This is a genomic window from Pseudomonas sp. FH4 (assembly GCF_000510915.2).
GTDB lineage: Bacteria > Pseudomonadota > Gammaproteobacteria > Pseudomonadales > Pseudomonadaceae > Aquipseudomonas > Aquipseudomonas brenneri.
This window is the reverse complement of sequence record NZ_AOHN01000008.1, coordinates 1-53,669: the sequence shown is the minus strand read 5'-3', so window position 1 is coordinate 53,669 and position 53,669 is coordinate 1. Positions and strand designations below refer to the sequence as shown.

Below are 53,669 nucleotides of genomic sequence, written 5' to 3'. Positions count from 1 at the left end.
TTGGTCTCGCAGTGGGCAATGGCGGCCTTGAGGTCGGCGTGGCTCTTGCGCTCCAAGTTCAGGTCGCTGTTGAGCATTTCCAGGGTGTGCTCGCCGATGTTCAGCTTGCCCAAGTCCTGGACGTTCGGCAGGCCTTCGAGGAACAGGATGCGCTTGATCAGCGCGTCTGCATCCTTCATGGCCTTGATCGATTCCTTGTACTCACGCTTGCCGAGCTTTTCCAGGCCCCAGTCGTCATACATGCGTGCATGCAGGAAGTACTGATTGATCGCGACCAGTTCATTGGCAAGGATTTTGTTGAGTTGCTGGATGACTGAGATGTCGCCTTTCATGATTGGGGTCCTGCCCTGTATTCGTTGTATATAGGGCAGAGTTTGAGCTGCACAATTACGAGTGTCAAACCTAAGTTATTGAATAATAAATGAAAATTAATCGGAATAAGAATGTTTGTGTTCCGCGTCTTGGCGCTAACTATTTGAATTACAGACATAAAAAAACCGGACATTAAGTCCGGTTCTTTAAAATAGGCTGATTCAGGCGTGTGTAAATTCTACTGAATAGGGGATTGCGGCCTGGGCTACCTGCAGTTTTGTCAGGGTTTCCCGTACCACTTGCTTGGCGAGGCAGGCACATTTGCCACATTGGCTGGCTACGCCGGTGGTTTCACGCACTTCCTTGTAGCTGCAGCAACCTTCATAGATCGCTTCGCGGATTTGTCCGTCGGTGACGCCAGTGCAGAGGCAGACATACATAAGGGAGAACCATCGCGGGTTTAAGGCTTAAGTGCGATGGATCTTAATGTTAACGAGAATGATTGTCAAAGTGCTTTCTCAAAGCATTGCCCCCCATATGGCCCTCGCTGACGAACGGCTTTTTTCAGGTATGATGGTTGGTCTTTACGAAGCGTGATCGCGTCACGGGCCTGTCGTCAAATCACGGCAGACTCAAAGGCGGTCCATTTACTTCAATTACCATCAGGAGATAACCAATGAGCGTACTCGTCGGCAAACAAGCCCCGGATTTCGACGTACCAGCCGTCCTCGGCAATGGCGAAATCGTTGACAGCTTCAAGCTGTCTGAAGCCATCAAAGGCAAATACGGCCTGGTGTTCTTCTACCCGCTGGACTTCACCTTCGTCTGCCCGTCCGAGCTGATCGCCCTGGATCACCGCATGGACGACTTCAAGGCGCGTAACGTTGAAGTGGTTGCCGTCTCCATCGACTCCCATTTCACCCACAACGCCTGGCGCAACACTGCCATCAATGATGGCGGCATCGGCAAAGTCAAATACACCATGGCTGCCGACATGAAGCACGACATTGCCAAGGCCTACGACGTTGAGTCCGAAGGCGGCGTGGCATTCCGTGGCGCGTTCCTGATCGACGACAAGGGCGTTGTGCGCTCGCAGATCATCAACGACCTGCCGCTGGGCCGTAACATGGAAGAGCTGATCCGTCTGGTCGACGCTCTGCAATTCCACGAAGAGCACGGTGAAGTCTGCCCGGCCAACTGGAAAAAAGGCGACAAGGGCATGAACGCTTCGCCAGCAGGCGTTGCGGCTTACCTGACCGAGAACGCTGGCAAGCTGTAAGCCAGGTTCGCGGTAAAAAAACCGGCCTGAGAGGGCCGGTTTTTTTATGCATGGGATTCAGGGACGCAATCAGTCGCTGAAGTCTTCCCAGCCGCCCATCTGTTTCCAGCGGTTGACGATGCCGCAGAACAGGTCGGCGGTCTTCTCGGTGTCGTAGCGAGCCGAGTGGGCTTCACGTCCGTCGAAGTCGATGCCGGCTGCCTGGCATGCCTTGGCCAATACGGTCTGGCCATAAGCCAGGCCAGCCAGGGTGGCGGTGTCAAAGCTGGAGAACGGGTGAAACGGGTTGCGCTTCATGTCCAGGCGCGCCACGGCGGCGTTGAGGAAGCCCAGGTCGAAACTGCTGTTGTGGCCGACCAGGATCGCGCGTTTGCAGCCATTGGCCTTCAACGCCTTGCGCACACCACGGAAGATGTCGGTCAGCGCAGCTTCTTCGCTGACGGCCATGCGCAACGGATGATCGAGCTTGATACCGGTGAACTCCAGGGCAGCGGCTTCGATGTTGGCGCCTTCAAACGGCTCGACGCGGAAGAAGTGGGTGTGTTCTGGATACACAAAGCCCTGTTCATCCATGCCGATGGTCGTCGCGGCAATTTCCAGCAGCGCATCGGTGGCGCAATTGAAACCGCCGGTCTCTACGTCGATAACGACAGGCAGATAGCCGCGGAAACGCTCGGCCATCGGGTGACGCGAACCGCCGCCACCGTGTTCCTGTTCGTCGTCGTAATGGTCTTCACTCACTTGTGTTCCTCCAGCAGGCGCCAGCGCAGTGTTTCACCGGCGCGCAGCGGGATAACGGTCAGCTCGCCAAATGGCAGGCTGGTGGGGGCGGTCCAGTCTTCACGGACCAGGGTAATGCGGTCGGTATTCGCCGGCAGGCCGTAGAAACGCGGGCCATTGAGGCTGGCGAAAGCCTCTAGTTTGTCCAGGGCGTTGCGCGCCTCGAAGGCCTCGGCGTACAACTCGATCGCCGCATAGGCGGTGTAGCAGCCGGCACAGCCACAGGCCGCTTCCTTGGCGTGCTGGGCGTGGGGCGCCGAGTCGGTGCCGAGGAAAAACTTCGCGCTGCCACTGGTGGCGGCATCGAGCAACGCTACCTGGTGAGTGTTGCGCTTGAGGATCGGCAGGCAATAGAAGTGCGGCCGGATCCCGCCCACCAGCATGTGGTTGCGGTTGTACAGCAGGTGGTGCGCGGTGATGGTCGCGCCAACGTTGGCCGAGGCCTCGGTGACGAACTGCACGGCATCTGCGGTGGTGATGTGCTCGAACACCACCTTGAGGGTCGGGAACAGCTCGACCACACGGCGCATGTGTTCGTCGATGAAGATCTTCTCGCGATCGAATACATCGACATCGCCACGGGTGACTTCACCGTGGATCAGCAGCGGCATGCCCACTTCGGCCATGGCTTCGATGGCGGGCAGGATCTTGTCGATACTGGTCACGCCGGAGTCGGAGTTGGTCGTGGCACCGGCCGGGTACAGCTTGGCGGCGTGTACGAAACCGCTGGCCTTGGCCTCGCGGATTTCGGCAGGCTGGGTGCGGTCGGTCAGGTAGAGCACCATCAACGGTTCGAAGCGGCTACCGGCCGGCCGCGCAGCGAGGATGCGCTGGCGATAGGCGTCGGCTTCAGCGGCATTACGCACCGGAGGTACCAGGTTAGGCATGATGATGGCGCGGCCAAACGTGCGCGCAACATCGGCCACGGTTTGGGGCAACGCAGCACCATCGCGAAGATGAATATGCCAGTCGTCGGGACGCAGCAGGGTCAGGCGGTCGGACATTGGGGATTCCAGGCGGGTCAATCTGGTGGGAATGCTACCGGAAAAGACTCTTGCAGGCACTCGCTATCAAGTTTTGCAGGGCCCGACCGATATCCCTGGGTATGCCTTAACGATGTATGACGCCTTGATGTGTTGTAGAAACCAGTGGAGCCGCCCGTGCGCCAGCAATATCTAGCCCTGCTCAGCGTGTTCGCCAGCCTGCCCGCGATGGCCCTGACATTCCAGACGCGCCTGGAGAATATCGAGTGGAAGGTGGAAGGCGACAAGTTCGAGTGCCGCTTGAGCCAGCCGATCACCGATTTTGGTTCGGGTGAGTTTGTGCGCCGGGCCGGCGAGCAGGCGACATTCCGTCTGAAAGCCTATAACAGTGCGTTGGGTGTTGGTTCCGCAACGCTATTGGCGGCGGCGGCACCGTGGCAGCCGGGGCGCGGTGATATCAACCTTGGTGCCGTACGTGTCGGCAGCGGCGATGTGCTGTTCAACAGCTCCCAAGCCCAGGCCGGGCGCCTGTTCAATGGTTTGCTGGAGGGTCGCAGCCCCACCGTGCGCCACTATTCCCGGGACGGCGGCTATTCGGAAATCCGCCTGCTGCCGGTGCGATTCAATAAGGCCTATAGCGACTACCAGTTGTGTACCGCGAAATTGCTGCCGATGAATTTCGAGCAGGTCAAGCAGGCTGAAGTGGGCTTTCCGGGTGGTGGTATCGACCTGGATCCGGCGGCCAAGGCCAAGTTGATGGTGATGCTCGAATTCATCAAGGCCGATCCTACGGTCAACCATATCGAACTGGACGGCCATTCGGACAACAGCGGCAACCGCCTGACCAATCGCGACCTGTCCCGGCGCCGGGGCCTGGCGGTGATGGACTTCCTCAAGGCCAACGGTATTCCTGAGTCGCAGATCGTTCTGCGCTTCCACGGTGAACGTTATCCGCTGGTGCCCAATACCAATCCGGCCAACCGGGCGAAGAACCGGCGAGTGAATATTCACCTTGATCGCGTGCCTGCCCCCGAGAAACCAGCGCCCCAGGCCACGGCTCCGGCGAATGCGGCGGCGACGTCCTGAGTGCGGCCATTCGTCGCGCGCCCGACATAATCTGTCGCTTTATCTTCATTTGCTGTCGCGCCCCTGTAATTTCACGGTTTTGATCGGTAGAATCGACGCCTTTCCGTAAAACCCCGTGGAGTGATGGCATGGCCGACGTAAACAAGGTCGTTCTCGCGTATTCCGGCGGCCTGGACACTTCGGTGATCCTCAAGTGGCTGCAGGATACTTATAACTGTGAAGTGGTGACCTTCACCGCTGACCTGGGTCAGGGCGAAGAGGTCGAACCTGCACGAGCCAAGGCGCAAGCCATGGGCGTCAAAGAGATCTACATTGACGACCTGCGCGAAGAATTCGTCCGCGATTTCGTTTTCCCGATGTTTCGCGCCAACACCGTCTACGAAGGCGAGTACCTGCTGGGTACTTCCATCGCACGTCCGCTGATCGCCAAGCGCCTGATCGAAATCGCCAATGAAACCGGCGCTGACGCCATTTCCCATGGCGCCACTGGCAAGGGCAACGACCAGGTGCGTTTCGAACTGGGCGCCTATGCCTTGAAGCCTGGCGTAAAAGTGATTGCCCCTTGGCGTGAATGGGACCTGTTGTCCCGTGAAAAGCTGATGGATTACGCTGAAAAGCACGCAATCCCGATCGAACGCCACGGCAAGAAGAAGTCCCCGTACTCGATGGACGCCAACCTCCTGCACATCTCCTATGAAGGCGGCGTGCTGGAAGACACCTGGACCGAGCACGAAGAAGACATGTGGAAATGGACCGTCTCCCCGGAGAACGCTCCTGACAAGGCCCAGTACCTGGAACTGACCTACCGCAACGGCGACATCGTCGCGCTGGACGGCGTCGAAATGACCCCGGCCACCGTACTGGCGACCCTGAACCGTATCGGTGGCGAGCACGGCATTGGCCGTCTGGACATCGTGGAAAACCGTTACGTGGGCATGAAGTCCCGTGGCTGCTACGAAACCCCAGGCGGCACCATCATGCTGCGCGCTCACCGCGCCATCGAGTCCATCACCCTGGACCGCGAAGTGGCTCACCTCAAAGATGAGCTGATGCCCAAGTACGCCAGCCTGATCTACACCGGCTACTGGTGGAGCCCTGAGCGCCTGATGCTGCAACAGATGATCGATGCGTCCCAGGTCCATGTGAACGGTGTTGTGCGCCTGAAGCTGTACAAGGGCAACGTGATCGTGACCGGCCGCAAGTCCGATGAGTCGCTGTTCGATGCCAACATCGCGACCTTTGAAGAGGACGGCGGTGCCTACAATCAGGCCGATGCCGCTGGTTTCATCAAGCTCAACGCCCTGCGCATGCGCATTGCGGCCAACAAGGGCCGCAAGTTGTTCTGAAAAGCCTGAAGCCTCATAAAGAATGGTTCCTTGAAAGAGGGGCCATTTTTTTTACCTGCGATTCAGGAGGCGATTGTGTTTATCAATGTTTAATGTTCTTTTGGTAGTCGGAATTTTCGGTGTTTATTATTTTTTACATTTGATTTTTTTGTGTCCGGAAGTTGGTGTTTCAGGTGAATAGTCTTATTTGTGTTTGAATTCATCCAGTTGTTTAGTAGTAAAAAGGAAGCGTTAGGTTTCGTTTGTAGAAATATCTGTCAGATAATTCCAGTTGTTGTCAGGGGGTGTTGCACGAGGGAACTTTTTGGAAACGGCTTTGGTGGCTCCGACGCCCGCCGATACAAACCGTGCAAGGGATATTTCCTGAAAGTGGCGTGCGTCACGTTTACTTTTCCTCGGCGATGGGGGCTTTTTTGAGTCAAGATATGTTTGCCAGCGGAAAGTTCTGAAAGGCCGAACAAAAACCGACACATCCATATAGTCGTTTTTTTGTAGGCCTATTCTCATAACTTTGTGGGCTGGGTCTCTGCTTGTCGTTACTTGGGGGGGAGTGCTATGCCAAGGAGGAAACGACTAGGCTATTGTGCTGGTTCTGAATAATTCGAACAGCGAAATTGGACTTGCCCATGAATAAAGTGCTGATCGTGGATGATCATCCCGTCATTCGTCTTGCTGTACGCATGCTAATGGAACGTCATGGTTATGAGGTCGTTGCAGAGACCGATAACGGAGTCGACGCGTTGCAACTAGCGCGGGAGCATATGCCGGATATTGTCATCCTGGATATTGGAATTCCCAAACTTGACGGTTTGGAAGTTATTTGTCGCCTGTCTTCCACAAAGCAGGCGCAACCCTTCAAGGTGCTGGTCTTGACGTCACAGGCGCCAGGCCACTTTTCCATGCGTTGCATGCAGGCTGGTGCCGCGGGCTACGTGTGCAAGCAACAGGATCTCACCGAGTTGCTGAGTGCGATCAAGGCGGTGCTGTCTGGCTACAGCTACTTCCCCAACCAGGCCCTCAACTCGGTGCGCTCCACGCAAGGCAATACCAGCGAAGCGGATATGGTCGAGCGGCTCTCAGGCCGGGAGATGATGGTGTTGCAGCAACTGGCCCAGGGCAAAACCAACAAGGAGATCGCCGACGGCATGTTCCTCAGCAACAAGACGGTGAGCACGTACAAGACACGCTTGCTGCTCAAGCTCAATGCCCGGTCCCTGGTGGACCTGATCGAGCTTGCCCAGCGTAACGGCCTGGTTTAATAAGCAGGGAGCAACAGGCAGGAAAAGCCTCCATGGCGGAGGCTTCTGTGTGATCGTTTGGCTAGAGATCGAAATCGTAATCGGCCAACTGTTTTTGCAAGCGTCGCTCTTCCAGAAGGTTGTCGATGGTGCGGCGTTTGCTCAAATTGGTCTTGGCAACTTCTACAGGTGCCTCGGCTGCTTCGTCAGTGTCTGCGGCCACAAAGTCATCTTCTACATCCAGTTGCTCTTTGCCAGTGCTCATAAGGTTAACTCCAGGCTAAGACTGCCGTTGGCGCTCCTTATATCGACAATCGTGCACCGGGTAAAAAAGATTTTTTCAATCGACTGATCAATAAAATCAATGATTGCTCAATCGTCCGACGTCTTTTCCTTGTATTCACACAGATCCTCGATGCGACAGCTGCCACAACGCGGCTTGCGGGCCTGGCACACATAACGTCCGTGCAGGATCAGCCAGTGGTGGGAGTCGAGCAGGTAAGGCTTGGGTACAAACTTCATCAGTTGCTTCTCCACCTCCACCACATTTTTGCCAGGCGCCAGCCCTGTACGGTTGCTGACTCGGAAAATATGGGTGTCCACTGCCATCGTCAGTTGGCGAAACGCTGTATTGAGCACCACATTGGCCGTCTTGCGCCCCACGCCGGGCAATGCTTCAAGTGCTTCGCGGGTCTGTGGCACTTCACCGCCATGCAACTCGACCAGCAACCGGCAGGTTTCAATGACGTTCTTCGCCTTGCTGTTGTACAGGCCAATGGTCTTGATGTACTGCGACAGCCCTTCCACCCCCAGGGCATGGATCGCCGCCGGGGTGTTGGCCACGGGAAACAGCTTGGCCGTGGCCTTGTTCACGCCCACATCCGTCGATTGTGCAGACAGGATCACGGCGATCAGCAACTCGAACGGTGACGAGTAGGCCAGTTCGGTCTTGGGTTCCGGATTGTCTTCGTGAAACCTTCGAAAGATCTCCAGGCGTTTTGCGGCGTTCATTGGGCGAGCGGTTCCTTCAGTGTGGTTTGCGGCGTTGAGTCCAGGCCTGCCATCCGGCAAGCAGCAACCCGAGCAGAATAAACCCTGTTGGGGCGAGCATGGCGATGCTGCTGGCGAGTAAAAAGCGCGCAACAGTGATTGCAACCAACAGCCCGGCTGACACAGCGATCAGTTGAAGCCGTGCCCTGCGCTGGTTGGCAGCGAACAGGCCGTCATGTTCAAGCAGTACGCATTGCATGGCGATCAGCGCCAGGTATGCCCCAAGGCCCATAGACGGCGCAAAGGCCAGGGCCTGCGCCACCAGGTACGCGCAACTGACCCAGGTGGTGGCCAGCAACACATTGGCCATCAGCCGCCAATGGCCACTGAGGCGATTGCGCACCCAGCCGCAGCTCCAGCCATGGAGCGTTACGATTAGCACCCACGAAACCCAGAACATTGCGGCGCCCGACGGCGTAGCACTGACACCCAGCAGCGCAGGTAGCAACAACAGGCTGGCGAGGGCGAACGGTTTAGTCATGCTCGGTGGGCTCCAGCAGTGCCTGGCGATGCCCGTCAAAGTAGCGCAAGGCATCATGGATCGCATTGATCACCGCGCGAGACGTGATGGTGGCGCCGGCCATCTGGTCGAATTGGCCGCTGTCTCTCTTCAGCGCCCAGGCCTGTGGGTTTTCCAGCGACAACCCCTTGAATGCAGCAATCCACGCATTGCCGGGCTCGCCAATGTGTCCGCCCAGACTGGGTGTTTCCGTGTGTGCCAGGGTTTTTACCCCGAGCAGCTTGGCGTTGCGGTCGATGGCAATCAGCAATTCAATGCGCCCACCATATCCATCGATCTGTGAGCGCAGCACAACCGCACTGGGTTTACCGGCCAGGGTCGCTAGGTAACCACCCAGCAGTTGACTGTTGTCCAGCATTGGCGAGGTGATGCCCAGTGGGTGCTCCAGCGGTTGATTGTCATAGCCGCCAGTGGGCAGCACATCCAGCAGCGCCCGGTTTTGCAGCGCGCGCTGCTGCTCGGCAATCGGCTTGGCGGTCAGCTGTTGCAGGCCGATGGTCAGGCCCACTGCGCCAACCGCGATCAGCAGCACGATCAAGGCTTGAGAGGTGCGCTTCATGCATTCACCGCCTGCGGTCGCGCCCAGCGCTCCAGCGCTGGCACCGCCAGGTTCATCATCAGTACCGCGAACGCTACGCCATCCGGGTAGCTGCCCCAGGTGCGGATCAGATAGGTCAATACACCCACACCCACGCCAAACAGCAAGCGCGCCCACGCACTTTTCGCACCCGACACCGGTTCGGTGATGATGAAGAAGGCCCCAAGCATGGTGGCCCCAGTCAACAGATGAAACAGCGGCGAGCCATGGGAGTCGGAGCCCGAGCCGTTCCAGCACAGCAGGCTGATGACGAACAGGCTGGCGAGCATGCCCACTGGCGCGTGCCAACTGAAAACCCGTTGCTGCAGTAAAAAAAGCCCGCCGGCGAGAAACGCCAGGTTTACCCACTCGCTTCCTTTGCCTGCGATCTGGCCGAAAGCCGGGTGGCGGGCGAACAGCTCATCGATGGTCAGGCTATTGTTGATGCGCAAAGCGTCCAGCGCCGTGGCTCGGGCCCAGGCATCGGCGGCCTCGCCGTGCAGGCCGAACACCTGTTGCAGGCCGGCCAGCAGGTCGAGGCCGTGGGACGCCGGCCAATGGGTCATTGGCTGGGGAAAGGCCAGTAACATCAGGGCATAACCGACCATGGCCGGGTTGAATGGGTTCTGCTTGCCGCCATACAGGTGTTTGCCCAGCAGCAATGCACTGCTGACGGCGCCCAGGCATAACCACCACGGGCAATAAGGTGGCAATGCCAGGGCCAGCAGCACCGCGCTGACCAGACCGCTCAGGTCGCGGGAGTCATGGCCGCGCAACCGACGCACACAGGCTTCGACGGCCCATGCACAGGTGCCGGCCAGCAACAGATTGATCAGCACGCCCCAGCCATACAGCCAGAACAGCACCAGCAAGCCAGGCGTTACTGCCATTAACAGGCGCTGCATGGCCTGTTGCTGGCGCTCGACTGCTTCAGGCGCCAACATGTTCATCCACCCAACGTTGGGCGTCAGCCAGGCGCTGCCTGGCGTCCATCAGCTCGATTGCACTGCTGGCGGGGTGGCGTTCGAGCTTGCTCAGGTCGGCGCGGGCATAGGCCAGGGCGGTCTTCAACTGGCGCAGTTGGTTGTCGATCGGCCGTTTCTCGACACGTTGCAGGTCTGGCCTGGGCTGGGCTGAGTTTTCCTCGGCAGCGTGCAACGCCTGTTCAGCAGCGGCCAGGGCTGTGCCCAGTGTGGCCAACTGTTCGGCGCCGGCCAGCGCGTCCTGGGCTTTTTTCAGCTCGGCGCGACGCATGGCCAGCTGGATTTTTGCGCGCTTGAGCTCAGGATCTTTATTGGTTTGCGGGATCGCCACGGCGGGGGCGTTCGCTTCGAGTGCGTTTAATGCCTGTTCGGCGGACTCAAACTGTTGTTGCAGGATGATCAACTGCGACTGCTGCTCAAAGGTTGGCGGGTGGCCAAAGGCTTTGAGGGATTTGTGCAGTTGCGCTCGGCTCATTGCCAGGTTGATTTTGGCCTTTTTTACCGCCGCATCGATGTCGGCAGCTTTTTGCGCGCGGACCCGCTCGATGGCGGCCTGCATAGGGTCGCTCTCAACCTGTGGGCTGGGGGCCGGGCGTTTGCTGCGGGCCAGGCGTTCCGCCAGTTTGTGTTCTTCCTCGCGTTGCAGCCGTGCATTGCGCTGTTCGAAGCGACGCCGGGCGCGGTCGCGCTTGGTCGCTCGCGCCTGGAGCTCCTCGGCGGTACTGGCAAAGCCTGCGACTATTGGCAGCACCGTGGCCTGGGGCAGCGCCAGCATATCGATGCAGTCCACCGGGCACGGGGCCACGCACAAGTCGCAGCCGGTGCATTCATCGACGATGACCGTATGCATCAACTTCGCTGCGCCGACAATCGCATCCACCGGGCAGGCCTGGATGCACTTGGTGCAGCCGATGCACTCGGCCTCGCGGATAAAGGCAATCTGCGCGGGGGCTTCGCCACGGGAACGGTCCAGCTCCAGCGGCGCCAGGTTCAACAGCTGCGCCAGCTCGGCGATGGTTTCGGTGCCGCCAGGCGGGCACTTGTTGATGGCCTCGCCCTGGGCGATACCCTCGGCGTAGGGCCTGCAACCCGGGTGTCCGCATTTGCCGCATTGGGTCTGGGGCAGCAGGGCGTCGATACGTTGAATCAGGCTCATGGTGTGATCATTGCGTTTAAGCCCAGCAACGCCACGGCCATCAGCCCGGCGCTGAGCAGGTTCACGGGCAGGCCTTTGAAGGGCTGGGGGATATCGTTTTGGTCTATTCGCTGGCGCAGGTCATTGAACAGGCTGAGGGTCAGCCAGAACGCCGGGCCGATGCCCAGGCAATAAATCAGTTGGCTGGTATTGCCAGGGCTCAGGAGCACCACGCTGAGCACGCCGGCGTTGGCCAGCAGCGGCCCCCACAACCCAGTAAAGGGCAGTGCGGGCACGCGGCGGGAAAGCACATTCAGCAACGGCTGGCTCAACAGGATCACCGCGGGCACGTAGGCAAACAGCCATAACGCGCCCAGCGCCAACGGCTGCAACAAAAAAAGGTCCAGCAGATAGCTCGAAATACCGGCCAGCGCCACCAGCAGCGTGGTCGCGAGCCCAAGGGCATGCACCCGCAGTCGTTCCAACTGTGGATCACCAGGCAGCGACAGGCGCAGCATGTACTGGCTGATCAGGGTGGCGCTGAGAAGGGCGACTAGCATTTCGGTCATGGTCGAGCCGGTTAAGCAAACAGGGCCTGATTATCCGGCAAGCAGGGAGAGGGTACTAGCGCAAACCGCCCTGTCGCGGCTAATCACCACGGCAGGGCAGGCTTGAGGTGTTACTTGATGCGCTGGCCAGGCTTGGCGCCGCTGTCCGGGCTGAGCAGGTAGATCTCTTCACCGCCAGGGCCGGCAGCCATCACCATGCCTTCGGAGATACCGAACTTCATTTTCCGTGGCTTGAGGTTGGCGATCATCATGGTCAGGCGACCATCGAGCTTGGACGGGTCCGGATACGCGCTCTTGATCCCGGAGAACACGTTGCGTTGCTCATCACCGATATCCAGGGTCAGGCGCAACAGCTTGTCGGCGCCTTCCACGGCTTCGGCCTTGATGATCAGCGCGACACGCAGGTCCACTGCGGCAAACGCGTCGAAGTCGATTTCCGGCGACAGCGGATCCTTGGCCAACTCGCCATTGCCCGCTGGGGCTGCCTGGCCGGTATCGGTCTGGCTGGCGGTCAGGTCTTCCTTGGAGGCGTCAGTCATGGCCTGCACCTTGACCGGATCGATACGGGTCATCAACGGCTTGAATTCGTTGAGCTGATGGCTGTTGAGCAGGCGGGTATGGTCATTCCAGGTCAGCGGTGCAACGTTGAGGAATGCCTCGGCGTCGGCGGCCAGCAACGGCAGCACCGGCTTGAGGAAGATCACCAGTTGGCGGAACAGGTTGATGCCGGTGGCGCAGATGGCCTGGACTTCATCCTGCTTGCCTTCCTGCTTGTTCAGCGACCACGGCGCCTTGTCGGCGATCCAGGCGTTGGCACGGTCGGCCAGGCCCATGATCTCGCGCATGGCACGGGCAAAGTCGCGGGCTTCATAGGCATCGGCGATGCTTGGCGCGGCGGCCAGGAAGGCGTCGGTCAGTTCTGGCGCGGCGTTGACCGGAACCATCACGCCAGCATTGCCCTTGTGGATAAACCCGGCGCAACGGCTGGCGATGTTGACTACCTTGCCCACCAGGTCCGAGTTGACCTTCTGCACGAAGTCTTCCAGGTTCAGGTCCAGGTCGTCTACGCCACGGCCCAGCTTGGACGCGTAGTAGTAGCGCAGGTACTCCGGCGACAGGTGGTCCAGGTAGGTGCGCGCCTTGATAAAGGTGCCACGGGACTTGGACATCTTCTGGCCGTTGACCGTCAGGTAGCCGTGCACGGCGATGCCGGTTGGCTTGCGGTAGCCCGAGCCTTCGAGCATGGCCGGCCAGAACAGGGCGTGGAAGTTGACGATGTCCTTGCCGATGAAGTGGTACAGCTCGGCGGTGGAGTCCTTGCCCCAGAACGCGTCGAAGTCCAACTCTGGCGTGCGGTCGCAGAGGTTCTTGAAGCTGGCCATGTAGCCGATTGGCGCGTCCAGCCACACGTAGAAGTACTTGCCCGGTTCATCGGGTATCTCAAAACCGAAATACGGCGCATCACGGGAGATGTCCCACTGTTGCAGGCCGGCATCCAGCCATTCGGCGATCTTGTTCGCCACGGCGTCCTGCAGGGTGCCGCTGCGGGTCCAGGCTTGCAGCATTTCCTGGAAATCCGGGAGCTTGAAGAAGAAGTGCTGGGAATCCTTGAGCACCGGGGTGGCGCCAGAGATCGCCGACTTCGGATCCTTCAGGTCGGTGGGTGCATAGGTGGCACCGCATTTTTCGCAGTTGTCGCCGTACTGGTCTTCAGTGCCGCACTTGGGGCAGGTGCCCTTGATGAAGCGGTCGGCCAGGAACATTTTCTTTTCCGGGTCGAAATACTGGGTGATCGAGCGCGTAGCAATGTGCCCGGCGTCACGCAGCTTCAGGTAGATCTGGCTCGACAGCTCGCGGTTTTCTTCGGCGTGGGTCGAGTGGAAGTTGTCGAAATCCACCAGGAACTCGGCAAAGTCGGCGCTATGTTCAGCCTGGACGTTGGCGATCAGTTGTTCCGGAGTGATGCCTTCCTTTTCGGCGCGCAACATGATGGCCGAACCGTGGGCGTCGTCTGCGCAGACATAGATGCATTGATTGCCGCGATGCTTCTGGAAGCGCACCCACATATCGGTCTGGATGTACTCAAGCATATGGCCAAGATGGATGGAACCATTGGCATAGGGCAGGGCGCTGGTGACGAGGATCTTGCGTGGCTCGGACATGGGGCTCGGCTACTTGATGAAACGGAGGTCGGCCACTATAAAGCGCCGGCGAATTTATTTCACCCCGTGAGGCTGTTTCAGGGTTTTCCAATGTCGCGAAAGCATGCCCCTCGGGCGCGGGAACGGTTAGGATAGCCGCCTGTTTTAGTCTGTCTTTTCCGGGAGTAGCCCATGAGCGCCGTCAATCGCGCAGCGGTGGAAGCCGTTCTTCGCCAGTACACCGACCCCTATCTGAACCAGGACCCGGTCAGCGCCGGCTGTGTCCGGGCCATTGATGTGCAGGGCGATCAGGTCACGGTCCAGCTTGAACTGGGCTACGCCGCCGGCCTGTTCAAGAGCGGCTGGGCGCAGATGCTGCAAATGGCCATTGAAGGCCTGGACGGTGTGCGTTCGGCCAAGGTCGACATCCAGTGCGTGATCGCCGCGCACAAGGCCCAGGCACAGATCCCGGGCCTGGCCAACGTCAAGAACGTGGTGGCCGTGGCGTCGGGCAAGGGCGGCGTGGGCAAATCGACCACGGCGGCCAACCTGGCCCTGGCCCTGGCCCGTGAAGGCGCGCGGGTGGGGATTCTCGACGCGGATATCTATGGCCCCAGCCAGGGCGTGATGTTTGGCATTGCCGAAGGTTCGCGGCCCAAGATCAAGGACCAGAAGTGGTTCGTGCCAATCCAGGCCCATGGCGTGGAAGTCATGTCGATGGCGTTCCTCACCGATGACAACACGCCGATGGTCTGGCGTGGGCCGATGGTGTCCGGGGCCTTGATGCAACTGGTGATGCAGACCGACTGGGGCAACCTGGACTACCTGGTGATCGATATGCCGCCAGGCACCGGTGATATCCAGCTGACCCTGGCGCAAAAAGTGCCGGTGGCCGGTTCAGTGATCGTGACCACGCCCCAGGACCTGGCGCTGCTCGACGCGCGCAAAGGCGTGGAGATGTTCCGCAAGGTCAACATCCCGGTGCTGGGCGTGGTGGAAAACATGGCGGTGCACATCTGTTCCAACTGCGGTCACGCCGAGCATTTGTTCGGTGAAGGCGGCGGTGAAAAGCTCGCCACGCAATATGACGTTGAGTTGCTGGCTTCATTGCCGCTGTCGATGGGCATTCGTGAGCAGGCTGATGGCGGCAAGCCGACGGTGGTCGCCGAGCCGGATGGGCAGATCGCCATGGTTTACCAGGAACTGGCCCGCCATGTGGGCGCGCGGATTGTCTTGCAGGAAGCCGGTGCCCAGGCAATGCCGACCATCACTGTCAGCGACGACTGATCAGCCTGAAGGCAGAAAAGCCTCGACCCTGTCGGGGCTTTTTCTTGTCTGGCGTAAACCTTTTGGACGGTCGAGTGCGCATTTCCCTAATGGGCCGTGTAAGCATTCGCTTACTTTTTCGTAAGTGTTTGGTTTTTTAGCCGCGCCAGGACGCCTCGAATTACCTGGATATATTTCTATGTAATTGAAAAATAACATTTATTTATTGTGGTTCGAAGGCGGCGACAGGTTGTGCTTGCGAATGGATCCCGTTGAACTTGTTCGGGAAGTCTCTACTATCAGCCCTGTGTCCACGGATTGACACAGTCATCAAGGATCGATGACTCAGGGAACCTCGCAGGATGCGATTCATCAGGACGATGAAAGGGAACACAGGGACTAGGGAAAAAATGTGGGCGGGTCAAACCGCCCCTTTTTTTGCCTGCAGAAAAGTAAAAGACCAGCGTGCAGAAACGCAAAAAGGCCCGCAAGGGGCCTTTTGAAGGGGCGCGACGCTGTTAGCGTTCGAGGTCTTTGATCTTGCCTTTTACGCCATCCCACTCTTCCGCATCTGGAAGCGATTCTTTTTTCTCAGTGATGTTTGGCCAGATTTCCGCCAGCTCGACGTTCAACTGAATAAATTCCTGCATCTCTGCCGGGACTTCATCCTCGGAGAAAATCGCAACGGCCGGGCATTCTGGTTCACACAGGGCGCAGTCAATGCACTCATCCGGGTGGATCACCAGGAAATTCGGGCCTTCGTAAAAGCAGTCCACCGGACACACTTCTACGCAGTCGGTGTACTTGCACTTGATGCAGTTGTCGGTGACGACGAAGGTCATTTCTAATTTTCTCCTCAGGCGGCGGCAGCGAAACCCCTTGTGGCAGGGCTCGCGAGGTTCGGGAGCGATAGTCTGCGGGCCAGGCTAAAAGCCCGCAGCATCCCAAACCGCGCGAGAGTCTACCAGCTTGCAAGCGTCTGCGTTATATCCGAGTCTTCAGTGCATATAACATTTCGAGCGCTTTACGCGGTGTCAAGTCATCCAGGTCAAGCTTTGCCAACTCATCCAGCACCGGATGGGGCAGGCTGGCGAACATATCGCTCTGGTGCGGTGCCGCAGGTTTGCTGGTGGCCTTGGCGGGGCTGGCGACCACATTCTCATGGGGCAGGGCCGTGGTTTCCAGGCGGCTGAGGTGCTCGCGGGCGCGCAAAATCACGTCGTTCGGTACACCGGCCAGTTGCGCCACGGCCAGGCCGTAACTCTGGCTGGCCGGGCCTGGCAGCACATGGTGCAGGAACACGATGCGTTCGTTGTGCTCGGTGGCATTGAGATGCACGTTGGCCACCAGCGGCTCGCTTTCCGGCAATACGGTCAGCTCGAAGTAGTGGGTGGCAAACAGCGTATAGGCCCGCAGGTGCGCCAGGCGCTCGGCTGCCGCCCAGGCCAGGGACAAGCCGTCGAAGGTACTGGTGCCGCGCCCCACTTCGTCCATCAATACCAGGCTGCGGTCGCTGGCGTTGTGCAGGATATTGGCGGTTTCGCTCATTTCCACCATAAAGGTCGAACGGCCACCGGCCAGGTCATCGCTGGAGCCGATCCGGGTAAAAATGCGGTCTACCAGGGACAACTCGCAACTGGCCGCCGGCACGAAGCTGCCGATATGCGCCAGCAGCACGATCAATGCGGTCTGGCGCATGTAGGTGGATTTACCACCCATGTTCGGACCGGTGATCACCAGCATGCGCGTATCGTCGTCCAGCGACAGGTCGTTGGCCACGAACGGGGTGGTCAGCACTTGTTCCACTACCGGATGGCGACCCTGGACAATGCGCATGCACGGCTCGCTGACAAAACGCGGGCAGTTCAGGTCAAGGTTCAAGGCGCGCTCGGCCAGGTTGCTCAACACATCCAGCTCGGCCAGGGCCGCGGCGGTGTCCTGCAACGGTGCCAGCTTGCCGATCAGGTCTTCGAGCAAGGCCTCATAGAGCATTTTCTCCCGGGCCAGGGCGCGGCTCTTGGCCGACAGTGCTTTGTCTTCGAATGCTTTGAGCTCGGGCGTGATGAAGCGCTCGGCACCTTTGAGGGTCTGGCGGCGCTGGTAATCGATAGGTGCCTGCTCGGCTTGCTTGCTCGGCAATTCAATAAAGTAGCCGTGCACACGGTTGTAGCCGACCTTGAGATTGGCCAGGCCGGTGCGGGCTTTTTCGCGGGCCTCCAGGTCAATCAGGAACTGCCCGGCGTTTTCGCTCAGGGCTTGTAGCTCGTCCAGCTCGCTGTCGTAGCCGGTCTTGAGCACGCCTCCGTCGCGGATGATCGCAGGCGGGTTGTCAATGATGGCTTTTGCCAGCAGCGCCGCCAGTTCCGGGTAGGTGCCGGCCGTGACGGCAAGTTGTTGCAGGTGCGGCGCTTCCAGTTCGGTCATCGCCTGTTGCAACTCGGGCAATACGCCCAGCGCGTCTCGCAAGCGTGCCAGGTCGCGAGGGCGAGCGTTACGCAAGCCGATTCGCGCGAGGATTCGCTCGATATCACCGATCTCCTTGAGCTGCGGCTGCAGCTTTTCAAAACGGTAGACGTCCAGCAGGCAGGTAATAGATGACTGACGCGCTTGCAGCACCGTCAAGTCGCGCAGCGGGCGGTTCAGCCAGCGGGTCAGCAAACGGCTGCCCATGGCGGTCTGGCAACGGTCGACCACCGACTGCAGGGTATTGTCGCGCCCGCCCGCCAGGTTGGTGTCCAACTCCAGATTGCGCCGACTGGCGCCATCGAGCACCACGGTGTCGTCCAGGCGCTCATGGCGCAGGCTGCGCAAATGCGGCAGGGCGGTGCGCTGGGTTTCCTTTGCATAGTTGAGCAGGCAACCGGCGGCGCCGATGGCCAGGGTCAGGGTCTCGCAGCCAAAGCCCTTGAGATCCTGCACGGAGAATTGCTGGCACAGACTTTTTAGCGCCGAATCACGCTCAAAATCCCACGGCGCACGGCGCTTGGTCCCACGACGTTTTTCCGCCGGCAGGTCCTTGGGCCAGTCATCCGGGATCATCAACTCCACCGGATTGATCCGCTCCAACTCTGCCAGCAGGTTTTCCCAGCCCTTGATCTCCAGGACTGTGAAGTTGCCACTGGTGATATCCAGCACCGCCAGGCCGAACAGCCGCTCATCCCCCAGCACCGCCGCGATCAGGTTGTCGCGGCGCTCATCCAGCAGCGCCTCATCACTCACCGTCCCCGGCGTAATGATGCGCACCACCTGACGTTCCACCGGCCCCTTGCTGGTGGCCGGGTCGCCGATCTGCTCACAGATCACCACCGACTCGCCGAGCTTGACCAGCTTGACCAGGTAACCTTCCAACGAATGATAAGGAATCCCACACATCGGAATCGCCTGCCCAGCCGACTGCCCGCGCGCGGTCAGGGTGATGTCCAGCAACTTGGCGGCCTTCTTCGCATCTTCATAGAAGATCTCGTAGAAATCGCCCATGCGATAGAACATCAACTGATCAGGGTGCTGGTTTTTCAGGCGCCAGTACTGCTGCATCATTGGCGTGTGGGAGGACAGATCGGAAGTGTTTTTACTCATTGGATAGTAGGCAAATTCGTTGAAAGTGATGGGGCAAAGGGGGCGCTTGGCCCAGCATTTTTTGCGATGGCGGCAAGGTTAACATGTGAGGTCAGTGCTTCGCAGTTCACAAACGGTCAGGTAAAACGCAGAAGGAGTACACCTAACGCCGATCTTGGCTGTAGGAGCGAGCTTGCTCGCGAAGAACGTTAACGATAATGCGTGCTTGCTGGGTAAGCGCGGTGCTCTGAGGTTTTTCGTCGGAACGCCGCCCGGAGACAAGCTCGCTCCTACAGAAAATCGGCATTAGGTGTGGATGTGCATACGCCATGCACAAAATATGCAAATTAGCATTTGCCAACCCCAAAAACTCCCGTCACTATCCCCGTTATGCAAAAACGCAACGTTTCAATCGTCTTAAGAGAGCTGCTCGATCACGACGGGATCTCCCCCACGGAGCTTCACCGGCGTACCGGCGTGCCTCAATCCACTCTGTCCCGGATCCTCAGCGGCAAGATCGTTGATCCGTCGGACAAGCACATCTCGCGTATCGCTGATTATTTCCGTATCAGCACTGACCAGTTGCGCGGGCGTGCGGCGCCGGTGCGGTTGGATGAGCGTGACCCGATGCATTCGGAGCTCAAGGATATAAGCCTGTGGGACGACGATACCCCCGTCAATGACGACGAGGTGTCGATCCCCTTTTTGCGTGAGGTTGAATTGGCTGCTGGATCAGGAAGATTCGTCATCGAGGAAAGCGAGAAGGCCAGCCTGCGGTTCGGCAAGCGCAGCCTGCGGCATAACGGTGTGCAATTCGATCAGGCCAAGTGTGTGACGGTGCGCGGTAACAGCATGCTGCCGGTATTGCGCGATGGGGCGACGGTGGGGGTCAATGCTGGCAAGAGCGGGATTGGCGATATCGTCGATGGCGATTTGTATGCCATCAACCACAACGGCCAATTGCGGGTCAAACAGCTCTATCGCCTGCCTTCGGGGATTCGCCTGCGCAGTTTCAATCGTGATGAGCATCCGGATGAGGACTACAGCTTCCAGGATATCCAGGAAGAACAGATCAGCATCCTCGGTCACGTTTTCTGGTGGGGCATGTACGCCCGCTAAACCTCCTTTGTAAGAAACAGCCCGCTCATCAGCGGGCTTTTTTTCGCCTGCGGAAAACCGCCAAGTGGCTGTCTTTCAAGATGTTTATGCTGATATGCATTGTTTGGGTGGAAATAAATGCATTTATGCATTGACTGTATATCCATACATGCATATTCTTCATCTCAAGCCAGCCAACAAGGCCTGGTGGAGGCGGCAAGGATGCTGCCAGGGAAGACAAGGAAGGCACGCAACACTGGCAAGGACGCCACCGAGTGATGGCAAGGACGCCAGGCAACACCGGCAAGGATGCCGACGCTCTTTAGTTTCACGGTTTCACCACAGGCAGCGATGAACCGGCCTTAACGGTTCAGAGGGTTGGCAACTGACCCGGGTGTGCAGCGTAAAGCACCAGAAGCAGTTATCCGGCAGACAGGGATCGTGGTCGGAAAAACATCGAGGAAAGATCCGTACCGCGCCAGTAGCGCCGAAAGATCGCAAGGACCGCATTACTGAAAAGCCTGGGCAACCGGGCTTTTTGGAATGCCTACCGACACATCAAACCACTTATTGATCAAAGCACCGGCCACCTGCCGGTTTTACGCATTCCAGGAGGCGTGACATGACAAACGAGCAGCAAGCGTTGGCAGAAATGCCTATCTGGCTGGTGATTATTCTGGCCCTGATCGGCGGGGTATCCGGGGAAATGTGGCGCGCCGACAAGGAGGGCGCCCGCGGTTGGTCGCTGGTCCGTCGCCTGGCCCTGCGTTCCGGGGCGTGCATGGTGTGCGGGGTATCGGCACTGATGCTGCTGTATGCCGCTGGCATGTCGATCTGGACGGCGGGCGCCCTCGGATGCCTGACCGCCATGGCCGGTGCCGACGTGGCCATCGGCCTGTATGAGCGCTGGGCCGCCAAGCGCATCGGGGTCAACCAACCCCCGGATTCAAAGTGATTGTTGCAAGGAAGCCACACCATGACCCTCATTGAAAAACCTTCACAGCTGCCGATTGCTGTCGGCGAGGCGCTGCGTGCAGCGTTCCCCGATTTGCGGGTGGTCAGCCCGCCGGGCTTTCTGGCGACGGATGAAACCGGCGTGGCGATCACGGTCGAGCGCAATGGCCCCGGCGTGCGCTCCCTTGAAGGGCGCAAGGCCCATGTGCTGTCGATCTCGCTCAAAGTCATGGCCGCCCAGGGCGCGCAACCCTTTGACGCTTGTGACCTGGCGAGCCGGCTGATGGACCTGGTACTGGATAACCGTTGGCAGTTGCCGCCGGCCCAGTGCGATGTGCCGGTGAATATCGTCGCGCTGCCGTCGAGCCTGGCGGGGGCCGAAACCAACTATGACAGTTGGACCGTGTCCTTCAGCCAGACCCTTTACCTCGGCCCGCCACTGCTCGACGACCCCATCGGCAAGCCGCTGTTTGCCCGCACCTGGGAAGTGTCGAACATCGACGACCCCGATCAATACCGGCCATTGCAGGAGTAGCCCATGTTCGATGCACTGTTACGCCTGCAATTGGCGCCCCTGATCGAGCGTCTGGCCCACATGGAAACCCAGCTTGAAGACCTCTATCGGCGTGCCGAGAGCTTTTGCCGGATCGGCGTGTGCCAGGAGGTCGATGCGGCCAGCAATACCTGCAAGGTCAGCCATGGCGAGTTGCTGACCCCGGCGATTCGCTTTTTCAACCCCAGCGCCGGCGCGCAGACGGAAACGCGGATCCCCACGGTGGGTGAGCAATGCCTGCTGCTCAACTACGGCGGTGGCGAGGGTGGGGGGCAGTCGGTGGCGTTGTTTGGCCTCAACAGTGACCGCTTTCCGCCGCTGTCCAGTGCGGCCAGCCTGACGAGTCGACGTTATGAGGACGGCACGCAAAGCGCCTACGACGCCGCAGCACATGTATTGGGTTGGAACAATGGACCAGCGGCATTCAGCGGCTCTCGCGAGCAAGTGGAAATGAATTTGGGCGCTGCCCGTTTAGTCATGACCGCCGCAACCATCAGTCTGCAAGTCGGAGCCGTCGGCATGCTGCTGGATGCATCCGGCGTGCACTTGAGTGGCCCGGTGGTCGATCACCAGGGCCGAGTTATCAGCACGGCATAAGGATTTGCCATGATCGGAATTGAGAGAAACACCGGGGCCGTGGTGGACGACTGGCTGCAATTCGTCCAGCGCGCCACCCGGGCCCTGACCACACCTTTGGGCTCGCGGCAGAAACGCCCGCTTTACGGTTCGATGATCCCGCAGCTGCTGGGGCAGAACCTGGGCGATGATCTGCTGATCCTCGCCCAAAGCCACGCCGCCCAGGCCTTTTACAACCAGCAGAACGGCATCGCCGATTTTGCCCCGCAAGTCATCGTCGCCAATCGCCAGGGCGCAGGCCTGCTGTTGCGGTTTGCCGGCACCTGGAAAAACCGCAAGCAATCCTTCGAGGTGGTGACATGAGCATGTTGATCCCCGGGCAGAACCAACTGGCGCCGCCCGACCTCATTGCCGTCGACGAATTCGAACCGCTGCTGGCGCAGTTCAAGGCATTTGTCGTCGACTACGTGGCCACCCGCGCCCCGCAAAGCGCGGCCAAACTCAAGGTCAGCCTGGACAATGAAAGCGAGTTGCTGACCCTGGCCCTGGAAGCCTTTTGTGTGCGCCTGCAAACCCATGAGCGCAAATACAATGCGCGGATCCAGCAGATGCTGGCGTGGTGGGCCACCGGCAGCAACCTGGATGCGCGCCTGGCCGATATGGGCCTGGAGCGCCAGGTGCTTGACCCAGGCGACCCGGCGGCGTTCCCGCCCGTGCCGCCAACCCTGGAAAGTGACGACGATGCGCGGCTGCGCTACTACCTGGCGCCCCACGCGCCGGCTGCGGGTTCACGCATGCAGTATCGCCGCGAGGTGTTCACCCTTGGCGAGCGGCCGGTGGTGAAAGTGCAGAGTGCCGCTGCTGGCGTGGTGACAGTCAGTTATACCTTCGACCCGGATGGCTATGCCGCCCAGGTCAAGGATGGCAACGCCCGGCGCACGGCACCTGGCGAGGTCATGGTCACAGTGCTCTCCCGCTCGGGTAATGGCACGCCATCGACGGACTTGCTTGACGGTGTGCGCCGCCATTTCGCCCGGCCCGATGTGCGCCCGGAAACCGATTGGGTGACAGTGCAGGGCGCGCAGATCGTGCCCTATAAGATTCGCGTGGTCGCCAGGATCAACGCCGGCCCGGACTCGGGGCTGACGCAAGTGGCGGCCCAGCAATTGCTGCAACGTTATGCCGAATCTTGCCACCGCCTTGAAGGGCGCGTGGACCCGAGTTGGATCGACTACACCATCCACACCGCCGGGGCTACGCAACTGGAGATTCTCGAACCGCTGGCGCCGATCATCACCACGGCCTTCCAGGCTCCGTATTGCACGGGTGTCGAGGTGCAGGTGCTGACGCTATGAGTGAGCACACATCCAGTTTATTGCCGGCCAACAGTTCGCCGCTGGAGAGGGCGTTGGACCTGGGTTTCGGTAAGTTGCTCGAACGGGTTGAGCCGCCGTTCCCGGCGCTGATGAATCCGCTGCACACGCCGCAGGCGTTCCTGCCTTACCTGGCCGCCGACCGTGGCGTCAGTGAATGGAACGCCGCTGCCGATGAAACCGAAAAGCGCCTCACGGTCGCCCTGTCCTGGCAGATCCAGCGCCAGGCCGGTACGCCCAAGGCGTTGAGCCACGCAGTCGAATCCCTGGGGTTTACCCCCAATATTCTGGCCTGGTACCAACAGCGCCCGCTGGCCCAGCCCTACACCTTCGACGTGCAGGCGATCATCGGCCGCAGTTGGTCCAGTGGCGACCACAACCGCTTGATCCGCCGCATCAACGCGGCCAAGAGCGAGCGCGACCTGGCCACCATCACCCTGGTGCATGAGGTGGTGGGCAGGCTGCCCATCACCAGCGTCGCCCATGCGGCGCTAAGTGACAGCGAGCTGTCGCTGCGGGGCGCCTTGCCGCAACTCATGTTGAGTTCAGGGCTTAACAGTGCGGGCGTGGCCCAGCACTACACCATTAACGACTACGACCTCAGGGCGCAGCCATGACCGATGACATTACGCGCCTGGTGCGCTTCACCTCCAAGGGTTTGGATGAAGTGTTGCAGGCAAAGAACCAAGGCTTGAAAGGCGAAATCACCCACATCGCCGCCGGCACCGGCCGCTACAACCCCACCGGCAACGAAACCGCCCTGCGCGATGAGCGCCAGCGCGTGGCGATTGTGGATTACGAAGACCTGGGCCAGCGCCAACTGCGCATGGCCGCGCTGTTTGATGGCGATGGTGAATATGAGATTGGCGAGTTCGGGTTTTACCTCGCCAGTGGCACGCTGTTGGCGGTGTACTCGGTGGCGGGGAAGTTGCTGACGTACAAGGCGGCGGCGGCGCGGGTGTTGCAGAAGTTTACGTTGGATATTTCGCCGTTGCCGGCGGATAGCGTCACCGTGATCGTGGGGTCGGAAAACCTCAACATCCTGGTGGTGGATGAGTTGGCGTCACTCTCGACGGCCAGTATCGACAACATGGCGCGAGGCATCGGAGCTTTATTTCGATTGATGGCGCTTGAAGCGAAGGCTTAACACAAGATCAATGCACTACAAGGAGTTTAAACATTGAGTACTGAACAGCAATTGGCCGCGGTTGTCAGCGCGGCAAATAATCTGACGGGTGTTGTGACGGGTAAGATCGGCGAGATTGATCGGGCCCTTGAAGTGGCGCAACGAACTTACCGCGAACAGATTGCAAGTTTGGATCAGCGTCTGCCTAGGCTGGCACTTACGCAAAATTTTAGTATGGCGCCGGATGCCACGGGCAATCTGATTGAGGGATGGGATATTCATCAACAGGTAACGACAACGAAATTGCGGACGGTTACCAGTGCTTCTCAAAAAGCTGGGCGACCCTCGGCTGATGTTGATTTTATGCAACAAGTCCAAGCTGATGTTCGGGAGCAATTTCCTGACTTTGATATTAGGGCCGCTGAGTATTGGAGAAATGGTATTCACGTATGGCAAATGAAATGGACGGATAATACTGTAAGTGCCTGGCTCGCTTATCCAAGGTCTGTCGATGACGGAAAGTTAAGCGGTGGTCGCCCGTTGCTTATGAACTCGACTGTGACAATAGGTGCTTTTGTTCGGTTAATTGACGGGGAGATCAGTGGCGCGTGGAGTACAGGGGCTGAGAAAGGTAAATGGCGCTGGTGTTCAGTGGTCATGCAACCGACTCGTATGTTTGGCCATTATTGGGTTATCCATCCAATGTGTTTTACAGCAAATGGGGTAGTTGAAGTGATGCTTGCTGGGGCCTGCACGGGTGTAGTCACTCATCCCGCTGACTGGTCATGCATGTTGGCTTTGGGTTAAGGAGAGCGTTAATGAAACCTGTATTTGCACTTGCTGAACTGCATCCTTTGATTAAGTGGACGGAAATCCGTGCCTCCCGCGACGCCGATCTTGCCGCCAGCGATTACGCCGCGATGCCCGATTACCCCATGACGGAAAAGGACCGCCCGGTCTTCGTCGCCTACCGCAAGGCCCTGCGCGATATCCCCGATCAAGGCGCCGATCCGGACGCCGTGATCTGGCCCGAAAAACCGGCCTTCCTGAAGTAATACACACCACCGCGAAAGCGGTTTTTTTTCGCCCGCCCAAAGCCCCTCCCGAAGGGGCTTTGCGCTTTTTGCACCCGGAGAATTCCCACCATGGCCAACCGCCAAACCTACACCGTCCTCATCCCATTCCCCACCCAAGGTGGCCACTGGTCCACCGTCGGTCAGGAGCTGGACTTGCTGGACGTCGAAGCAACCGCCCTGCGCACCGCCGGCCGCCTGGAACTGACCAGCGTGCTGGCTGCCGCCCAAGACACCCCACCGGCCAAGAAGGCCGTCACCAAGAAGGCTGAATAATCATGGCTGAGGTTTTGAACTTCGAGCATAACGGCATCACCGTCAATGCCAGCGAATCCCCCGAGGCCATGGGTGGCCTGGGTGACAACGTGATCGGTCTGGTCGGCACTGCGCCTAATGCGCACCTGTCGATCCCGAAAAACGCCCCGTTCCGCATCAACAGTTTCACCGCGCAGGCTCTGCTAGACCCCACCGGCGCCGAGTCGGGCACGCTGTTTCATGCGGTGTACCAGATCCTCAAAGTGGTCAAGGTGCCGGTCTATGTGGTGATCGTCGAAGAGGGCGCGACCCCCGCCGATACCCTCAACAACGTGATCGGCGGCAACGAGCCGGTGACCGGTCGCAAGCTGGGCCTCGCGGCGCTTGGCAGCGTCCCGGAAGACCTGACCATCATTGGCGCTCCAGGCTTCACCGGCACCAAGGCCGTGGCCGGTGAGTTTGCCGCGTTCGGCAAGCGCATCAAGGCCCGTGTGGTGCTGGACGGCAAAGACGCCAGCGTCGCCGATCAAGTGACCTACAGCGGCGAGCTGGGTGGCGCCGACCTGGGTTTCGACCGTTGCCTGCTGGTACACAACATGCCGTCGGTGTACTCCAAGGCCGCGAAGAAAAACGTGTTCCTCGCGCCGTCGTCCCTGGCCATTGCCGCGCTGGCCAAGGTCAAGCAGTGGGAGAGCCCGGGCAACCAGGTGACCTTCGCCGAAGACGTGTCGCGGGTGGTCGAGTACAACATCCTCGACACCTCCACCGAAGGCGACCTGCTCAACCGCTACGGCGTGAGCTACTACGCCCGCACCATCCTCGGCGGCTTCTCGCTGCTGGGTAACCGTTCCATCACCGGCAAGTTCATCAGCTATGTCGGCCTGGAAGACGCCATCAGTCGCAAGCTGGTCAAGGCCGGGCAGAAAGCCATGGCGCACAACCTGACCAAGTCGTTCATGGACCAGGAGGTCAAGCGCATCAACGACTGGCTGCAAACCCTGGTGGCCGACGAAACCATCCCGGGCGGTAGCGTGTACCTGCACCCGGAACTCAACAGTGTCGAGAAGTACAAGAACGGTACCTGGTTCATCGTGATCGACTACGGCCGCTACGCGCCGAACGAACACATGGTTTATCAACTCAATGCCCGCGATGAAATCATCGAGCAATTCCTGGAGGACGTTCTCTAATGTTTACCAACCGAGTCAGACAGGCCATTGCGGCCACTCTCCAGGGCCTGCCGCTGTCGGCGACCGTCGAGGAATTCACCCCGCCGAAGATCGAGTTCGAGATGGAAGCCATGACCGGCGGGCGCTTTATCGCCGAGGAAATGGCCAAGAGCGCCAAGGTGCTGAGCGCCAAGCTGGTGCTGCAAGGCGCCGGTCCCGAAATCATGCTGGCCCTGGGCGTGCGCTTGGGCGAAGACATCCTGCTCAACGTGCGTGAAGCGGGCCAGGACCAGGACGGCAAGGCCTACTTCACCTACCACACCGTCGGCGGCAAGCTTAAATCCCTGGAAGAAGCCAAGCTGAAGATGGGCGACAAGGCTACCACCACCCTGGATCTGTCCTGCCGCACCTACCATCGCCTGGACAACGGCGTGCCGGTGATCGACATCGACGTGCGCACCCAGAAGTTCGTGCTCAACGGCGTCGACATCCTCGGTGATGCCCGGCGTGCGGTGTTGATGCCGTAAGCCTGCCCACGGCGCGGCCACTGTAGGAGCTGGCTTGCCGGCGATTGCATCACCTCAGTTCAACTGAAAGACCGCGCTGCCTGTATCGCAGGCAAGCCGGCTCCCACACTGACCGTGCCCACGCTTTCTAAATTGTCATCAAGGAATTTTGCCCATGGCCTGGAAGCCACCCCTGCATAGCCTGCTGGCGCCGATCACCGCCGACAACGGTGCGACGATCGAGCAGATTCAACTCAACGCGCTGTTCTACGCCGCGCAAAAACAAGCGCTGGCCCGCGCTGGCGAGGACGAGGATGACCAGTTCTTCGAGCTGGCCAAACTGGCCACCGGCCTCTCGGAAAAGGAACTCGACCAACTCAAGCGCCCGGACTACGTGAGCATTGCCCAGCACGTACACGACATGTCGACACGCCCGGCCTCGTTCTTTCTGGGCGACTCCACCGAGCCTGGCGAGCAGGTGCAACTGCTGCTGCCGCTGGAAGTGGCCGGCCGTGTGTTGACCAGCGTCACCCTGGAAATGCCCGCGCTGCGCGCCACCAAGGTGATGAAAAAACTCGCCACCAACAAAGAGCGCGCCGAGTTCATCACCTCGCACTGCACCGGCCTTATGATCCCTGACCTGGACGGCCTGACCGTGCCCGACTGGACGCAACTGCAGGAGCGCATCGACGATTTTTTAAACAAACCGGCGGACTTCTTTCGCAGCGCGACATCGAAGTAATCCTCGACGTCGTTCCGCTGGTTTATTCGGTAAACGAAGCGGAAATTCTTGAATGGAATGCCGCCAAAGCATTGCGCCGCTACGACATCGCGATCACTCGCCTTGGCGTCAAATAGGAGGAGAGCGAGATGCAAGACGCTCGATATACGCTCAAGCTCGCGGACGAAGACAAACGCTGGATGACCTTTCCCGGGCTCGCCGAAAGTGGCGCCTCGCAACTGTCGGGCCTGCTTGCCGAGCCGAATGAAAGTCTGATTGGCGCTCCCACTATGGGCGTGGCGACAGAGCCACCGTCTGAGCTGAGCCTGGCCCTGGCCAACGCCAGCCTGCACATCCATGCGTTGACCGAGGAACAGGTGCGGCTGCGTGAGAGTCTGGAAACCCTCAATAGCACCCTGTTTATCACAGGCAACTCCCTGCTCGGCAGCGTCGCTGCAAGCCCCGCCCCTGTGGCTCAAGAGGAGGCTGCCAAAGACAAGGAGCCGGCAGCGGATTCCTGGTACGCCAAGGGGGCCAAGTGGTTGGGGGAGGGCTATCTCGATACGGCCAGGAGCCGGTTAACGGGCAAGGCTGTCGATGTGACGCTTGGCAAGTTGCCCGGTGTGGGGAAACTGTTTCGCGACGACAGCAAGGATTGCTGCTGCCCAGGGGCAACCGAAACCTTGAAGGGGCGTGCGCGTTTCCTGCCGAAAAAAACGGTGCGCCAGAGACTCACCGAGCGGCTGAGGCCGTCGTCGTCGAAAAAAACCACCCGCTTGGGCAGCCGCATGGCCGGGTCAATGGCAACGCTGCAGCGTGTTTTTGGACAGGCCGGCAAGGTGTTTGACGGGCCAAAAGTGGGTTTTCATGGTGCGTCGCTTCAAGCTTATCGGCCCGCTCCGCGCCTGGGCGAGGGTTCATCCAAGGCGCCTGTTTCATCCGCTCAAGGGCCGGCATTGCTCAGCACTCCAGCGCTCGCTTTGCCCAAGACTATCCCCTCCAGCCTGGTTTCAACGATGAGCAAACTGGAGTCTGTCGGCACTCGATCCCTTGCGCCGCTGCGCTACGCCGACACCGCCATCAACCTCGTCCAGGGTGTGCGCAACGGCGACCTGCAAGCGGTCGGCAGCAGCCTCGGCACTGCCGGTGGTGCGTGGGTCGGCGCCTCTGCCGGCGCGGCCCTTGGTACCCTGGTTTTGCCAGGCGTTGGCACTGCCGTCGGTGGCCTGATCGGCGGCCTGTTGGGCGGCGAGGCGGGCACCTGGCTGGGTGAAAAACTCTTCCCTTCCAGCGACCGCCTGCCATCGCCCGATTCGGTGAGCAAGGAACTCAACAGCGCGCGCTCGGACAACGTCCAGGTCACGCTGGCGCCGAGCATCCAGATCACCGGCGTCAACCCTGCCGACGCCCAGCAGGTGGTCGACCGAGTGATCCAGGCCCTGCAAAACCAATGCATGCCGATGCTGACCGATTCACTGGCGGTTCGGCGCAACGCAGCACTGACCGATGGAGGTGATTAATGCGACAGCAGATGGTACTGGGCGACTTTATATTTGGCCTGTCCCGAGGGTTCGCCTACTCCACGCTCCAACGCGGCAGTGATGGTGGCTGGGGCGACCTGGAGATTATCGCCAGCAAGCCCCAGTCGCGGCAGAACGGCCAGAAGCTGGAAAAACTGACCTTTGCCGGCACCGCCATGGCGGCTGTTGGCATGCAGCGTCTCGACCAATTACGCGTCCTGCTGGATGCACGGACGCCGTTGCCGCTGGTCGATGGTATTGGCCGCAACTGGGGCCTGTGGCGCATCACCGCACTGACGGAAAGCCAGGCCAATGTTATCGATGACGGCACCGCCATGGTGATCAAGTGGTCGCTGGTGCTGGAGGAGTTCGTCAATGCGTAGAGTCCGAAGTATTGCCGGTGATTCGGTCAACCTGCTGCTCTACCGCGAGTTGGGCCGTTGTGATGACGCGGCGGAAGAAACCCTATGGCGCTTGAATCCAGGGCTTGCCGAGCATGGCCCGGTGTTGCCGGCGGGCATCTGGGTGATCGTGCCCGAAATGGACGCGCAACCCGGTCTTGTACGACCCGTATCGGCCTGGGATTAAGGAGGCAGCATGGCAATGGGATTTACCCCGGTCGTGGAGATCTATGGCGCCAATGCGGCGTTGATCAACCCACGGCTGATGCAATGGAAACACACCGACGCGGCGGGCATCGAGTCCGACCGCCTGGAACTGACCATCAACATCGAGGGTCTGGAGGGCCTGCCGAGCCTGGGTGCAAAGATCGGCTTGCGCGTGGGTTACCGCGAGTCGGGGCTGGTGGAAAAAGGCGAGTTTGTGATTACCCAGCGCACGCCTTACCTGTTTCCCATGCGCCTGGCGATCGTGGCCACGGCGGCGCCGTTCAGCGTGATGGACCAAAGCGGTTACCGCCAGCGCCGTTCCGCCAGCCATGGCCCCACGACCCTCGGTGCGCTGTTTCGCCAACTGGCCACGCGGCACGGGTTTTCACCCCGGGTGGCGCCGGCATTGGACGGGATTGTGATCGACCATATCGATCAGTCGAATGAGACCGACATGGGCTTCATCACCCGCCTGGCCGGGCGCTACAACGCAGTGACCAAGCCGATCAACGAGTTGTATGTACTGGCCGAAAGTGGTCAGGTCAAGTCGCTGTCGGGCCAGCAACTGCCGGATGTGCGGTTGTCGGTGACCCATGACAACCGTCCTGGCGAGCAGGCGTTTATCAGCGCGCGGATTGATGAAAGCGCGCGGGCCAAATATCAGGGCTGCCGTGTCAATTGGTGGGATGGAGCGGCCTCTCGCCAGCGTGTGGTCGAGGTGGGGATCGCACCATTCAAGACTTTGCGCCAACGCTGCCAGAGCGAAACCGAAGCGCGCTCAGTGGCGCAGGGCGAGTTGCGCCGGGTGGGGCGCGAAGGGCTGACGATCGCCATTGATTGCCCTGGCAACCCGTTGCTGTCCGCCGAAGGGCTGTTGCTGCTGGATGAGACTTGGCCTGGGTATATGCAGGGGCGCTGGTCGATTGACAAGGTGACCCATGTAGGCGACACGACGACGGGCTATCGCAGTTCGATCATGGCCAGTGGGTTGGCCTCTTAGGCCGTGGAGATCAAGGATGATGACACTTTCGCAACTGCAACAGATCCTGCCTAACGCCCGTGCCCAAGCGGGCGTTTTCATTTCGGCGCTCAACGCCGCCATGCTTCACCGACACATCACCGCACCCAAACGCATGGCCGCCTTTATTGCCCAGGTCGGTCACGAGTCCGGTGAGTTGCGCTACGTCCGGGAACTGGGCGGCGAGCAATACCTGAGCAAATACGACACCGGCACCCTGGCGGTACGCCTGGGCAACAGTCCCGAAGCCGACGGTGACGGTCAGAAATACCGCGGCCGTGGGCTGATCCAGATTACCGGGCGGCGCAATTACCTGGCCTGCAGTCGCGCGCTGTTTGGCGATGAACGCCTGCTGCATTTCCCCGAACTGCTGGAACAACCGCAATGGGCGGCCGAGTCCGCCGCCTGGTTCTGGCACAGCAATGGTTTGAATGAACTGGCGGATCAGGACCAATTCACCACCATCACTCGCCGTATCAATGGTGGCCTCAATGGGCTGGAGCATCGTCAGCAATTGTGGGCGCAGGCGAGGGCGGTGTTATGCAGTTGAGCTGGCGCATGCTGGCTGTTGCCTTGCTGATGGCCGTCCCGGCGGTGGCCAGTTGGCAGGTCCAGGCCTGGCGCCTTGGCCTTGAGTTCGAACGCCAGGCGGCGCGGCACTCAGAGCTGCTGAACCAGCAAAGCCAGGCAGCGCAGCGCCACTACCTGGCCGAACAAACCAGGCGCCAGGCATTGGAGCAACAGCTCGCCGCCAGCGATCAACAGCACACGCGGGAGTTGAGCGATGCACAACGTAACCAGGTTTATCTGCGCGACCGGCTGGCCACTACTGATGTGCGCCTGTCAGTCCTTCTCGACGCCGCCGATCCCGCCGCCGGCCACTCAATGCCAGCCACCGCCACCCGCAGCGTGGTTCATGGCGCCCCGCGAGGTCGACTTGACCCGGCGCATGCTCAGCGAATTATCGGCATCACCGATGCCGGCGATAACGGATTGATCGCGCTGCGGGCCTGCCAGGCGTATGTGCGGGCCATCACCCGGTAACCTGTTGCAGCTGTCTGCCGTTTGCGTGGCCGATGGGCTCCTGTAGGGTAGGCAAACCCCCGCACTTTCCTGGAGACGACCGTGAAGGAAATTACCCAACTCGCCGCCGAACTTGGCCGACGTTTGCAGGTGCTCAATGCCCACGTCACCACCGCCGAATCTTGCACCGGTGGCGGTATTGCCGAAGCCATCACACGGATTCCCGGGAGTTCGGCCTGGTTCGAGGCCGGTTATGTGACCTATTCCAATCGGCAGAAGACCCGCCAGCTCAATGTACCGGAAGGGCTGTTCCCCAAGGTCGGCGCCGTAAGCCGTGAAGTGGTCGAGGCCATGGCCAGGGGCGCCCAGGAAAAAAGCCTGGCGCGGTTTGCCGTGGCGGTCAGCGGTGTGGCAGGCCCCGATGGCGGCTCGCCGGACAAACCGGTGGGCACCGTATGGCTGGCCTGGGGGGTCGGTGACGAGGTTACGGCCGAGTGCCAGCACTTCCCTGGCAACCGTGACGAGGTCCGCCGACAAACGGTAAAAGCCGCATTAGAGGGGCTGTTGCGACGAGCTGCAGCAGAAATAGAAAATCAGGGGTAGGCGATCCCCGATCTTTATGGAACAATACTGTCTACTTATACAGGTGTTGGCCGTCAGGCCTTATTGATTACGTGAGGACTTTAATGGACGACAACAAGAAGAAAGCCTTGGCTGCGGCCCTGGGTCAGATCGAACGTCAATTCGGCAAGGGTGCCGTAATGCGTATGGGCGATCACGACCGTCAGGCGATCCCGGCTATTTCCACTGGCTCTCTGGGGCTGGACATCGCGCTCGGCATTGGCGGCCTGCCAAAAGGCCGTATCGTTGAGATCTACGGTCCGGAGTCTTCTGGTAAAACCACCCTGACCCTGTCGGTGATTGCCCAGGCACAGAAAATGGGCGCCACCTGCGCGTTCGTCGATGCCGAGCACGCCCTGGATCCTGAATACGCGGGCAAGCTGGGCGTCAATGTCGACGACCTGCTGGTTTCGCAGCCGGACACCGGCGAGCAAGCGTTGGAAATCACCGACATGCTGGTGCGTTCGAACGCCATCGACGTGATCGTGGTCGACTCCGTGGCGGCCCTGGTGCCGAAGGCCGAGATCGAAGGCGAAATGGGCGACATGCACGTCGGCCTGCAAGCCCGTCTGATGTCCCAGGCCCTGCGTAAGATCACCGGTAACATCAAGAACGCCAACTGCCTGGTGATCTTCATCAACCAGATCCGGATGAAAATCGGCGTGATGTTCGGCAGCCCGGAAACCACCACCGGTGGTAACGCGCTGAAGTTCTACGCTTCGGTTCGCCTGGACATCCGTCGTACTGGCGCGGTGAAGGAAGGTGACGAGGTTGTCGGTAGCGAAACCCGCGTCAAGGTTGTGAAGAACAAGGTAGCTCCGCCATTCCGTCAGGCCGAGTTCCAGATTCTCTACGGCAAGGGTATCTACCTGAACGGCGAGATGATCGACCTGGGCGTGCTGCACGGTTTTGTCGAGAAGTCCGGTGCCTGGTATGCCTACAACGGCAGCAAGATCGGTCAGGGCAAGGCCAACTCGGCCAAGTTCCTGCAGGACAACCCTGATATCGCGGCGACGCTTGAGAAGCAGATCCGCGACAAGCTGCTGACCCCGGCGCCAGACGTCAAGGCTGCAGCCAACCGCGAACCTGTTGATGACATGGCAGAAGCCGACGCTGATATCTGAGACCAGCGATGACCGTTGTACTCGATACGCTGGTTGCCGTACGGCGTACGGCAATGGACCTGCTCGCACGACGCGAGCATGGTCGGGTCGAGCTGACGCGTAAACTGCGTCAGCGTGGCGCCCCTCCCGAAATGATCGAAACAGCCCTCGACCGCTTGACGGAAGAGGGGCTGCTTTCGGAAGCCCGTTATCTCGAAAGTTTTGTTTCCTACCGCGCACGCTCGGGCTACGGGCCTGCGCGGATTCGCGAAGAGCTGAGCCAGCGAGGCTTGCAGCGTGCCGATATCGATCTGGCGCTGCGTGAGTGTGGCATCAGTTGGCAAACGCAACTGGAAGACACCTGGCGCCGTAAGTTTGCTGGCCATCTACCAATTGATGCCCGTGAACGCGCCAAGCAAGGGCGCTTTTTGAGCTATCGCGGATTTTCGATGGAGATGATCAGCCGCTTGTTGAGCGGTCGGGATCTGGATGACTGAAATGTGAGCGCTCCCTTGTAGGAGGCGGCTTGCCGGCGATAGCGGTGGGTCAGGTATCAATACCGTGGCAGATAGACCGCTATCGCTGGCAAGCCAGCTCCTACATGGATTTTGCGTTTATACAAAAAGGCCCGCTATGAAAATAGCGGGCCTTTTTTGCGTTTTACGGCATCACGCTGGCTCCGGCGTCACCCGTTGCTGTGCTTTACCCTGGGCTTGAGCCCAGTTTTCCGGCAAGTTGATGTAGTCCACCAACTCCCGCAGCCGGCCCTGATTACGACCGGTGAAGTTGAATACCAGTCGCGTCAGGTGGTTGAAGCGAGGCTCATCGTATTCCTCACCGGCATAGGCCAGTTGCTGGAAACCGTCGCTGAGCAACAGGTCTGCGAAGGCTGTTTGTATATGCGTCAACGCATGCTCGCTGAGAGGATGGTTCATGCGGACCACGAATTGACGTTTCAGCCAGCGGGTAGAGTGGAAGTTGGCATAGAACTGGTTGATTTCATGGACCGCCTCCTCGGCGCTATGCACCAGGCGCACCAATTTCAGGTCGGTGGGCAGGATGTAGCGGTTGGCCTCCAGTTGGTTGCGAATAAACTCCAGGGCGCCTTTCCAGAAACCGCCCCCCGGTTCATCCAGCAGTACCACGGGAACCAGCGGGCTCTTGCCGGTCTGGATCAGGGTCAAGACTTCCAGCGCTTCATCCAGGGTGCCGAAGCCGCCAGGGCACAGCACCAGCCCATCGGCTTCCTTGACGAAAAACAGTTTGCGGGTAAAGAAGAAGTGGAACGACAGCAGGTTTTCCGTGCCATCGATGGTCGGGTTGGCATGCTGTTCGAAGGGCAGGGTGATGTTGAACCCCAGGCTGTGTTCCAGGCCCGCGCCTTCGTGGGCGGCGGCCATGATGCCACCGCCACCACCGGTGATGACCATCAGGTCAGAACGGGCCAGGGCTGCGCCCACTTCCCGGGCCAGGGCATACAGGGGGCTTTCGACCGGGGTGCGGGCCGAACCGAATACCGTGACCTTGCGCCGGCCCTTGAACTGTTCGAGTACGCGGAAGGCATGGTCCAGCTCGCGTATGGCCTTCAAGGTGATCTTGGCATTCCAGCGGTCACGGTCGTCCTGGGCCATGCGCAGCACGGTGAGGATCATGTCGCGATACAGGGGAATGTTCGGGCTGCTGGGGGCAATCAGGTTGAGTTGCGCTTCGACCTGCTGGGCGAGGTCGGTCCCGTTGTCTGGAAAATGACGGGTGAGGAGGTCATTCGGTTGATCAGGCATTCAGCTTCTCCTTCGTTACAGAGCCCCGGCGTCTTGTTGCAGGCTGCTGACGGCGACGAAACAGGCTCTGTATGTTCCTTGTGATTAAAAACCTTTGCACTGCAAGTCACGCGAGGGCAACCCTTTTTTGCCCTGGAAATGTTACCGGATCACTCGATCATGACCCCCTAAAGTCTTGTCTGGCAATAACTTATTGGAGATGAAGGAGAGTGGTGGTGCAACTGTAGGAGCGAGCTTGCTCGCGAAGATCGTCATCGGTGACACGGGCAATCTGAATGAATGGGTTGCCCTGACGTTTTTCGCGAGCAGGCACGCGCCTGGAGGATGAAGGCTTACTTTTTCTTCTTGGCCGGGGCAGGGCAATCAGCCTCGACGAACTTGACCGACGCCACCGGGCGGTTGCTCTTGTTTTCGGTGATTTCGTAGCGCATCACGGCACCCTTGGCCATCAACTCGCGGTAGCCTTTGTTCAGGCAAACGCTTTGCCCCAACTGGAAATACACCGCCTTGGGGTTGGCGCGCATTTGCTCGGCACGTTCTGGTAATACGCTCAGGTGGTCAATCAACTGCATGCCTTCGACGGTGTAGGCCACTTCCAGGGTTTGTTCATCGATTTCCCTGGGCAGGTCTTTGTTGCTTTCCGCCGCGACGCTTTGCAGTTTCTTGTTCATTTGCAGCTCCACCAGGGAGGCTGCCTGGGCGCCCAGGGGCAATACCAGCGCCAGGGCGACGGTCGGGGCGGCAAGACGCAACATAAGACGCAGCATGAAACTCTCCTGATTCGGTTACTGGTCCATAGACCCGCCACTGCGCTGTGCGTTCAGTGGCGCGCGATTATAGGTGACCTGGAGCCGCGACGGCCAGGCGTATTGGCTGGGCAGCTCTGGTAAACTGCCGGCACTTTTGCCTGTCCCGAGTTTATCCGTGTCGATTTTCATCGCTCCACCCTGGCGCCCGCTATGAGTCACGCAGTCTTTCGCTTGCGTACCCAGCGCCTGGCCCGTGCCGTCAGCCCTTTTGTTGCTCGGGGCTCGCGTGCCGAACGTTGCCCCAGATGCCGGGTCATCCCCCAATACTGCCTGTGTGCATGGCGGCCAAAGGTTCAGGCCAGGTCGGCCATGTGCCTGTTGATGCACGACGTGGAGCCGATGAAACCCAGCAACACTGGCTGGCTGATAGCCGATGTCATCGAAGACACCAGCGCTTTCCCCTGGTCGCGCACGGCCGTCGAGCCAGAGCTGCTGACCCTGTTGGCCGACCCGCAATGGCAGCCTTATATCGTCTTTCCCGGCGAGTTCGTTGCACCGCAGCGAGTGGTCAACGAGGTCAGGGTGACGGACGGCAAACGCCCGTTGTTTATCCTGCTCGATGGTACCTGGAGCGAAGCGCGCAAGATGTTCCGCAAGAGCCCGTACCTGGAGCACCTGCCGGTACTGAGCCTGGAACCGGAGCAGTTATCGCGCTACAAGTTGCGTCGCTCCAAGCGCGATGACCACTTCTGCACCGCCGAAGTGGCCGCCTTGTGCCTGGAACTGGCCGAGGACCAGCAGGCCAGCGAAGTGCTGGATGCCTACCTGGATGTTTTCAGTACCCACTACCTGGCGGCCAAGTTCCAGTTGGTGCTGGACCCGACAGACAACGTGCATACGCGTCTTGCACCTTATCTGTAGGCATTCGGGGCCAGAGGACCTTTGCATGATGGCACTGCAGCGCCTGAGCCGGCTAAAATGCCATCAGGCGTAACTGTTCGTGACAGCCGCTGGCTGGCACCTCGTACGTTGGCGAGCACCGAACCCATCGGTGCTCCCATAAAAAACAGGATCATTTAATAAATGGCCACATACGAAATCCTGATTGCCGATGACCACCCTCTTTTCCGCAGCGCGCTGCACCAGGCCGTCACGCTGGGCCTGGGCCCGGATGTGCGCCTGGTTGAAGTGGGCAGCATCGCTGAGCTGGAAACCTGCCTGACCGACAAGACCGATTGGGACCTGGTGCTACTGGACCTGAATATGCCTGGCGCCTATGGGTTTTCCGGCCTGGTGCTGTTACGCGGGCAATACCCGCAGATTCCAGTGGTGATGGTGTCGGCCCAGGAAGAGGCAGACGTCGTCGTGCGCTCCCGCGAATTCGGGGCCAGTGGCTTTATCCCCAAGTCCAGCTCCATGGAGCAGATTCAAGCGGCAGTGCGTACGGTGTTGGACGGTGACGTCTCGTGGCCGCCCCAGGCATTTGAAGAAATCAATGTGTCCGCCGAAGCCAAGGCCGCCCAGGAAGGGCTCGCCAGCCTTACCCCGCAGCAGTTCCGTGTATTGACCATGGTCTGCGAAGGCTTGCTGAACAAGCAGATCGCCTATGAGCTGAGTGTGTCCGAGGCGACCATCAAGGCCCACGTTACCGCGATTTTCCGTAAGTTGGGCGTGCGCACCCGCACCCAGGCGGCGTTGCTGCTGCAACAACTTGAGTCAATTTCCCACTGATAGGGCGGCTCGATTCACGCTTTTTTGACCTGGCTTACTCTAGCTTCCCACCATCTTTTTGCGCAGTTGCCTACTCTATGTCGCCTTTCAAGGGTCAAACCGGTATCAAACGTATCTTCAACGCAGGGGGCTATTCCCTCGATGGCCTGCGTGCGGCTTTCACCGGCGAGGCGGCCTTTCGCCAGTTGGTGTTGCTCAACGTCATCCTGATTCCATTGAGCTTCTTCCTCAATGTCAGCCGCGTAGAGCGCGCACTGCTGATTGCGGTGTGCCTGCTGGCGTTGATTGTCGAGTTGCTCAACTCGGCCGTGGAAGCGGCGATCGACCGGATCTCCCTGGATCGCCACCCTTTGTCGAAAAACGCCAAGGACATGGGCAGCGCCGCGCAGTTCGTGGCATTGACCATGATTACCGTGGTGTGGGCCGTGATCCTGGTCTAAGCGATATTCGGCAGCACGATTTCGTCGCTGCGCTGCACCCCGGCGGTGAAGGCGCGGCACAGTTCGAGGAACTCGCGCATGGCCGAGGTCTGGTACTTCTGTTTATGCCAGATAAAGTAGAACTGCCGGGCCAGGTCCAGGTCCGGGGTTTCCACCGGCACCAGGCTGCCACGCCGGAACGCGTCCCGTAGCGCCAGGCGGGAAATGCAGCCAATCCCCAAACCAGACTCCACGGCCCGCTTGATGGCCTCGGTGTGCTCCAGTTCCAGCCGGATGTTCAGCGCACTGCGATGGTGGCGCATGGCTTGATCAAAGGTCAGGCGTGTCCCGGAGCCCTGTTCCCGCAGGATCCAGGCTTCATGGGTCAATTGCTCCATGGTCGCCTGGCCGCGCAGGGCCAGGGGATGCTGCGGTGCGCAGAACACTACCAGTTCATCCTCGACCCAGGTTTGCACCTCGATATCCGGGTGGCTGCAGTCGCCTTCGATTAGACCCAGATCAATTTCGTAATGCGCGACCTGATGCACGATATGCGCAGTGTTTTGTACATGCAGTTTCACCTGGCTCTCGGGATGCTGCTGCATGAAACTGCCGATCAGCAGCGTGGCCAGGTAATTGCCGATGGTCAGCGTGGCACCGACCGCCAGGGAACCGAAGCCGGACTTGCCGTTGAGCAGGTCCTCGATCTCCTTGGCCTGGTCCAGTAGCGCCACCGCCTGGGGCAGCAACTGATGGCCGAGGGCGTTGAGGCTCAAGCGTTTGCCGGCACGGTCGAATAATTGGCAGCTGGATTGGCGCTCCAGCTCGGTGATCGAGGTGCTGGCGGCGGATTGAGATAAGGCCAGAAGGCCAGCAGCGCGTGACACACTTTCCTGCTGGGCGACGGCGACGAAGACTTGCAGTTGACGGAGAGTAAATCGCATATCGATATAACCGATAACCCTTATCTTAATAATCCAGTTAACAGATATTGTCGCCGCCATTAGAATACTGTGCAATTGCGCACCTATCATTTTGGCGCAGACCTATTTCCAGGAGTTCCCCGTACATGAGCAACATGAACCACGAGCGTGTCCTCAGTGTTCATCACTGGAACGACACTCTGTTCAGCTTCAAGTGCACCCGCGATCCGGGCCTGCGCTTCGAGAACGGTCAGTTCGTGATGATCGGCCTGCAACAGCCCAATGGCCGCCCGCTCATGCGTGCTTACTCCATTGCCAGCCCGAACTGGGAAGAGCATCTGGAGTTCTTCAGCATCAAGGTCCCGGATGGCCCGCTGACTTCCCAGTTGCAGCACTTGAAGGAAGGCGACGAGATCATCATCAGCAAAAAACCGACTGGCACCCTGGTGCTGGACGATTTGAAACCGGGCAAGCACCTGTACCTGCTCAGCACCGGTACTGGCCTCGCTCCATTCATGAGCGTGATCCAGGACCCGGAAACCTACGAGCGCTTTGAGAAAGTGATCCTGTGCCACGGCGTGCGTTACGTCAACGAAGTCGCCTATCGCGAGTTCATCACCGAGCACCTGCCGCAGAACGAGTTCTTCGGCGAGGCGCTGCGTGAAAAACTGATCTACTACCCGACCGTGACCCGCGAGCCGTTCGAAAACGAAGGCCGCCTGACCGACCTGATGCGCAGCGGCAAGCTGTTCAGCGATATCGGCCTGCCGCCGATCAATCCTGAAGACGACCGCGCCATGCTGTGCGGTAGCCCAAGCATGTTGGATGAGACCAGTGAAGTGTTGAACAGCTTCGGCCTGAAGGTTTCGCCACGCATGCGTGAGCCGGGTGACTACCTGATCGAGCGTGCGTTCGTCGAGAAATAACCTCTGGTCACCTGTAGGAGCGAGCTTGCTCGCGAAAATCGTCAACGATAACGCGGTCATCCAGAGTTGACGCGTTGTCCTTGCGCTCTTCGCGAGCAAGCTCGCTCCTACAGGTAAATGCGTTTGCAAAGAAAAGCCCGCATTGCCTGTGAAGGCAGTGCGGGCTTTTTCATTTTTGCGATTTACTTCACCGCAACCACTTCAAGCACACAAATCATCCCCGCCTCGGGATAGTGCCAACGCACATCCACATCCCAGAACCGCACGCCATATTCGCGCTCCGGCCCAGGCGTCTGATACGCCGGCCGTGGATCCTGTGCCAGGCACTGTTCAATCAGCTCCACCAACGGTTCGCCAAGGCGCTGAGCGTGAGTGTGAGCCTGTTGCAGTGCGGTCTTCAGCCATTGCACGGGGATCAGCGCCGGTGCGGCACTGGCAATACTGTTGGTCGCGGTATCAATGATGTCGGCATACGGCACATACGGCTTGATGTCCAACACCGGCGTACCATCGAGCAGATCAATCCCGGAAATCCACAGCCGGCCCGGCTCCACCTTGTCCAGTTTCACCACCGACTGGCCAATCCCATTCGGGCGATGGGTCGCGCGGGTGGCAAATACGCCCATGGACGTGTTGCCCCCCAGGCGCGGCGGACGCACCTTCAACCGCGGTTTATCCTCCAGGGCCTGATGAAACAGAAACAGCAACCACACATGGCTGACCTGCTCCAGGCCTTGCACCGCCTCACCCTGGTCGAACGGCGCCACCAACTCCAGCACGCCCCGGGCGGCGGGTGCCAGTTGTGGCTGGCGCGGGATGGCGAACTTCTCCTTGAAGCAGGAGTGCACGAAGCCCACGGGCGAGACGTTGTAACTCATGGCTTAAGCACGAACTCGCAGCGTCAGCCCCTTGAGGAAATTACGCAGCAACTGGTCGCCACACGGGCGATAGTTGGTGTGGCCGAACTTGCGGAACAACGCGCTCAGCTCCGGCTTGGACACCGGGAACTCGGCCGCCTTGAGGATGGCGTGCATGTCGTCTTCCTTCAGTTCGAAGGCCACGCGCAGCTTCTTGAGGATGATGTTGTTGGTCACCGGGGTTTCGATCGGCTGCGGTGGACGGCTTTCGTCCTTGCCACGCTTGAAGATCACCAGGCCATCGAGGAAATGTGCCATGACCTCGTCCGGGCAGAACACAAAGCCTTCTTCCTCATCTTTCTTGAGGTAGGTCAGCAGGTCGTCCTTGGACACTTCCATGCCGCCGAGCTTGATGATCTCGACCATCTTGTTGTCGCTGATGTCGAGCATGTAGCGCACGCTGCGCAGTACGTCGTTGTGAATCATGGTGGGCAATCCTGGTATTCGACTGTAGACATCGCCCGGGCGGGCGATGTCGAGAGAGAGGGCGGCTTAGAACTTTTCTTTGCCGGACATGTAGCGCCATTGGCCGACCGGCACTTTGCCAATGGACACGCCGCCAATACGGATGCGGCGAATGGCCACAACCTTCAAGCCAATGGCTTCGCAGAACAGGGCAATGATGCCGGGCTGCGGGTTTTTCAGGGCAAAGCGCAGGCGGTTCTCGTTCTGCCAGCTGGCTTTGACCGCAGGCAATTCCTTGCCTTTGTACATCAGGCCGTGGGCGAGGCGGTTCAGGCCGTGCTCTGCCACGTCGCCTGCGACTTCAACCACATATTCCTGCTCGATCTTGGCGGCATCGGCCGTCAGCTTGCGCAGGATCTTCCAATCCTGGGTAAACACCAGTAGGCCGCTGGCCTTGGCTTGCAGGTCGGCGCTGGCGGTCAGGCGCAGGAAGTGGCCTTTGAGCGGGCGCTTGCTGAAGCGGTGTTCTTCTGACAGCGTCTCGGCGCTCAGGGACTGCATCGCGCTGTCGACATCCACACCTGCCGGCGCATGAAATAGGATAGTCACCGGCTCTGGAGCCGTGGCCTTGGCCTCGGGATCAAGTTCGACTTTTTGTGTCGTGACCTTGAACTGCGGCTCATCGATCACTTCGCCATCCACCGAGACCCAGCCGCCTTCGATAAACAGCTCGGCCTCCCGACGGGAGCAACCGACCAGTTCGATAAGGCGTTTGGAGAGGCGTATGGGGTCAGTCATGACAAGGGCCGTAACAAAAGGGGGCAGCTATTGTACCTGCCTGGCGCCGGTTAATCCCGGCCCCATTTCGCTGCTGTTGCTTTTTGTGGGAGCTGGCTTGGGTTGTATCAGCCGCTGCGTGTTTGCTGGGCCTGGCGCAAACGCATATGCAGCAAGGGATAGGGTTGGCCCATGCCGTCATGCTCGGTGCGCCCGATCACTTCAAAGCCCTGTTTAAGGTAGAAGCCCAGGGCCTGCGGGTTCTGTTCGTTGACGTCCAGTTCCTCGGCATTCATCGACTCAATGGCATAGCGCAATAATTGCCGCCCCAGGCCCTGGCCTCGGTACTGCGGATCGATGAACAGCATCTCGACCTTGCCTGCCGCGACGCCGGCAAAGCCGGTGATACGCTGGCGCGTGTCCTTGGTGCAGATCAGCATCACGGCATCCAGGTAGCGCGTGAGCACCAGGTTTCTCAGGCGCTCGATGTAACTTTGCGGCAAGAAGTCATGGGTGGCCCGCACCGATGCCTCCCAGATCCGGGTCAGCTCCTGATAGTCGCTGGGTTTGGGGGTGTGGATAACCGAGTGCTGGCCCATGCCCGCTGCTCCTTGCTGCTTGTTGGCGGTAATGGGGCAAACGATAGACCTAAAAAAGCCCCGCATCTTGTCCAGAAGCAGGGCTTTTTCAATTTTTTACAGCTTAGTCGCGTTTTTGCGCCCAGAGATCGTACTCGTCGGCGTCCGTGACCGTGCACCAGACTTTGTCGCCCGGCTTGAGGCCGCTGGCATCGTCGATGAATACGTTACCGTCGATTTCCGGAGCGTCGAAGAAGCAGCGGCCGACCGCGCCTTGCTCGTCCACTTCGTCGATCAGCACTTCGATTTCCTTGCCGATGCGCAGTTGCAGGCGTGCGGAGCTGATGGCCTGTTGATGGGCCATGAAGCGCTCCCAACGGTCCTGCTTGACGTCATCCGGCACCACGGCCAGGTCCAGCAGGTTGGCCGGCGCACCTTCCACTGGCGAGTACTGGAAGCAGCCAACGCGGTCCAGTTGGGCTTCGGTCAGCCAATCCAGCAGGTACTGGAAGTCTTCCTCGGTTTCGCCAGGGAAGCCGACGATGAATGTCGAGCGGATGATCAGCTCAGGGCAGATCTGGCGCCAGTTCTTGATCCGCGCCAGGGTCTTGTCTTCAAACGCCGGGCGTTTCATGGCCTTGAGCACTTTCGGGCTGGCGTGCTGGAACGGGATGTCCAGGTACGGCAGGATCTTGCCGGCGGCCATCAGCGGGATCAACTCGTCCACGTGCGGGTACGGGTAGACGTAGTGCAGGCGCACCCACACACCCAGGCTGCTCAAGGCTTCGCAGAGTTCGGTCATGCGGGTTTTCACTGGCGCGCCGTTCCAGAAACCGGTGCGGTACTTCACGTCGACGCCGTAGGCGCTGGTGTCCTGGGAGATCACCAGCAGCTCCTTGACGCCAGACTTGACCAGGCGCTGGGCCTCGTCCAGCACATCGCCCACCGGGCGGCTGACCAGCTTGCCACGCATCGACGGAATGATGCAGAAGCTGCAGCTGTGGTTGCAGCCTTCGGAAATTTTCAGGTAAGCGTAATGACGCGGGGTCAGCTTGATGCCTTGCGGCGGCACCAGGTCGATCAGCGGGTTGTGGTCCTGGCGCGGTGGCACCACTTGGTGTACGGCATTGACCACCTGCTCGTACTGCTGCGGGCCGGTTACGGCCAGCACGCTTGGGTGCACGTTGCGGATATTGCCTTCTTCCACGCCCATGCAGCCGGTGACGATGACCTTGCCGTTTTCCTTGATGGCTTCGCCGATCACTTCCAAAGACTCGGCCTTGGCCGAGTCAATGAAGCCACAGGTGTTGACCACCACCACGTCGGCGTCCTGGTAGGTGGACACGACATCGTACCCTTCCATGCGCAGTTGGGTGAGGATGCGCTCGGAGTCGACCAGAGCTTTCGGGCACCCTAGCGATACAAACCCTACACGTGGATTATTACTCATATACTCACAGCCTGCAGGGTTTGCCCTGGTCGAATTTCGTGGCGCGCGATTCTAAGCGTTGATCAAATAATGCGCAAAAACAATTGTCGCAAACGAGTATTGTTCGTAAAACGAGGGAGTGCTAGGAGTGTTTTTTATCGACGCGATGGGGATATGGGAGAGCGTCTTTGGACGTGGCAATAGTGCTGGTGTTTCATTTTGAAACATGCCGGCCATGTGTATAGCTATCTACGCTTCTCTGACCCACGCCAAGCAATAGGAAGCAGTGCGGATCGTCAACTGGCCTATGCGGCGTCCTGGGCAGCACAGCGGGGTATGGCGCTGGATGCCACGCTAACGTTGAAAGATGAAGGTCTATCCGCTTATCACCAGCGCCATGTCAAACAAGGGGCGCTGGGGGTTTTCCTACGTGCGGTCGAGGACGGCCGAATCGCCAGCGGGTCAGTTCTGGTCGTTGAAGGTTTGGATCGCCTGAGTCGAGCGGAGCCTATACAGGCCCAGGCTCAATTGGCGCAGATCATCAATGCGGGTATTACAGTCGTTACCGCCAGCGACGGCCGTGAATACAACCGGGCGGGTTTGAAGGCTCAGCCTATGGACTTGGTTTATTCGCTCCTGGTGATGATAAGGGCGCACGAAGAGTCTGATACCAAAAGCAAGCGCGTTAAAGCCGCAATCCGTCGCCAGTGCGAAGGCTGGTTGGCTGGTTCATTCCGTGGGTTGATCCGTAATGGTAAAGATCCCCAGTGGGTGCGCCTGACCAATGACGGATGGGAATTAATCCCGGAGCGCGTCGCGGCAGTAAAACGGGCGCTTGAGCTTTATCGCCAAGGGCTAGGCGCCGGGCGTGCTGCAGCAGTCATGCATGAAGAAGGTTTCCAGTTAACCGACGGAGGAATTTCCGGGCTGCAGATATACCGAACGATCAAGCTACCCGCGCTACGAGGCGTTAAAAGGTTGAGCCTTGATGGTGAGGACTACGAGCTTGAGGAGTATTACCCGCGGATCCTGTCCGATGCGGAGTGGAGTGATTTACAGCACCTTGCAGGCCAGCGGTTGCGTCGGAGAGGGGCCGGCGAGATACCAGGCATCATCACCGGTGTGGGACTGGCTTATTGCGGCTACTGCGGCACGGCATTGGTCGCGCAAAACATCATGAAACGCCGGCGCTCTGATGGGAGCATCGCAGATGGTAATCGTCGTCTGCAGTGTACTTCTTACAGCAAGAACGGTGGTTGTTCCGCCGGTGGCAGCTGCAGTGTCGTACCCATTGAGCGTGCTTTGTTGAGCTTTTGTTCTGACCAGCTCAATTTGCAACGTCTCTTGCAATTAGGCGACGACGGTAAAGGTGTTCGTCAAAAGCTGCTTGTTGCCCGTGCCGCATTAGAGAAGATCACTACACAGCTAGGGAAGGTAACTGACGCCTTACTTGCGGACGAAAGTGGTGCTTCGCCAATTGCCTTCATTCGTAAGGCCAGAGAGTTGGAGGAGCAGCAAGGAGTGGCTGAGCAAAATGTAAAACGACTGGAGTTTGAGTTGGCCGCGATGTCTTGCGCAGTTCGGCCAGCGCAGGCCGATCGCTGGGAGGAACTGGCGGCCCAGGTGTTTGCAGGCGACTACGGAGCGCGAGAGAAGGTCCGGCAACTGATCATGGATACGTTTGAGCGGATCGTGATCTATATGAGAGGTATGAGTGCCCAGGACCGTAAGGGGCAAGCGATCGACGTCCAGTTGCTCTCGCGAACTGGGCAGCACCGTTTGATTCAAATTGATCGTCGTACGGGTGAGTGGGTAGCGAGCGAGGACTGGGGGTAACCTTGTGGGGCAACAAGTGGCTACCATATACTGTTTATATGTACAGTAATGGCAAGGAGCATTTATGTTTCAAAGCGCCTGCATTCCGCAGAGGCCCCCTTCACCCTATGAGCTTCTCAGCTATCGCATTCACCGCCAAGTGAACAGTCCAGCAGCTCAGTACCGAAGGAGGACAGTGATCACACGGCAGTCGGGAGAGTTGGAAGCCGATTGGGACTGTCTGCTGGAGCAGTTGGTTGTGGAGGATAGCGTGCGTGTGCTGCCGTTGGAGGATGGGGGCGTTCAACTGAGCTGGACCAACCAGCATCCTAGTTGAGCCATGTGAATTTACCGGTGGTTAATTTAATTTACCGGCGGTATTGATTGTTTTGGTTACCTGCGGTTAACCTATTCCGAATGTCCATTCCAGCGCATGGCGCTGTTCGGTTTATATCGGAGGTTCACCGCATGCATACCCTTTACTTACCACCCTCTGCCCGGTGGAGGCTTTCACAACAGATCACCCAGAGCGGTGTTTTTCTTCATAACCTCTACGATGACAACGGCGTGAGCTGTGCGACGGCTACGATAGCTATTGAGCAGTGCGAGCGTGCCGTATCGATGCGCGTTGAGCTAGGTGACAGTATCAACAGCATCACGCTTGCCAAGCGTAAGGACACAGGAGTCCGGGCTGTCAGGTTTCTTGAGGATTTGTTGAGTGGAGTAACCGTCAGTACGGTACCTGAAGTTGATGAATACCTACTGGTGAGCGATTTGGAGTTGACACTACGGGAGGCGTTGCGACTGCAGCGGGGCACATATGAGTTGCCTGTCGAGGGCATTGAAAGTCTATGGCTAATGCTCCGATCAAGTGCCAGTGAGTCAGCACGTACCGTCTTTCACTTTGAGTTGGATAGTGTCGGCATCACCTTGCCACTTAGGCTTCCAGCTGACCGAGTTCAAGCCTATGAACTTCTGTCTGCTTGTGTTCAAGAGTTTGTTGCTACCTATCGTCGAAAGGGGTGAAGAATGCTCACGGATAACGAAGGTATGACCATTGCTATTTCAGCATTGGACAAGCGTTTGCTCGCAAAAGGAATTGCTGGATGGAGATCCGCCAATGCTGAAATCGATATGGCTATCTCATCTGAAAACTGGGGTGCAATTAACGGCGCCCAACATGATCGGTTTCTGCACGCAAACACGATCGCGCTTATTTTTCACAAATACACCGACACCACGCTAGAGCAAGGAGTGCAACCATGATTGGTATTCCCAAAACGGGCACCTTGGAAAATGGCTGCATCAGTGCAAATGTCACTAGCGGTTATCAATTCACCACCGCCGATGGCCGTCCTGCCCGATTAGCGATTATTGATGACCAAGGAAATGTCGTAGAGTCTGGCGATACAGTGGCCCGCGAGGCGTGGAACGTGTGCATCGCCGTAATCAAAAATTTCAAAATTGGCCAGGGTCACATCATCGTGCACGCGGCTCCACCTGGCCTGGCGCCTGCAGTGAAGGCGCCTGCTACTCGCAGTAGGTTGGTCGTGGGGCAGGGCCAGTGACGGTGCTTAAATGACTACCCCAGCAGAATGCGTTGCCAATGATCTTCAGCGATGATTGCGATAGGTGTGCCATTCTCACGCAGCTCTACTGCACGAAGAATTTTCGTGCCATAGCTGCTGTGAAGCCATTGCTCGTTGCCAATGCTACCAATGACTAAGTAGTCGACTTTTTTGCTGACTCCGGGACCAATTGCCCCGCCACGCTCTCGTACCAATCGTTCACACTCTTTACGCGGGCCAAATGCCATGGTGCCGGTGAAGACAAACACATTGCCGTCGCACTCCACGTGTGGTGCTGGCTGGCAAAGAGGCAGGGGGGTTGGAGCGGTGTGGATGCTTGGAGCTGATCCAGGGGCGCTTATGCCTGCAAAGCCTCTGAGTGTTTCCAGCAGTTCGGTTGATTCATCCTCATCAAGGACACCATCCTGCAGCATCGAGCTAATGCGCTGGTACAGAATGTTTACAACCGGATCATCCAGGTGTGACATCTGACTTTCGATCCACTGGCGAAGGAACTGGGCCTCTTCAAGGGTGATAACGCCGTCGGCAGTGACTCCAGCAGCAAGACCCGCAAGCATGTTCACATTGCGGCGGTCCATACGTGCAGTATTGAAATGGCGACTTTTTTCGAACTCATTATGCAGGTCTGACACTGTTCACGTTCCTTGTTGAGACACTTACATGCCTGTGATTTTTGCGTCGATCGCCCTGCCAATTATTTCCCAGGCTCCATCAAGACAGATGGTTTGATAGTCGGGATTCAGCGGAACCAAGTAGCCGAGGCCAGCATCCTGGTCGTACTTCTTGAACGTGGTTTCGCCGGTAGAGTTGTTGCGAGCGATGTAGAACTTTCCACTGATCAGGTCGAAACCTTCAGGCTGTATCAGTATCGGGGTGCCTTCAGGGAATGTTGGCGGGTTGTCCGAGGTCATTGATTTACCTTTGACCCTCAGCCAATAGCCACGTGGTCCCGCGTTTTCAGTCGATGACAACCACTCATCAGCGATGCCTGACGGGTAGCAAACAGACGATTCGACGGCAGCTCCAGCAGCCACCCAGGTGATCAAAGGGTACTCCCGTGCCTCTCTATGTGGCTGGAGCATTGGGCGCACGTTGGCGTGGTCTGCTGTCAGAGCTGCTATCTCAGAGGCTAGCCGTGGACTGAAGCTCTCCACCGGCTCATCTATCAGTCGTGCGAGAGCTGATGCGAACTTAGCATTTAGCGCATTTGTTCCATTCAGATAGTGAGCCACTGCTGCTGGAGTGATACCGACCTCATCGGCAATTTTCCTCTGATTCAGCTTGAGAGCATTTTTCTTCGAGAGGAAAAGCTTTTGTGCGGCTTCGCATTCAGCAAACAGTTCGGGAGGTAGGGGCTTCTTCTTGGTCATGAGGAGACTATAAACCGTTGGTTAATGAAATTAAGTTACCTGCGGTATTGTTATGATGGTTACCTGCGGTTAATATTCTCTGGTCTAGCCAGAGATCCCCGTCATGAATCAGATCCAATTGCCTGAACTGGTTGCGAAAATTGGTCAGGCTGCAGTCGCCGAGGCATTTGGCATCAGCCCCGCAGCAATTCATAAAGCGATCAGATCCGGTCGCCAAATCATTGTCTCCATAGAGCCCGATGGCACTTACTCGGCTCATGAGCTACGCCCATTTCCTGCTCACAAAGCGCCGACTTCTGGCGCGTTGGAGAGTTATGGCTGCGGAGTAGTTGGAAGTGTGGAGAAGGCTATGGGCTGCCAGTCAGAGTGACTATGTCCACTTCAGGACAACTGTCCGTATCCCGTGACCAGGTGCTGGTGGCCCACGCCGCTGAAATGATCGCCCGCACGGGGTTCAGTCAGGATGACTTCGCCCAGGCATTGAGCGCGAACTTGCACCGTCAGATTTCTTCCAAGGCTGTCAGCAAGGACGTGCCCGATTTTCTAACCCTTGCCCAGGGCAACGACACCACTACCTTCCTGAGAGCTTCTGGCGCCTGGCTGCGCCGCGTTGGACGTTGGCTTAGTGGTGAGGTGGATCTTCCGACTTGGGTCGAGGAGTCCTGGGTAGAGGCGCTGGAAGGCGACTTCAAAGACTGCTGTATCAACGAGCTGGCCAGCCGTCATGGCCTGACTGGTGCGCGTGAGCTGGATGGCGAAGGCAATCCCCTGGGCGCGTTCGGGCTACTGGTGGCCAGGCTCGGCAATACCGTCGCGTTGGGCAGCGAGATTCTTGCTGATGGCCGTATCGATCGCGAAGACCTGGACAAGTTGCCAGAGTTTGTCGATCGGCTGCGTTCGGCGGAGGCTCGGTGCAGCGAACTGCGCTCGCGGGCAGAGGCTGTGCTGCTTGAGCAGTCCGAGAAGCCTCACGTGTCCCGGGCGAACTAGTTTCTGTGACTACTCTGGACAAGGACATCCAACCGCGATCAGCCCGCGGCCGTAAGGGCAGCCCCAGTAAGGGGCGACCTGTTGCTGTGCATCGAGACAAGAAAAGTCCCCACGCCGCTCTAAACGCGCCCATTCGGCCGCCTCGGTATTCCGCTCCACGCCGGTTAACTGGTCAACAACTGAAAAACCCGCTGCTGCGCATGGCGTTCTCCCGACTCAGCCAAATAGGCGACCTACGCGGTAAGTATCTGCGAGACCTGGACACCATCCACGGTGGTCGCCGTACGCGCTCTGAAAAGTTTGTAGCCTTGGCCAGGGCGTCCGAGCAAATGCTGCTGCGTCTGGACTTGGCCACCGGCGTGCTGGGATGGCTTGATGTCGAGCGCGGGCAGTATTTTCTAAACACACAGTGCGGCATCGCGGAAGATTGCGGTATGTCCCCTGCGTCCCTTAACCGCCTTATGCACAGCCTGGATGTGGCCGGGTACGTTTACCGGCGAATCGAGAAAGTGCGGCTGGATGAGAAGGACGAGGCTGGACTTAACCTGGTGCGCACTCGCGTCCTGCTGCGGTTCACCGAAAAGTTCTTTGCTGACCTGGGCGTGCGCTACCTTTGGTATCGGGCAAAAAAGGCCGCGATCAAGCGCAGGAGCAAGGAGCTTCGTGAGGTCAGTGGCCTACGTGCAGCACGTCAAGAAAAGGCGTCATTGGAAGAGTTCCGGCGACAACAGTCCCGGAGCAACTGGGAAAAGAGCGAGGCGCGCAAGGCGGCTCATGCTTACAGTCAGTACGAAACACTGATCCCTACAGACAGTTCACATGGGGGGGGGAAACCTCCCATGGAGCCCGACAGAGGCTCTGGCGGCGTGGATGAATCCATGGCGCGTTTACTGCGCAACGTCCAGGTCAAGAAAGACACCCCCCCGAACTAATCGCATCCCCTGCGAGGCCAGGTTACGCCTGGTGGTCGAAAAAATACCCTACCGTTGTACTCGTTCCGCCGGCATCCATCGACATGGCACTGGATGTGCCCATCTATGCCTCATTTTTACCGTTTTTTCCCGGCGACGCCGGAATGCGTCCGAGCGATCCAGAAGGGCTTTTAATTAAATGGAATTTTAAACCCCATTCAGCAACCCCAAAGGGTATAAAAAAGAGATTTTCGAGGTGTCCACAGGGTCAGTGTGTTGGGTACATGATGATGCCTTCGCCCAAGGGCTCAGTTCGCTACGCTCAGCTTTTTATGAGGAGCGCGGGCTGCGCGCCCGCCCAGCGGCAGGGCAGTGCCCTGCACCCATGCTAGATACCCATCACTCCGTGCTGGCGATCTAGCGCCCTCAAAGCGGTAATTGGGCGCGCCGAGGTGAGTTTTAAAATTCACCGGCAGCGGTCGCGGGCGTGTTCGGGCGGCGCAGCTGATATTTTTGGGTGTGGTTTTGACGGGCTCCCGGCCGCTACGCGGGTAGCGCCGCGCCACGATTGTGAGATTCAGTCGAGAATGTCGCGGCGGCTTATATGCCTGCGCTGCAGGCATTCCGATGCGATAGCCGCCATTGGTGTTGGGCAGGGCCGCTTGGCAGCACTGTATCGATGAGGATGGGGCGAGGCGAGGAGTAGGGGAGGTTGGTCCGGCAGTCAGGCGGGTTGCGAGGCGCCGACTTGGAGAAACAGCTCCTGCTGCTGTTCCGCCGGCAAATTGCGGATACGTTCGAACAAGAGCGTTTCCAGGCGTTGTGTGGGTGGTCGTAGTGAGTGCTTGAAAGTCAACTCCGATACCCACGTGTGCCCGCACTGAGCATCCAGGCATTGGCAATACAGCTTTACATAGCCCCGGGTAATCTCTTCCCGTGAACTGATTCGGCCCTTGTGATCGCAGGCAGTGCAGTAGATTCGCATAGTTCCCTCCCCAGGGTTTAAGAGCCATCATTATGCCTTTCTGATTGGTGATAATCACTAAATACTGTCTATTTATTCAGTTGTTTGCTTGGGTGTTTCGAGTTTTTTCCAGTTGATTCTCCTGTCATTGCGAAGGGTGTCGTTCACTTGGTTGAACAGCTGACAGATCGGCCTGATCTCGTTGCTGGTGTAAACACGATCGATCTTTTCGATGTCCCCAAACCCACCGCTGTTTTCCGGGATGATTCCGGCCAGGGCAGGGTTCATACGCCACGCCGCGATCACGTCATTGCGCGTGATGTTCTTCACCTTCTCCAGTTCGTCCTTGGCCTGGAAGTCCCCCACGGGGATGATCTGGATGGCGTTTTCCTTGCCGTTGGGGATGTTGACGAACATCGAGCGAAAGTTACCCACGCCCTTGCTGGCGCTGATTTGGGCGCGCAGGTTCTCTTCGTCTTCTTCGGTCAGGTCCGGGTCGTTGGTGTAGAAGATGTAACCCGCGTGCGCGCCGTTGCTGTAGTAGCGCCGGCGGAACAGGGTTGCGGCTTCGTTGAGCAACAGCGCCTGCAGGCCGCCCAAGTAGTCGGGCACGCCGTAGATGTTCTGCTCTACGTCATAGTCCAGGACGTGCTCAATCTCGTCCTGGTCGAAGTCCATGTACTTGTTGTCGGGTAGCAGCATCCTGAAACCGCCGTCTACCTTCACCCGCATGTTGATCGCCGGCAGGTGCTGCATTTCCAGCACATGGCCAAAGGCGTTGGTGTCGCGATAGAAATAAGCCTCCCCGAACACCATGTAATCCAGGCCCGCCCGTCCCATGGTCTGCGTGCTGCACCCATCGGACGGGATGAATTCACGCAACAGCAAGTTGCGCTTGAACTTGGGGATTGCGCCGTGGTGCGCGTTGGCGCGCAACAGCTTGGCCAGGCCCGCCCGGGACACCGGCGGTTTGTAGATTTCGCCGTCGTCGCTGGGAAATACGCCCAGGTACTCGCCGATGTTGCCGGACAGCACTTGTTCCGGCTCCCCGAAGGTGAACGCCCGCATGGGCTGTGGCTGTTGCACCTGCTGGTTGGCTCGGGGTTTTCTGCGTCGTTGCTTGGGCATGGTTTCCGCTCGTGACGTAGCGGCTACGGCGCCGCTTGTTGGTGTTCAGGGGTTCATTGGCCAGGGCATGCATCACGGCCCAAGCGATATCGGCGTGGCCGGTAGCGTCGGTGCGCGAAGCGCTGTAGGTGACCTGGCCGCTGGTGGTGG

Annotated in this window: 65 protein-coding genes and 1 pseudogene (1 of these 66 running past the window's edge); 39 read left to right on the top strand and 27 right to left on the bottom strand. The window is 59.0% G+C overall.

What is annotated here, in order from left to right; all coding sequences use genetic code 11:
- Both bfr and H097_RS06795 read right to left on the bottom strand, forming a co-directional pair.
- A protein-coding gene (gene bfr / locus H097_RS06800) for a bacterioferritin (protein ID WP_032858446.1) crosses the window boundary here: on the bottom strand, positions 1-332 show its 5' portion. The gene continues 139 nt to the left of window position 1, outside the view; only the first 332 of its 471 coding nucleotides appear in the window; the start codon lies at positions 330-332; its stop codon lies off the left edge, out of view.
- A gap of 201 nt (positions 333-533) precedes the next feature.
- Positions 534-752, bottom strand: a complete 219-nt coding sequence (locus H097_RS06795; RefSeq protein WP_032858445.1) for a bacterioferritin-associated ferredoxin — start codon at positions 750-752, stop codon at positions 534-536.
- 236 nt (positions 753-988) lie between these two features.
- On the opposite strand from H097_RS06795, the gene H097_RS06790 reads away from it, so the two are divergent.
- Positions 989-1,591 (top strand): peroxiredoxin, encoded by a 603-nt coding sequence (locus H097_RS06790; RefSeq protein ID WP_032858443.1) that lies wholly within the window; start codon positions 989-991, stop codon positions 1,589-1,591.
- Positions 1,592-1,660: 69 nt separating this feature from the next.
- On the opposite strand, the gene rnt is transcribed toward H097_RS06790, so the two are convergent.
- Both rnt and pyrC read right to left on the bottom strand, forming a co-directional pair.
- On the bottom strand, positions 1,661-2,332 hold the full coding sequence (gene rnt / locus H097_RS06785) for a ribonuclease T (protein WP_029295237.1): 672 nt from the start codon (positions 2,330-2,332) through the stop codon (positions 1,661-1,663).
- Positions 2,329-3,375, bottom strand: coding sequence for a dihydroorotase (gene pyrC, locus H097_RS06780; RefSeq protein ID WP_032858441.1), 1,047 nt, complete (start codon positions 3,373-3,375; stop codon positions 2,329-2,331). Before pyrC ends, rnt begins: the two co-directional genes overlap by 4 nt.
- Before the next feature lie 156 nt (positions 3,376-3,531).
- Between pyrC and H097_RS06775 the strand changes: the two genes are divergently transcribed.
- The 3 genes from H097_RS06775 (at position 3,532) to H097_RS06765 (ending at position 7,045) form a co-directional block, all read left to right on the top strand.
- Positions 3,532-4,440 (top strand): OmpA family protein, encoded by a 909-nt coding sequence (locus H097_RS06775; RefSeq protein WP_032858438.1) that lies wholly within the window; start codon positions 3,532-3,534, stop codon positions 4,438-4,440.
- 128 nt (positions 4,441-4,568) lie between these two features.
- Positions 4,569-5,786 (top strand): argininosuccinate synthase, encoded by a 1,218-nt coding sequence (locus H097_RS06770; protein ID WP_003208700.1) that lies wholly within the window; start codon positions 4,569-4,571, stop codon positions 5,784-5,786.
- Between the two features lie 626 nt (positions 5,787-6,412).
- Entirely contained in the window at positions 6,413-7,045 is a 633-nt protein-coding gene (locus tag H097_RS06765) for a response regulator transcription factor (RefSeq protein WP_032858436.1), read from the top strand.
- Between the two features lie 61 nt (positions 7,046-7,106).
- Here H097_RS06765 and H097_RS06760 read toward each other — a convergent pair whose 3' ends face one another.
- The 8 genes from H097_RS06760 to metG all read right to left on the bottom strand — a co-directional run bounded on the left by H097_RS06760 (position 7,107) and on the right by metG (position 14,020).
- Positions 7,107-7,289: a hypothetical protein gene (locus H097_RS06760; protein ID WP_032858435.1), complete on the bottom strand. Its 183-nt coding sequence runs from the start codon at positions 7,287-7,289 to the stop codon at positions 7,107-7,109.
- Positions 7,290-7,396: 107 nt separating this feature from the next.
- The gene (nth, locus tag H097_RS06755; RefSeq protein WP_032858433.1) at positions 7,397-8,035 is read right to left on the bottom strand and encodes an endonuclease III; all 639 of its coding nucleotides are present in this window, start codon (positions 8,033-8,035) and stop codon (positions 7,397-7,399) included.
- 16 nt (positions 8,036-8,051) lie between these two features.
- A complete protein-coding gene (locus H097_RS06750; protein WP_032858431.1) occupies positions 8,052-8,555 on the bottom strand; it encodes an Rnf-Nqr domain containing protein in 504 nt (167 codons plus the stop codon).
- Positions 8,548-9,153, bottom strand: coding sequence for an RnfABCDGE type electron transport complex subunit G (locus H097_RS06745; protein ID WP_032858429.1), 606 nt, complete (start codon positions 9,151-9,153; stop codon positions 8,548-8,550). Before H097_RS06745 ends, H097_RS06750 begins: the two co-directional genes overlap by 8 nt.
- Positions 9,150-10,115, bottom strand: a complete 966-nt coding sequence (locus H097_RS06740; RefSeq protein WP_032858460.1) for an RnfABCDGE type electron transport complex subunit D — start codon at positions 10,113-10,115, stop codon at positions 9,150-9,152. The genes H097_RS06745 and H097_RS06740 overlap by 4 nt, the downstream gene beginning before the upstream one ends.
- Positions 10,102-11,310, bottom strand: coding sequence for an electron transport complex subunit RsxB (gene rsxB, locus H097_RS06735; protein ID WP_032858427.1), 1,209 nt, complete (start codon positions 11,308-11,310; stop codon positions 10,102-10,104). The genes H097_RS06740 and rsxB overlap by 14 nt, the downstream gene beginning before the upstream one ends.
- On the bottom strand, positions 11,307-11,858 hold the full coding sequence (locus tag H097_RS06730; RefSeq protein WP_032858425.1) for an Rnf-Nqr domain containing protein: 552 nt from the start codon (positions 11,856-11,858) through the stop codon (positions 11,307-11,309). Before H097_RS06730 ends, rsxB begins: the two co-directional genes overlap by 4 nt.
- Before the next feature lie 110 nt (positions 11,859-11,968).
- Positions 11,969-14,020, bottom strand: a complete 2,052-nt coding sequence (metG, locus tag H097_RS06725) for a methionine--tRNA ligase (protein WP_032858424.1) — start codon at positions 14,018-14,020, stop codon at positions 11,969-11,971.
- Between the two features lie 171 nt (positions 14,021-14,191).
- Between metG and apbC the strand changes: the two genes are divergently transcribed.
- Positions 14,192-15,286, top strand: a complete 1,095-nt coding sequence (apbC, locus tag H097_RS06720) for an iron-sulfur cluster carrier protein ApbC (RefSeq protein ID WP_032858422.1) — start codon at positions 14,192-14,194, stop codon at positions 15,284-15,286.
- Positions 15,287-15,783: 497 nt separating this feature from the next.
- On the opposite strand, the gene H097_RS06715 is transcribed toward apbC, so the two are convergent.
- Both H097_RS06715 and mutS read right to left on the bottom strand, forming a co-directional pair.
- Positions 15,784-16,107, bottom strand: a complete 324-nt coding sequence (locus H097_RS06715; protein WP_032858421.1) for a ferredoxin FdxA — start codon at positions 16,105-16,107, stop codon at positions 15,784-15,786.
- Positions 16,108-16,249: 142 nt separating this feature from the next.
- Complete coding sequence (gene mutS, locus H097_RS06710) at positions 16,250-18,841, bottom strand: DNA mismatch repair protein MutS (RefSeq protein WP_032858420.1); 2,592 nt, start codon at positions 18,839-18,841, stop codon at positions 16,250-16,252.
- Positions 18,842-19,210: 369 nt separating this feature from the next.
- Between mutS and H097_RS06705 the strand changes: the two genes are divergently transcribed.
- The 23 genes from H097_RS06705 (at position 19,211) to recX (ending at position 34,614) form a co-directional block, all read left to right on the top strand.
- Complete coding sequence (locus tag H097_RS06705; RefSeq protein WP_082445537.1) at positions 19,211-19,939, top strand: XRE family transcriptional regulator; 729 nt, start codon at positions 19,211-19,213, stop codon at positions 19,937-19,939.
- 601 nt (positions 19,940-20,540) lie between these two features.
- Positions 20,541-20,873 (top strand): phage holin family protein, encoded by a 333-nt coding sequence (locus H097_RS06700; protein ID WP_032858418.1) that lies wholly within the window; start codon positions 20,541-20,543, stop codon positions 20,871-20,873.
- Positions 20,874-20,894: 21 nt separating this feature from the next.
- Positions 20,895-21,407 carry a hypothetical protein gene (locus H097_RS06695; protein ID WP_032858416.1) on the top strand — a complete coding sequence of 171 codons (513 nt, stop codon included), beginning with the start codon at positions 20,895-20,897 and terminating at the stop codon, positions 21,405-21,407.
- Positions 21,408-21,410: 3 nt separating this feature from the next.
- Positions 21,411-22,022 carry a phage baseplate assembly protein V gene (locus H097_RS06690; RefSeq protein ID WP_032858415.1) on the top strand — a complete coding sequence of 204 codons (612 nt, stop codon included), beginning with the start codon at positions 21,411-21,413 and terminating at the stop codon, positions 22,020-22,022.
- A 9-nt stretch (positions 22,023-22,031) separates the two neighbouring features.
- Positions 22,032-22,364, top strand: a complete 333-nt coding sequence (locus H097_RS06685) for a phage baseplate protein (RefSeq protein WP_032858414.1) — start codon at positions 22,032-22,034, stop codon at positions 22,362-22,364.
- Positions 22,361-23,356: a baseplate J/gp47 family protein gene (locus tag H097_RS06680; protein ID WP_032858412.1), complete on the top strand. Its 996-nt coding sequence runs from the start codon at positions 22,361-22,363 to the stop codon at positions 23,354-23,356. The genes H097_RS06685 and H097_RS06680 overlap by 4 nt, the downstream gene beginning before the upstream one ends.
- Complete coding sequence (locus H097_RS06675; protein WP_032858410.1) at positions 23,353-23,991, top strand: phage tail protein I; 639 nt, start codon at positions 23,353-23,355, stop codon at positions 23,989-23,991. Before H097_RS06680 ends, H097_RS06675 begins: the two co-directional genes overlap by 4 nt.
- The gene (locus H097_RS06670) at positions 23,988-24,521 is read left to right on the top strand and encodes a phage tail protein (RefSeq protein WP_032858408.1); all 534 of its coding nucleotides are present in this window, start codon (positions 23,988-23,990) and stop codon (positions 24,519-24,521) included. The genes H097_RS06675 and H097_RS06670 overlap by 4 nt, the downstream gene beginning before the upstream one ends.
- A 33-nt stretch (positions 24,522-24,554) precedes the next feature.
- A complete protein-coding gene (locus H097_RS06665) occupies positions 24,555-25,307 on the top strand; it encodes a hypothetical protein (RefSeq protein WP_032858407.1) in 753 nt (250 codons plus the stop codon).
- Between the two features lie 11 nt (positions 25,308-25,318).
- The gene (locus tag H097_RS06660; protein ID WP_032858406.1) at positions 25,319-25,555 is read left to right on the top strand and encodes a tail fiber assembly protein; all 237 of its coding nucleotides are present in this window, start codon (positions 25,319-25,321) and stop codon (positions 25,553-25,555) included.
- Between the two features lie 90 nt (positions 25,556-25,645).
- Complete coding sequence (locus tag H097_RS06655) at positions 25,646-25,849, top strand: hypothetical protein (RefSeq protein WP_032858404.1); 204 nt, start codon at positions 25,646-25,648, stop codon at positions 25,847-25,849.
- 2 nt (positions 25,850-25,851) lie between these two features.
- Entirely contained in the window at positions 25,852-27,018 is a 1,167-nt protein-coding gene (locus H097_RS06650; RefSeq protein ID WP_032858403.1) for a tail protein, read from the top strand.
- Entirely contained in the window at positions 27,018-27,524 is a 507-nt protein-coding gene (locus H097_RS06645; RefSeq protein WP_032858402.1) for a phage major tail tube protein, read from the top strand. Before H097_RS06650 ends, H097_RS06645 begins: the two co-directional genes overlap by 1 nt.
- A gap of 154 nt (positions 27,525-27,678) precedes the next feature.
- A complete protein-coding gene (locus H097_RS06640) occupies positions 27,679-28,245 on the top strand; it encodes a phage tail assembly protein (RefSeq protein ID WP_032858401.1) in 567 nt (188 codons plus the stop codon).
- A 128-nt stretch (positions 28,246-28,373) separates the two neighbouring features.
- Positions 28,374-29,744, top strand: a complete 1,371-nt coding sequence (locus tag H097_RS28635; protein WP_032858399.1) for a glycine zipper domain-containing protein — start codon at positions 28,374-28,376, stop codon at positions 29,742-29,744.
- Complete coding sequence (locus H097_RS06630; RefSeq protein ID WP_032858398.1) at positions 29,744-30,127, top strand: phage tail protein; 384 nt, start codon at positions 29,744-29,746, stop codon at positions 30,125-30,127. Before H097_RS28635 ends, H097_RS06630 begins: the two co-directional genes overlap by 1 nt.
- A complete protein-coding gene (locus H097_RS06625) occupies positions 30,120-30,332 on the top strand; it encodes a tail protein X (protein ID WP_032858397.1) in 213 nt (70 codons plus the stop codon). Before H097_RS06630 ends, H097_RS06625 begins: the two co-directional genes overlap by 8 nt.
- A 9-nt stretch (positions 30,333-30,341) precedes the next feature.
- Complete coding sequence (locus H097_RS06620; protein WP_032858396.1) at positions 30,342-31,352, top strand: contractile injection system protein, VgrG/Pvc8 family; 1,011 nt, start codon at positions 30,342-30,344, stop codon at positions 31,350-31,352.
- Between the two features lie 19 nt (positions 31,353-31,371).
- Positions 31,372-31,920, top strand: a complete 549-nt coding sequence (locus H097_RS06615) for a glycoside hydrolase family 19 protein (RefSeq protein WP_032858458.1) — start codon at positions 31,372-31,374, stop codon at positions 31,918-31,920.
- Positions 31,911-32,414 (top strand): lysis system i-spanin subunit Rz, encoded by a 504-nt coding sequence (locus H097_RS06610; protein WP_032858395.1) that lies wholly within the window; start codon positions 31,911-31,913, stop codon positions 32,412-32,414. The genes H097_RS06615 and H097_RS06610 overlap by 10 nt, the downstream gene beginning before the upstream one ends.
- Before the next feature lie 81 nt (positions 32,415-32,495).
- Positions 32,496-32,996: a CinA family protein gene (locus H097_RS06605; protein ID WP_032858393.1), complete on the top strand. Its 501-nt coding sequence runs from the start codon at positions 32,496-32,498 to the stop codon at positions 32,994-32,996.
- Between the two features lie 83 nt (positions 32,997-33,079).
- Positions 33,080-34,138, top strand: a complete 1,059-nt coding sequence (gene recA / locus H097_RS06600; RefSeq protein WP_029295312.1) for a recombinase RecA — start codon at positions 33,080-33,082, stop codon at positions 34,136-34,138.
- A gap of 8 nt (positions 34,139-34,146) precedes the next feature.
- Positions 34,147-34,614 (top strand): recombination regulator RecX, encoded by a 468-nt coding sequence (gene recX, locus H097_RS06595; protein WP_032858392.1) that lies wholly within the window; start codon positions 34,147-34,149, stop codon positions 34,612-34,614.
- 171 nt (positions 34,615-34,785) lie between these two features.
- Here the strand turns inward: recX and H097_RS06590 are convergent, their stop codons facing one another.
- Both H097_RS06590 and H097_RS06585 read right to left on the bottom strand, forming a co-directional pair.
- Positions 34,786-35,898: a TIGR00730 family Rossman fold protein gene (locus H097_RS06590; RefSeq protein WP_032858390.1), complete on the bottom strand. Its 1,113-nt coding sequence runs from the start codon at positions 35,896-35,898 to the stop codon at positions 34,786-34,788.
- A 332-nt stretch (positions 35,899-36,230) separates the two neighbouring features.
- Complete coding sequence (locus H097_RS06585; protein ID WP_032858389.1) at positions 36,231-36,665, bottom strand: PA3611 family quorum-sensing-regulated virulence factor; 435 nt, start codon at positions 36,663-36,665, stop codon at positions 36,231-36,233.
- A 192-nt stretch (positions 36,666-36,857) separates the two neighbouring features.
- Between H097_RS06585 and H097_RS06580 the strand changes: the two genes are divergently transcribed.
- From H097_RS06580 to H097_RS06570, 3 genes are all read left to right on the top strand, one after another.
- Positions 36,858-37,568 carry a tRNA-uridine aminocarboxypropyltransferase gene (locus H097_RS06580; protein ID WP_032858388.1) on the top strand — a complete coding sequence of 237 codons (711 nt, stop codon included), beginning with the start codon at positions 36,858-36,860 and terminating at the stop codon, positions 37,566-37,568.
- A gap of 162 nt (positions 37,569-37,730) precedes the next feature.
- Positions 37,731-38,378 carry a response regulator transcription factor ErdR gene (locus H097_RS06575; protein WP_032858386.1) on the top strand — a complete coding sequence of 216 codons (648 nt, stop codon included), beginning with the start codon at positions 37,731-37,733 and terminating at the stop codon, positions 38,376-38,378.
- Positions 38,379-38,455: 77 nt separating this feature from the next.
- Entirely contained in the window at positions 38,456-38,818 is a 363-nt protein-coding gene (locus tag H097_RS06570) for a diacylglycerol kinase (protein ID WP_032858385.1), read from the top strand.
- Here H097_RS06570 and H097_RS06565 read toward each other — a convergent pair.
- Complete coding sequence (locus tag H097_RS06565) at positions 38,815-39,741, bottom strand: LysR family transcriptional regulator (protein WP_032858383.1); 927 nt, start codon at positions 39,739-39,741, stop codon at positions 38,815-38,817. The genes H097_RS06570 and H097_RS06565 overlap by 4 nt on opposite strands.
- A 125-nt stretch (positions 39,742-39,866) precedes the next feature.
- Between H097_RS06565 and fpr the strand changes: the two genes are divergently transcribed.
- Positions 39,867-40,646, top strand: coding sequence for a ferredoxin-NADP reductase (gene fpr, locus H097_RS06560; RefSeq protein WP_003172178.1), 780 nt, complete (start codon positions 39,867-39,869; stop codon positions 40,644-40,646).
- A gap of 182 nt (positions 40,647-40,828) precedes the next feature.
- Here the strand turns inward: fpr and tsaA are convergent, their stop codons facing one another.
- The 5 genes from tsaA to rimO all read right to left on the bottom strand — a co-directional run bounded on the left by tsaA (position 40,829) and on the right by rimO (position 44,773).
- Complete coding sequence (tsaA, locus tag H097_RS06555) at positions 40,829-41,524, bottom strand: tRNA (N6-threonylcarbamoyladenosine(37)-N6)-methyltransferase TrmO (RefSeq protein WP_032858381.1); 696 nt, start codon at positions 41,522-41,524, stop codon at positions 40,829-40,831.
- 3 nt (positions 41,525-41,527) lie between these two features.
- Positions 41,528-41,989 (bottom strand): DUF1456 family protein, encoded by a 462-nt coding sequence (locus tag H097_RS06550; RefSeq protein WP_032858379.1) that lies wholly within the window; start codon positions 41,987-41,989, stop codon positions 41,528-41,530.
- 66 nt (positions 41,990-42,055) lie between these two features.
- A complete protein-coding gene (locus tag H097_RS06545) occupies positions 42,056-42,766 on the bottom strand; it encodes an rRNA pseudouridine synthase (RefSeq protein ID WP_029295333.1) in 711 nt (236 codons plus the stop codon).
- Between the two features lie 107 nt (positions 42,767-42,873).
- The gene (locus tag H097_RS06540) at positions 42,874-43,344 is read right to left on the bottom strand and encodes a GNAT family N-acetyltransferase (protein ID WP_032858377.1); all 471 of its coding nucleotides are present in this window, start codon (positions 43,342-43,344) and stop codon (positions 42,874-42,876) included.
- Positions 43,345-43,447: 103 nt separating this feature from the next.
- Positions 43,448-44,773: a 30S ribosomal protein S12 methylthiotransferase RimO gene (gene rimO, locus H097_RS06535; protein WP_032858376.1), complete on the bottom strand. Its 1,326-nt coding sequence runs from the start codon at positions 44,771-44,773 to the stop codon at positions 43,448-43,450.
- Between the two features lie 198 nt (positions 44,774-44,971).
- Here rimO and H097_RS06530 point away from each other — a divergent pair, with 198 nt between their 5' ends.
- The 4 genes from H097_RS06530 to H097_RS06510 all read left to right on the top strand — a co-directional run bounded on the left by H097_RS06530 (position 44,972) and on the right by H097_RS06510 (position 48,135).
- Positions 44,972-46,588 carry a recombinase family protein gene (locus H097_RS06530; RefSeq protein ID WP_191982819.1) on the top strand — a complete coding sequence of 539 codons (1,617 nt, stop codon included), beginning with the start codon at positions 44,972-44,974 and terminating at the stop codon, positions 46,586-46,588.
- 447 nt (positions 46,589-47,035) lie between these two features.
- Entirely contained in the window at positions 47,036-47,593 is a 558-nt protein-coding gene (locus tag H097_RS06520) for a hypothetical protein (RefSeq protein WP_032858370.1), read from the top strand.
- A 3-nt stretch (positions 47,594-47,596) separates the two neighbouring features.
- Positions 47,597-47,833, top strand: coding sequence for a hypothetical protein (locus tag H097_RS06515; RefSeq protein ID WP_229752240.1), 237 nt, complete (start codon positions 47,597-47,599; stop codon positions 47,831-47,833).
- Complete coding sequence (locus H097_RS06510; RefSeq protein WP_032858367.1) at positions 47,830-48,135, top strand: hypothetical protein; 306 nt, start codon at positions 47,830-47,832, stop codon at positions 48,133-48,135. Before H097_RS06515 ends, H097_RS06510 begins: the two co-directional genes overlap by 4 nt.
- A gap of 14 nt (positions 48,136-48,149) precedes the next feature.
- Here the strand turns inward: H097_RS06510 and H097_RS06505 are convergent, their stop codons facing one another.
- Positions 48,150-48,788 (bottom strand): BRCT domain-containing protein, encoded by a 639-nt coding sequence (locus H097_RS06505; protein ID WP_032858365.1) that lies wholly within the window; start codon positions 48,786-48,788, stop codon positions 48,150-48,152.
- A 24-nt stretch (positions 48,789-48,812) separates the two neighbouring features.
- Entirely contained in the window at positions 48,813-49,526 is a 714-nt protein-coding gene (locus H097_RS06500; protein WP_032858363.1) for an XRE family transcriptional regulator, read from the bottom strand.
- 103 nt (positions 49,527-49,629) lie between these two features.
- Between H097_RS06500 and H097_RS06495 the strand changes: the two genes are divergently transcribed.
- From H097_RS06495 to H097_RS06485, 3 genes are all read left to right on the top strand, one after another.
- On the top strand, positions 49,630-49,896 hold the full coding sequence (locus H097_RS06495; protein WP_082445536.1) for a Cro/CI family transcriptional regulator: 267 nt from the start codon (positions 49,630-49,632) through the stop codon (positions 49,894-49,896).
- Positions 49,897-49,898: 2 nt separating this feature from the next.
- Positions 49,899-50,516, top strand: a complete 618-nt coding sequence (locus tag H097_RS06490) for a hypothetical protein (RefSeq protein ID WP_032858361.1) — start codon at positions 49,899-49,901, stop codon at positions 50,514-50,516.
- Positions 50,517-50,845: 329 nt separating this feature from the next.
- Positions 50,846-51,448 (top strand): hypothetical protein, encoded by a 603-nt coding sequence (locus tag H097_RS06485; RefSeq protein ID WP_229752239.1) that lies wholly within the window; start codon positions 50,846-50,848, stop codon positions 51,446-51,448.
- Positions 51,449-52,151: 703 nt separating this feature from the next.
- Here H097_RS06485 and H097_RS27565 read toward each other — a convergent pair.
- The 3 genes and pseudogenes from H097_RS27565 to H097_RS28630 all read right to left on the bottom strand — a co-directional run.
- Positions 52,152-52,412 carry an ogr/Delta-like zinc finger family protein gene (locus tag H097_RS27565; RefSeq protein WP_038449110.1) on the bottom strand — a complete coding sequence of 87 codons (261 nt, stop codon included), beginning with the start codon at positions 52,410-52,412 and terminating at the stop codon, positions 52,152-52,154.
- A gap of 72 nt (positions 52,413-52,484) precedes the next feature.
- Positions 52,485-53,354, bottom strand: a complete 870-nt coding sequence (locus H097_RS06480) for a phage portal protein (RefSeq protein ID WP_195787908.1) — start codon at positions 53,352-53,354, stop codon at positions 52,485-52,487.
- Positions 53,266-53,669, bottom strand: a pseudogene (locus H097_RS28630) (terminase); the annotation flags it as partial. The gene H097_RS06480 and the pseudogene H097_RS28630, both read right to left, overlap by 89 nt.

Excerpts from the sequence above, each read along its gene's own strand:
- H097_RS06795 (WP_032858445.1), bottom strand. The coding sequence starts at position 752 with ATGTATGTCTGCCTCTGCACTGGCGTCACCGACGGACAAATCCGCGAA.
- H097_RS06790 (WP_032858443.1), top strand. The coding sequence starts at position 989 with ATGAGCGTACTCGTCGGCAAACAAGCCCCGGATTTCGACGTACCAGCC.
- pyrC (WP_032858441.1), bottom strand. The coding sequence starts at position 3,375 with ATGTCCGACCGCCTGACCCTGCTGCGTCCCGACGACTGGCATATTCAT.
- H097_RS06770 (WP_003208700.1), top strand. The coding sequence starts at position 4,569 with ATGGCCGACGTAAACAAGGTCGTTCTCGCGTATTCCGGCGGCCTGGAC.
- H097_RS06765 (WP_032858436.1), top strand. The coding sequence starts at position 6,413 with ATGAATAAAGTGCTGATCGTGGATGATCATCCCGTCATTCGTCTTGCT.
- H097_RS06760 (WP_032858435.1), bottom strand. The coding sequence starts at position 7,289 with ATGAGCACTGGCAAAGAGCAACTGGATGTAGAAGATGACTTTGTGGCC.
- nth (WP_032858433.1), bottom strand. The coding sequence starts at position 8,035 with ATGAACGCCGCAAAACGCCTGGAGATCTTTCGAAGGTTTCACGAAGAC.
- H097_RS06750 (WP_032858431.1), bottom strand. The coding sequence starts at position 8,555 with ATGACTAAACCGTTCGCCCTCGCCAGCCTGTTGTTGCTACCTGCGCTG.
- H097_RS06745 (WP_032858429.1), bottom strand. The coding sequence starts at position 9,153 with ATGAAGCGCACCTCTCAAGCCTTGATCGTGCTGCTGATCGCGGTTGGC.
- H097_RS06740 (WP_032858460.1), bottom strand. The coding sequence starts at position 10,115 with ATGTTGGCGCCTGAAGCAGTCGAGCGCCAGCAACAGGCCATGCAGCGC.
- rsxB (WP_032858427.1), bottom strand. The coding sequence starts at position 11,310 with ATGAGCCTGATTCAACGTATCGACGCCCTGCTGCCCCAGACCCAATGC.
- H097_RS06730 (WP_032858425.1), bottom strand. The coding sequence starts at position 11,858 with ATGACCGAAATGCTAGTCGCCCTTCTCAGCGCCACCCTGATCAGCCAG.
- metG (WP_032858424.1), bottom strand. The coding sequence starts at position 14,020 with ATGTCCGAGCCACGCAAGATCCTCGTCACCAGCGCCCTGCCCTATGCC.
- apbC (WP_032858422.1), top strand. The coding sequence starts at position 14,192 with ATGAGCGCCGTCAATCGCGCAGCGGTGGAAGCCGTTCTTCGCCAGTAC.
- H097_RS06715 (WP_032858421.1), bottom strand. The coding sequence starts at position 16,107 with ATGACCTTCGTCGTCACCGACAACTGCATCAAGTGCAAGTACACCGAC.
- mutS (WP_032858420.1), bottom strand. The coding sequence starts at position 18,841 with ATGAGTAAAAACACTTCCGATCTGTCCTCCCACACGCCAATGATGCAG.
- H097_RS06705 (WP_082445537.1), top strand. The coding sequence starts at position 19,211 with ATGCAAAAACGCAACGTTTCAATCGTCTTAAGAGAGCTGCTCGATCAC.
- H097_RS06700 (WP_032858418.1), top strand. The coding sequence starts at position 20,541 with ATGACAAACGAGCAGCAAGCGTTGGCAGAAATGCCTATCTGGCTGGTG.
- H097_RS06695 (WP_032858416.1), top strand. The coding sequence starts at position 20,895 with ATGACCCTCATTGAAAAACCTTCACAGCTGCCGATTGCTGTCGGCGAG.
- H097_RS06690 (WP_032858415.1), top strand. The coding sequence starts at position 21,411 with ATGTTCGATGCACTGTTACGCCTGCAATTGGCGCCCCTGATCGAGCGT.
- H097_RS06685 (WP_032858414.1), top strand. The coding sequence starts at position 22,032 with ATGATCGGAATTGAGAGAAACACCGGGGCCGTGGTGGACGACTGGCTG.
- H097_RS06680 (WP_032858412.1), top strand. The coding sequence starts at position 22,361 with ATGAGCATGTTGATCCCCGGGCAGAACCAACTGGCGCCGCCCGACCTC.
- H097_RS06675 (WP_032858410.1), top strand. The coding sequence starts at position 23,353 with ATGAGTGAGCACACATCCAGTTTATTGCCGGCCAACAGTTCGCCGCTG.
- H097_RS06670 (WP_032858408.1), top strand. The coding sequence starts at position 23,988 with ATGACCGATGACATTACGCGCCTGGTGCGCTTCACCTCCAAGGGTTTG.
- H097_RS06660 (WP_032858406.1), top strand. The coding sequence starts at position 25,319 with ATGAAACCTGTATTTGCACTTGCTGAACTGCATCCTTTGATTAAGTGG.
- H097_RS06655 (WP_032858404.1), top strand. The coding sequence starts at position 25,646 with ATGGCCAACCGCCAAACCTACACCGTCCTCATCCCATTCCCCACCCAA.
- H097_RS06650 (WP_032858403.1), top strand. The coding sequence starts at position 25,852 with ATGGCTGAGGTTTTGAACTTCGAGCATAACGGCATCACCGTCAATGCC.
- H097_RS06645 (WP_032858402.1), top strand. The coding sequence starts at position 27,018 with ATGTTTACCAACCGAGTCAGACAGGCCATTGCGGCCACTCTCCAGGGC.
- H097_RS06640 (WP_032858401.1), top strand. The coding sequence starts at position 27,679 with ATGGCCTGGAAGCCACCCCTGCATAGCCTGCTGGCGCCGATCACCGCC.
- H097_RS28635 (WP_032858399.1), top strand. The coding sequence starts at position 28,374 with ATGCAAGACGCTCGATATACGCTCAAGCTCGCGGACGAAGACAAACGC.
- H097_RS06630 (WP_032858398.1), top strand. The coding sequence starts at position 29,744 with ATGCGACAGCAGATGGTACTGGGCGACTTTATATTTGGCCTGTCCCGA.
- H097_RS06625 (WP_032858397.1), top strand. The coding sequence starts at position 30,120 with ATGCGTAGAGTCCGAAGTATTGCCGGTGATTCGGTCAACCTGCTGCTC.
- H097_RS06620 (WP_032858396.1), top strand. The coding sequence starts at position 30,342 with ATGGCAATGGGATTTACCCCGGTCGTGGAGATCTATGGCGCCAATGCG.
- H097_RS06615 (WP_032858458.1), top strand. The coding sequence starts at position 31,372 with ATGACACTTTCGCAACTGCAACAGATCCTGCCTAACGCCCGTGCCCAA.
- H097_RS06610 (WP_032858395.1), top strand. The coding sequence starts at position 31,911 with ATGCAGTTGAGCTGGCGCATGCTGGCTGTTGCCTTGCTGATGGCCGTC.
- recA (WP_029295312.1), top strand. The coding sequence starts at position 33,080 with ATGGACGACAACAAGAAGAAAGCCTTGGCTGCGGCCCTGGGTCAGATC.
- recX (WP_032858392.1), top strand. The coding sequence starts at position 34,147 with ATGACCGTTGTACTCGATACGCTGGTTGCCGTACGGCGTACGGCAATG.
- H097_RS06590 (WP_032858390.1), bottom strand. The coding sequence starts at position 35,898 with ATGCCTGATCAACCGAATGACCTCCTCACCCGTCATTTTCCAGACAAC.
- H097_RS06585 (WP_032858389.1), bottom strand. The coding sequence starts at position 36,665 with ATGCTGCGTCTTATGTTGCGTCTTGCCGCCCCGACCGTCGCCCTGGCG.
- H097_RS06580 (WP_032858388.1), top strand. The coding sequence starts at position 36,858 with ATGAGTCACGCAGTCTTTCGCTTGCGTACCCAGCGCCTGGCCCGTGCC.
- H097_RS06575 (WP_032858386.1), top strand. The coding sequence starts at position 37,731 with ATGGCCACATACGAAATCCTGATTGCCGATGACCACCCTCTTTTCCGC.
- H097_RS06570 (WP_032858385.1), top strand. The coding sequence starts at position 38,456 with ATGTCGCCTTTCAAGGGTCAAACCGGTATCAAACGTATCTTCAACGCA.
- H097_RS06565 (WP_032858383.1), bottom strand. The coding sequence starts at position 39,741 with ATGCGATTTACTCTCCGTCAACTGCAAGTCTTCGTCGCCGTCGCCCAG.
- fpr (WP_003172178.1), top strand. The coding sequence starts at position 39,867 with ATGAGCAACATGAACCACGAGCGTGTCCTCAGTGTTCATCACTGGAAC.
- tsaA (WP_032858381.1), bottom strand. The coding sequence starts at position 41,524 with ATGAGTTACAACGTCTCGCCCGTGGGCTTCGTGCACTCCTGCTTCAAG.
- H097_RS06550 (WP_032858379.1), bottom strand. The coding sequence starts at position 41,989 with ATGATTCACAACGACGTACTGCGCAGCGTGCGCTACATGCTCGACATC.
- H097_RS06545 (WP_029295333.1), bottom strand. The coding sequence starts at position 42,766 with ATGACTGACCCCATACGCCTCTCCAAACGCCTTATCGAACTGGTCGGT.
- H097_RS06540 (WP_032858377.1), bottom strand. The coding sequence starts at position 43,344 with ATGGGCCAGCACTCGGTTATCCACACCCCCAAACCCAGCGACTATCAG.
- rimO (WP_032858376.1), bottom strand. The coding sequence starts at position 44,773 with ATGAGTAATAATCCACGTGTAGGGTTTGTATCGCTAGGGTGCCCGAAA.
- H097_RS06520 (WP_032858370.1), top strand. The coding sequence starts at position 47,036 with ATGCATACCCTTTACTTACCACCCTCTGCCCGGTGGAGGCTTTCACAA.
- H097_RS06515 (WP_229752240.1), top strand. The coding sequence starts at position 47,597 with ATGCTCACGGATAACGAAGGTATGACCATTGCTATTTCAGCATTGGAC.
- H097_RS06510 (WP_032858367.1), top strand. The coding sequence starts at position 47,830 with ATGATTGGTATTCCCAAAACGGGCACCTTGGAAAATGGCTGCATCAGT.
- H097_RS06500 (WP_032858363.1), bottom strand. The coding sequence starts at position 49,526 with ATGACCAAGAAGAAGCCCCTACCTCCCGAACTGTTTGCTGAATGCGAA.
- H097_RS06495 (WP_082445536.1), top strand. The coding sequence starts at position 49,630 with ATGAATCAGATCCAATTGCCTGAACTGGTTGCGAAAATTGGTCAGGCT.
- H097_RS06490 (WP_032858361.1), top strand. The coding sequence starts at position 49,899 with ATGTCCACTTCAGGACAACTGTCCGTATCCCGTGACCAGGTGCTGGTG.
- H097_RS06485 (WP_229752239.1), top strand. The coding sequence starts at position 50,846 with ATGCTGCTGCGTCTGGACTTGGCCACCGGCGTGCTGGGATGGCTTGAT.
- H097_RS27565 (WP_038449110.1), bottom strand. The coding sequence starts at position 52,412 with ATGCGAATCTACTGCACTGCCTGCGATCACAAGGGCCGAATCAGTTCA.